Source organism: Arthrobacter sp. fls2-241-R2A-172 (assembly GCF_030208885.1).
Lineage (GTDB): Bacteria > Actinomycetota > Actinomycetes > Actinomycetales > Micrococcaceae > Arthrobacter.
Genome location: NZ_JARVTB010000001.1, coordinates 110435 through 165426 on the forward strand (window position 1 = coordinate 110435; position 54992 = coordinate 165426).

General features: G+C 63.4%; 56 protein-coding genes, 4 tRNA genes and 1 riboswitch (2 of these 61 running past the window's edge). Of the genes, 25 read left to right on the plus strand and 35 right to left on the minus strand.

The window, feature by feature from the left end:
• Together hutH and QRM57_RS00570 are read left to right on the plus strand one after the other, a co-directional pair.
• Positions 1-1318 carry the 3' portion of a histidine ammonia-lyase gene (gene hutH, locus QRM57_RS00565; protein WP_257370157.1) on the plus strand. 275 nt of this gene lie to the left of the window's left edge, so 1318 of the gene's 1593 nt are visible here — the last part of the coding sequence; the start codon falls outside the window, past its left edge; it ends in the stop codon at positions 1316-1318.
• Between the two features lie 197 nt (positions 1319-1515).
• Entirely contained in the window at positions 1516-1764 is a 249-nt protein-coding gene (locus tag QRM57_RS00570; RefSeq protein ID WP_257370156.1) for a hypothetical protein, read from the plus strand.
• Between the two features lie 106 nt (positions 1765-1870).
• On the opposite strand, the gene QRM57_RS00575 is transcribed toward QRM57_RS00570, so the two are convergent.
• The 5 genes from QRM57_RS00575 to QRM57_RS00595 form a co-directional block, all read right to left on the minus strand.
• Positions 1871-2092 carry a hypothetical protein gene (locus QRM57_RS00575; protein WP_017198995.1) on the minus strand — a complete coding sequence of 74 codons (222 nt, stop codon included), beginning with the start codon at positions 2090-2092 and terminating at the stop codon, positions 1871-1873.
• A 191-nt stretch (positions 2093-2283) separates the two neighbouring features.
• A tRNA-Cys gene (locus QRM57_RS00580) sits at positions 2284-2357 on the minus strand.
• Between the two features lie 74 nt (positions 2358-2431).
• On the minus strand, positions 2432-2893 hold the full coding sequence (locus QRM57_RS00585) for a hypothetical protein (protein WP_284985156.1): 462 nt from the start codon (positions 2891-2893) through the stop codon (positions 2432-2434).
• A gap of 60 nt (positions 2894-2953) precedes the next feature.
• Positions 2954-3901 carry a formimidoylglutamase gene (gene hutG, locus QRM57_RS00590; RefSeq protein WP_284985158.1) on the minus strand — a complete coding sequence of 316 codons (948 nt, stop codon included), beginning with the start codon at positions 3899-3901 and terminating at the stop codon, positions 2954-2956.
• 74 nt (positions 3902-3975) lie between these two features.
• Positions 3976-5418 carry an NCS2 family permease gene (locus QRM57_RS00595; protein WP_235520169.1) on the minus strand — a complete coding sequence of 481 codons (1443 nt, stop codon included), beginning with the start codon at positions 5416-5418 and terminating at the stop codon, positions 3976-3978.
• 113 nt (positions 5419-5531) lie between these two features.
• Here QRM57_RS00595 and QRM57_RS00600 point away from each other — a divergent pair, with 113 nt between their 5' ends.
• Positions 5532-6164 carry a copper resistance CopC family protein gene (locus QRM57_RS00600; RefSeq protein ID WP_284985159.1) on the plus strand — a complete coding sequence of 211 codons (633 nt, stop codon included), beginning with the start codon at positions 5532-5534 and terminating at the stop codon, positions 6162-6164.
• Positions 6165-6338: 174 nt separating this feature from the next.
• Positions 6339-6507, plus strand: a riboswitch (cyclic di-AMP (ydaO/yuaA leader).
• Between the two features lie 3 nt (positions 6508-6510).
• The gene (locus QRM57_RS00605; RefSeq protein ID WP_257370151.1) at positions 6511-7296 is read left to right on the plus strand and encodes an NlpC/P60 family protein; all 786 of its coding nucleotides are present in this window, start codon (positions 6511-6513) and stop codon (positions 7294-7296) included.
• 113 nt (positions 7297-7409) lie between these two features.
• Here QRM57_RS00605 and QRM57_RS00610 read toward each other — a convergent pair whose 3' ends face one another.
• A complete protein-coding gene (locus tag QRM57_RS00610; RefSeq protein WP_257370150.1) occupies positions 7410-8111 on the minus strand; it encodes an NAD(P)/FAD-dependent oxidoreductase in 702 nt (233 codons plus the stop codon).
• A gap of 414 nt (positions 8112-8525) precedes the next feature.
• On the opposite strand from QRM57_RS00610, the gene QRM57_RS00615 reads away from it, so the two are divergent.
• Positions 8526-9563, plus strand: coding sequence for a universal stress protein (locus tag QRM57_RS00615; RefSeq protein ID WP_257370149.1), 1038 nt, complete (start codon positions 8526-8528; stop codon positions 9561-9563).
• An 18-nt stretch (positions 9564-9581) separates the two neighbouring features.
• A complete protein-coding gene (locus QRM57_RS00620) occupies positions 9582-12350 on the plus strand; it encodes a PEP/pyruvate-binding domain-containing protein (protein WP_502868606.1) in 2769 nt (922 codons plus the stop codon).
• Here the strand turns inward: QRM57_RS00620 and QRM57_RS00625 are convergent.
• On the minus strand, positions 12347-13267 hold the full coding sequence (locus QRM57_RS00625; RefSeq protein ID WP_257370148.1) for a cation diffusion facilitator family transporter: 921 nt from the start codon (positions 13265-13267) through the stop codon (positions 12347-12349). The genes QRM57_RS00620 and QRM57_RS00625 overlap by 4 nt on opposite strands.
• A gap of 10 nt (positions 13268-13277) precedes the next feature.
• Positions 13278-13778 carry a metallopeptidase family protein gene (locus QRM57_RS00630; RefSeq protein ID WP_284985160.1) on the minus strand — a complete coding sequence of 167 codons (501 nt, stop codon included), beginning with the start codon at positions 13776-13778 and terminating at the stop codon, positions 13278-13280.
• Positions 13779-13868: 90 nt separating this feature from the next.
• Between QRM57_RS00630 and QRM57_RS00635 the strand changes: the two genes are divergently transcribed.
• On the plus strand, positions 13869-14792 hold the full coding sequence (locus QRM57_RS00635) for a carbohydrate kinase family protein (protein ID WP_235520162.1): 924 nt from the start codon (positions 13869-13871) through the stop codon (positions 14790-14792).
• Here the strand turns inward: QRM57_RS00635 and QRM57_RS00640 are convergent.
• Positions 14789-15730 (minus strand): DMT family transporter, encoded by a 942-nt coding sequence (locus QRM57_RS00640; protein WP_284985161.1) that lies wholly within the window; start codon positions 15728-15730, stop codon positions 14789-14791. The genes QRM57_RS00635 and QRM57_RS00640 overlap by 4 nt on opposite strands.
• Positions 15731-15964: 234 nt before the next feature.
• Here QRM57_RS00640 and QRM57_RS00645 point away from each other — a divergent pair.
• From QRM57_RS00645 to QRM57_RS00655, 3 genes are all read left to right on the plus strand, one after another.
• Positions 15965-16037, plus strand: a tRNA-Glu gene (locus tag QRM57_RS00645).
• Between the two features lie 85 nt (positions 16038-16122).
• Positions 16123-16196 (plus strand) — tRNA-Asp (locus QRM57_RS00650).
• A gap of 46 nt (positions 16197-16242) precedes the next feature.
• A tRNA-Phe gene (locus QRM57_RS00655) sits at positions 16243-16318 on the plus strand.
• Positions 16319-16479: 161 nt separating this feature from the next.
• Here the strand turns inward: QRM57_RS00655 and QRM57_RS00660 are convergent.
• The gene (locus QRM57_RS00660; protein ID WP_284985162.1) at positions 16480-17199 is read right to left on the minus strand and encodes a hypothetical protein; all 720 of its coding nucleotides are present in this window, start codon (positions 17197-17199) and stop codon (positions 16480-16482) included.
• Positions 17200-17404: 205 nt separating this feature from the next.
• Positions 17405-17989 (minus strand): DUF6318 family protein, encoded by a 585-nt coding sequence (locus QRM57_RS00665; RefSeq protein ID WP_284985163.1) that lies wholly within the window; start codon positions 17987-17989, stop codon positions 17405-17407.
• 252 nt (positions 17990-18241) lie between these two features.
• Between QRM57_RS00665 and QRM57_RS00670 the strand changes: the two genes are divergently transcribed.
• The 6 genes from QRM57_RS00670 (at position 18242) to QRM57_RS00695 (ending at position 21216) form a co-directional block, all read left to right on the plus strand.
• A complete protein-coding gene (locus tag QRM57_RS00670; protein ID WP_284985164.1) occupies positions 18242-18688 on the plus strand; it encodes an Asp23/Gls24 family envelope stress response protein in 447 nt (148 codons plus the stop codon).
• Positions 18685-18876, plus strand: a complete 192-nt coding sequence (locus QRM57_RS00675) for a DUF2273 domain-containing protein (RefSeq protein ID WP_089593421.1) — start codon at positions 18685-18687, stop codon at positions 18874-18876. Before QRM57_RS00670 ends, QRM57_RS00675 begins: the two co-directional genes overlap by 4 nt.
• Positions 18873-19253 (plus strand): hypothetical protein, encoded by a 381-nt coding sequence (locus QRM57_RS00680; RefSeq protein WP_284985165.1) that lies wholly within the window; start codon positions 18873-18875, stop codon positions 19251-19253. The genes QRM57_RS00675 and QRM57_RS00680 overlap by 4 nt, the downstream gene beginning before the upstream one ends.
• Complete coding sequence (locus QRM57_RS00685) at positions 19250-19891, plus strand: DUF6286 domain-containing protein (RefSeq protein WP_257370141.1); 642 nt, start codon at positions 19250-19252, stop codon at positions 19889-19891. The genes QRM57_RS00680 and QRM57_RS00685 overlap by 4 nt, the downstream gene beginning before the upstream one ends.
• Positions 19888-20499 carry a hypothetical protein gene (locus QRM57_RS00690; protein ID WP_284985166.1) on the plus strand — a complete coding sequence of 204 codons (612 nt, stop codon included), beginning with the start codon at positions 19888-19890 and terminating at the stop codon, positions 20497-20499. Before QRM57_RS00685 ends, QRM57_RS00690 begins: the two co-directional genes overlap by 4 nt.
• A 78-nt stretch (positions 20500-20577) precedes the next feature.
• Positions 20578-21216 (plus strand): DNA alkylation repair protein, encoded by a 639-nt coding sequence (locus tag QRM57_RS00695; protein WP_284985520.1) that lies wholly within the window; start codon positions 20578-20580, stop codon positions 21214-21216.
• Positions 21217-21228: 12 nt separating this feature from the next.
• Here the strand turns inward: QRM57_RS00695 and QRM57_RS00700 are convergent, their stop codons facing one another.
• Positions 21229-21630 (minus strand): helix-turn-helix domain-containing protein, encoded by a 402-nt coding sequence (locus QRM57_RS00700; protein WP_235520145.1) that lies wholly within the window; start codon positions 21628-21630, stop codon positions 21229-21231.
• Positions 21631-21877: 247 nt separating this feature from the next.
• Here QRM57_RS00700 and QRM57_RS00705 point away from each other — a divergent pair, with 247 nt between their 5' ends.
• The 4 genes from QRM57_RS00705 to QRM57_RS00720 all read left to right on the plus strand — a co-directional run bounded on the left by QRM57_RS00705 (position 21878) and on the right by QRM57_RS00720 (position 26422).
• Positions 21878-23221 carry an ABC transporter substrate-binding protein gene (locus QRM57_RS00705; RefSeq protein WP_235520144.1) on the plus strand — a complete coding sequence of 448 codons (1344 nt, stop codon included), beginning with the start codon at positions 21878-21880 and terminating at the stop codon, positions 23219-23221.
• 96 nt (positions 23222-23317) lie between these two features.
• A complete protein-coding gene (locus QRM57_RS00710) occupies positions 23318-24283 on the plus strand; it encodes a carbohydrate ABC transporter permease (protein ID WP_235520143.1) in 966 nt (321 codons plus the stop codon).
• Complete coding sequence (locus QRM57_RS00715; RefSeq protein WP_257370138.1) at positions 24280-25245, plus strand: carbohydrate ABC transporter permease; 966 nt, start codon at positions 24280-24282, stop codon at positions 25243-25245. The genes QRM57_RS00710 and QRM57_RS00715 overlap by 4 nt, the downstream gene beginning before the upstream one ends.
• 112 nt (positions 25246-25357) lie before the next feature.
• On the plus strand, positions 25358-26422 hold the full coding sequence (locus QRM57_RS00720) for a LacI family DNA-binding transcriptional regulator (protein ID WP_284985167.1): 1065 nt from the start codon (positions 25358-25360) through the stop codon (positions 26420-26422).
• Here QRM57_RS00720 and QRM57_RS00725 read toward each other — a convergent pair.
• The 5 genes from QRM57_RS00725 to QRM57_RS00745 are packed head-to-tail and all read right to left on the minus strand — an operon-like array spanning position 26419 to position 30630.
• Positions 26419-27303, minus strand: coding sequence for a DUF8083 family protein (locus QRM57_RS00725; protein ID WP_284985168.1), 885 nt, complete (start codon positions 27301-27303; stop codon positions 26419-26421). The two genes, QRM57_RS00720 and QRM57_RS00725, sit on opposite strands and share 4 nt — an antisense overlap.
• Positions 27304-27337: 34 nt before the next feature.
• Positions 27338-28144 (minus strand): exodeoxyribonuclease III, encoded by an 807-nt coding sequence (locus tag QRM57_RS00730; RefSeq protein ID WP_284985169.1) that lies wholly within the window; start codon positions 28142-28144, stop codon positions 27338-27340.
• Between the two features lie 60 nt (positions 28145-28204).
• Positions 28205-28771 carry an HdeD family acid-resistance protein gene (locus tag QRM57_RS00735; protein WP_284985170.1) on the minus strand — a complete coding sequence of 189 codons (567 nt, stop codon included), beginning with the start codon at positions 28769-28771 and terminating at the stop codon, positions 28205-28207.
• A gap of 27 nt (positions 28772-28798) precedes the next feature.
• Positions 28799-29425: a response regulator gene (locus tag QRM57_RS00740; RefSeq protein ID WP_284985171.1), complete on the minus strand. Its 627-nt coding sequence runs from the start codon at positions 29423-29425 to the stop codon at positions 28799-28801.
• Positions 29422-30630, minus strand: a complete 1209-nt coding sequence (locus tag QRM57_RS00745; RefSeq protein WP_284985172.1) for a sensor histidine kinase — start codon at positions 30628-30630, stop codon at positions 29422-29424. The genes QRM57_RS00740 and QRM57_RS00745 overlap by 4 nt, the downstream gene beginning before the upstream one ends.
• A 194-nt stretch (positions 30631-30824) precedes the next feature.
• Between QRM57_RS00745 and QRM57_RS00750 the strand changes: the two genes are divergently transcribed.
• Both QRM57_RS00750 and QRM57_RS00755 read left to right on the plus strand, forming a co-directional pair.
• Positions 30825-31400 carry a GlcG/HbpS family heme-binding protein gene (locus tag QRM57_RS00750; protein WP_284985173.1) on the plus strand — a complete coding sequence of 192 codons (576 nt, stop codon included), beginning with the start codon at positions 30825-30827 and terminating at the stop codon, positions 31398-31400.
• 2 nt (positions 31401-31402) lie between these two features.
• A complete protein-coding gene (locus QRM57_RS00755) occupies positions 31403-32092 on the plus strand; it encodes an ankyrin repeat domain-containing protein (protein ID WP_284985174.1) in 690 nt (229 codons plus the stop codon).
• On the opposite strand, the gene QRM57_RS00760 is transcribed toward QRM57_RS00755, so the two are convergent.
• From QRM57_RS00760 to QRM57_RS00770, 3 genes are read right to left on the minus strand one after another with little or no spacing between them, the layout of a single operon-like run.
• On the minus strand, positions 32089-33303 hold the full coding sequence (locus QRM57_RS00760) for an acetyl-CoA acetyltransferase (RefSeq protein ID WP_284985175.1): 1215 nt from the start codon (positions 33301-33303) through the stop codon (positions 32089-32091). The two genes, QRM57_RS00755 and QRM57_RS00760, sit on opposite strands and share 4 nt — an antisense overlap.
• Positions 33300-34001: a CoA transferase subunit B gene (locus tag QRM57_RS00765; protein WP_284985176.1), complete on the minus strand. Its 702-nt coding sequence runs from the start codon at positions 33999-34001 to the stop codon at positions 33300-33302. Before QRM57_RS00765 ends, QRM57_RS00760 begins: the two co-directional genes overlap by 4 nt.
• Before the next feature lie 23 nt (positions 34002-34024).
• Positions 34025-34741 (minus strand): CoA transferase subunit A, encoded by a 717-nt coding sequence (locus tag QRM57_RS00770; RefSeq protein ID WP_284985177.1) that lies wholly within the window; start codon positions 34739-34741, stop codon positions 34025-34027.
• Positions 34742-34916: 175 nt separating this feature from the next.
• Between QRM57_RS00770 and QRM57_RS00775 the strand changes: the two genes are divergently transcribed.
• The gene (locus QRM57_RS00775) at positions 34917-35684 is read left to right on the plus strand and encodes an IclR family transcriptional regulator (protein ID WP_284985178.1); all 768 of its coding nucleotides are present in this window, start codon (positions 34917-34919) and stop codon (positions 35682-35684) included.
• Here the strand turns inward: QRM57_RS00775 and QRM57_RS00780 are convergent.
• From QRM57_RS00780 to QRM57_RS00810, 6 genes are all read right to left on the minus strand, one after another.
• Positions 35677-36249 (minus strand): GNAT family N-acetyltransferase, encoded by a 573-nt coding sequence (locus QRM57_RS00780; RefSeq protein WP_284985179.1) that lies wholly within the window; start codon positions 36247-36249, stop codon positions 35677-35679. The genes QRM57_RS00775 and QRM57_RS00780 overlap by 8 nt on opposite strands.
• A 251-nt stretch (positions 36250-36500) precedes the next feature.
• Complete coding sequence (locus QRM57_RS00790; RefSeq protein WP_284985180.1) at positions 36501-37724, minus strand: MFS transporter; 1224 nt, start codon at positions 37722-37724, stop codon at positions 36501-36503.
• A gap of 16 nt (positions 37725-37740) precedes the next feature.
• Positions 37741-38196 (minus strand): GNAT family N-acetyltransferase, encoded by a 456-nt coding sequence (locus QRM57_RS00795; RefSeq protein WP_284985181.1) that lies wholly within the window; start codon positions 38194-38196, stop codon positions 37741-37743.
• Between the two features lie 73 nt (positions 38197-38269).
• Positions 38270-38971, minus strand: coding sequence for a hypothetical protein (locus tag QRM57_RS00800; RefSeq protein WP_284985182.1), 702 nt, complete (start codon positions 38969-38971; stop codon positions 38270-38272).
• Between the two features lie 25 nt (positions 38972-38996).
• Positions 38997-39662 (minus strand): hypothetical protein, encoded by a 666-nt coding sequence (locus QRM57_RS00805; protein WP_284985183.1) that lies wholly within the window; start codon positions 39660-39662, stop codon positions 38997-38999.
• Complete coding sequence (locus QRM57_RS00810; protein ID WP_284985184.1) at positions 39659-40219, minus strand: RNA polymerase sigma factor; 561 nt, start codon at positions 40217-40219, stop codon at positions 39659-39661. Before QRM57_RS00810 ends, QRM57_RS00805 begins: the two co-directional genes overlap by 4 nt.
• A 322-nt stretch (positions 40220-40541) precedes the next feature.
• On the opposite strand from QRM57_RS00810, the gene QRM57_RS00815 reads away from it, so the two are divergent.
• Complete coding sequence (locus tag QRM57_RS00815; protein WP_257370120.1) at positions 40542-41231, plus strand: fasciclin domain-containing protein; 690 nt, start codon at positions 40542-40544, stop codon at positions 41229-41231.
• A 74-nt stretch (positions 41232-41305) separates the two neighbouring features.
• On the opposite strand, the gene QRM57_RS00820 is transcribed toward QRM57_RS00815, so the two are convergent.
• From QRM57_RS00820 to purU, 9 genes are all read right to left on the minus strand, one after another.
• Positions 41306-43231 carry a BCCT family transporter gene (locus QRM57_RS00820; RefSeq protein ID WP_284985185.1) on the minus strand — a complete coding sequence of 642 codons (1926 nt, stop codon included), beginning with the start codon at positions 43229-43231 and terminating at the stop codon, positions 41306-41308.
• 291 nt (positions 43232-43522) lie between these two features.
• The gene (locus QRM57_RS00825) at positions 43523-44125 is read right to left on the minus strand and encodes an SGNH/GDSL hydrolase family protein (protein WP_284985186.1); all 603 of its coding nucleotides are present in this window, start codon (positions 44123-44125) and stop codon (positions 43523-43525) included.
• Positions 44126-44354: 229 nt separating this feature from the next.
• Positions 44355-45587 carry a molybdopterin molybdotransferase MoeA gene (locus QRM57_RS00830; protein ID WP_284985187.1) on the minus strand — a complete coding sequence of 411 codons (1233 nt, stop codon included), beginning with the start codon at positions 45585-45587 and terminating at the stop codon, positions 44355-44357.
• A gap of 104 nt (positions 45588-45691) precedes the next feature.
• Positions 45692-46909, minus strand: coding sequence for a formaldehyde dehydrogenase, glutathione-independent (fdhA, locus tag QRM57_RS00835; protein WP_257370116.1), 1218 nt, complete (start codon positions 46907-46909; stop codon positions 45692-45694).
• 142 nt (positions 46910-47051) lie between these two features.
• The gene (locus QRM57_RS00840; protein WP_284985188.1) at positions 47052-49379 is read right to left on the minus strand and encodes an FdhF/YdeP family oxidoreductase; all 2328 of its coding nucleotides are present in this window, start codon (positions 49377-49379) and stop codon (positions 47052-47054) included.
• Positions 49380-49390: 11 nt separating this feature from the next.
• Entirely contained in the window at positions 49391-50278 is an 888-nt protein-coding gene (locus QRM57_RS00845; RefSeq protein WP_284985189.1) for a bifunctional 5,10-methylenetetrahydrofolate dehydrogenase/5,10-methenyltetrahydrofolate cyclohydrolase, read from the minus strand.
• Complete coding sequence (locus tag QRM57_RS00850) at positions 50275-50901, minus strand: cyclodeaminase/cyclohydrolase family protein (RefSeq protein ID WP_284985190.1); 627 nt, start codon at positions 50899-50901, stop codon at positions 50275-50277. Before QRM57_RS00850 ends, QRM57_RS00845 begins: the two co-directional genes overlap by 4 nt.
• A 10-nt stretch (positions 50902-50911) precedes the next feature.
• Positions 50912-53404 (minus strand): GcvT family protein, encoded by a 2493-nt coding sequence (locus QRM57_RS00855; RefSeq protein ID WP_284985191.1) that lies wholly within the window; start codon positions 53402-53404, stop codon positions 50912-50914.
• Positions 53405-53453: 49 nt separating this feature from the next.
• Entirely contained in the window at positions 53454-54371 is a 918-nt protein-coding gene (gene purU, locus QRM57_RS00860) for a formyltetrahydrofolate deformylase (RefSeq protein ID WP_235521402.1), read from the minus strand.
• Between the two features lie 132 nt (positions 54372-54503).
• Between purU and QRM57_RS00865 the strand changes: the two genes are divergently transcribed.
• Positions 54504-54992, plus strand: partial view of a GntR family transcriptional regulator gene (locus QRM57_RS00865; protein ID WP_284985192.1) — the 5' portion only. 192 nt of this gene lie beyond the right edge of the window; the window shows 489 of its 681 coding nt (coding positions 1-489); its start codon is at positions 54504-54506; its stop codon lies off the right edge, out of view.

Genomic DNA, 54992 nt, shown 5'->3' on the forward strand with positions numbered 1-54992 from the left:
TGCAGGAATGGGCCCGGCTGTGGAGCGCGAAGTGGTGCGCGGCATCATGTTCCTCCGCGCCAAGACCCTGGCCTCCGGCCGCACGGGTGTCCGTCCGGTGGTCCTGCAGACCATGGTGGACGTCCTCAACGCGGGCATCACCCCGCTGGTCCGCGAGTTCGGTTCACTCGGCTGTTCCGGCGACCTCGCCCCGTTGTCGCACTGTGCACTGGTCCTCATGGGCGAAGGCGAAGCGACCGGACCCGACGGCGAACTGTACGGCACCGCCGGCAAGGCGCCCGTTGCTGAGCTGCTCGCGCAGCACGGCATTGAGCCGGTCACGCTGGCCGAGAAGGAAGGCCTGGCGCTGGTCAACGGCACCGAAGGCATGCTGGGGATGCTGCTGATGGCCATCGCCGACATCCGCATGTTGCTTGCGACGGCGGACGTCACCGCAGCGCTCAGCGTCGAGGCCCTCCTCGGCACCGACCAGGTGTTCCTTCCCGAGCTTCACGCAGCGCTGCGCCCGCACCCCGGCCAGGCTGCCAGCGCGGACAACATGCTCCGTGTGCTGTCCAACTCGCCGATCGTGGCGTCCCACCGGATCAACGACACCAAGGTGCAGGACGCTTACTCACTGCGTTGCGCACCGCAGGTCGCAGGTGCTGTCCGCGACACCGTGGACCACGCCGCGCTGGTCGCCTCCCGCGAACTCGCCGCAGCCATCGACAACCCTGTGGTCCTTCCCGATGGCCGGGTCACCTCCAACGGCAACTTCCACGGCGCCCCCGTGGCGTATGTCCTGGACTTCCTGGCCATCGCAATTGCCGACCTCAGCTCCATCGCTGAGCGCCGCACGGACCGCATGCTGGATCCGGCCCGCTCCCACGGACTGCCGGCCTTCCTCGCCGGAGACCCGGGCGTTGACTCCGGCCTGATGATCGCCCAGTACACGCAGGCCGGGCTTGTCTCGGACAACAAGCGGCTGGCCGTTCCGGCGTCGGTGGACTCCATCCCGAGCTCCGCCATGCAGGAAGACCACGTGTCCATGGGCTGGCACGCTGCCCGGAAGCTGCGGAAGGCTGTTGAGAACCTGCGTCGGGTACTCGCCGTCGAGCTCGTCACCAGCGCCCGCGCCATCGACATGCGGACGCAAATGTCCGACGGCGAACTCACCCCTGGCCCGGCCGGCGCGGCCGTGCTTGAGGTGCTTCGTGAAGTGGTCCAGGGGCCGGGAACCGACCGGTTCCTGTCACCGGAACTGGAGGCGGCTGACCGTTTGGTTGGCTCCGGCGCCGTTCGTGCGGCCGCCGAATCCGCCGTCGGGATTTTGGCCTGACGTCGAATAAAACGCTCATTTCGTGAGCAGATTTGTCATGCCCCGGTGTTTGTCCGCAACGCAACCACCGGGGCGCGGCAAATGTAGTAGAACTTATGGTGTACGTCACGTCCACGCCAGCGTTGCCGTGGGCTTGACGGTCAACCGTTCACAACTCAATACACAACAAAGAACATCCACAAAGGGGTAGAAGTTCAATGAAGGCACGCGGAGCAGTCCTGTCCAGGCGAAGCACCCACTCGGCTACGGTTTCGGACTGGAGGATGCTGAAAGTCGGCGAGTCGGTGGAAGTGGTCAAGTACGCCCACGTCATCGCAACCGGCCGGATCGAGGAGATTTCCAGCAGCGGGAACGTCGTGTGGCTTGAACATTCGGGACCTGGTGTCACCGAAGAGGGCAAGGAACTGTTCATGAAGTCCGACGGCGTGACTCTCCGCCGGGCGTAGCTTAAACAAAAACCGGGGCTCGTTCCCTTTCCGCGGGTAGTAGATGCGGAGAGGCAACGGGCCCCGGTTTTTTGTTCGCTGCCGTGGGTGCCGTCAGGGACGACAATCAGGCAGCGAGTACTTCGCGGGTCTGACCGAAGGGAACGGATTCGTCCAGAGCCACGGTGTAGGTGCCTGGCTCGTGCCGGGTCACCAGAATGCCGCAGTTAGCGTCTGCTGCTGCGTTTTCGATCAGTGCATCCACGGCGCGGTCGAGTCCGTCGTGGATCTCGTCTGCCTTGGAAAAGGACAGGCGGATTTCGCGTTCTGCAATCATTGCAGGGGTCATTGGGGGCCTCCTATTAATTGCCGCATGCGAGGGCGACCCATCAATCATAGTCGGAGGAAGGCATATATCTGTAAGATGACTCCCACTTCCGTGACCTGGGTCTCAGGCGCGCCGAGGTGGCACCTTATGCCAATGTTTGGACGAAACGCCCGCATTATGTGCCCCCTCGCTGGATGATCCGGGAGGGCGATTGGACGTGGTGGCGGGATTCGAACCCGCGTGCGCTGCTTTGCAGGCAGCTCCCTGGCCTCTTGGGTACACCACGCTCCAACGACACTAGGTGCCCGGATACGCGGTTTCCAACGTTCGTTGCCCTGCCTGTCGCGGGACTACGCGGGACTACGCGGTGTTGCCCTCGGTTGCCCTCAGTGACGCGCGATTGAGAAGCCTGGTTACTCCGGCGGTCACTACGAGGGTAAGAATCGCGGCAGCCATATGGGTGTAGAGCATGATGTGCGGCGAGCCGCCGTCGGAGGCACCCGCCGCGGGCACATCGCCGAGCCCTTGGCCCGTGCCATGAAGGTGCTCCACCAGCCCGGTGCCGGGGAAGTAGCCTCCGAACGCGATGAACCCCAAGTGCAACAGTTGCTGCGCCACACCGGATGCCAGCAGCAACAGCAAAGGCCCATGGACCCAGCGGGCCAGGAGTTGCGCAGCCAGGCAACACAGCGCGGCGAAGCCCAAGACGACGGGGATGGCCGGGGCGCTTCCGCCAGCGGCCATGTGGGCGGCCAGCCCCAACCCAACAGCGAGTAGCCCGGAGACCCAGGCCCACTTGTCCTGCACAGGAATTGCGCTCATCGCCGTCCTTCCTCCTCACAGGCTAAACGGCGGAGTGCGAACGGGAAAGGGCCCGCGAACCTATGCGAGGAGGGTGTTCACCAACCGGGCTGCGACTTTGGCAGTCCGGGAATCGATGTCGAACTCCGGATTCAGCTCTGCGACGTCAAGGTGGAGCAACTTACCGCTGGCCGCAACCTGGCGACAGATCGCACTGATCACCGGCAAGGGCACCCCATACGCGGCGGGTGCGCTTACCCCGGGGGCTACTGAAGCAGGCATCACGTCAAGATCGATCGTCAGGTAGAGGGCGTCCACGCCGGCCAGGAAATCGGCAACAAAGTGCTCCGCGGCTTCCGCCGAGCACTGTTCATCGAGCAGGTACTTCACGCCGAGCCGGTCCGCCGTGTCGAACAGCGTCCGCGTGTTGTTTGGTTCGGAAATTCCGACGACGGCGTACTGCAGTTCGCGTCCCACGGCAGCTTCCGCGCGGGCCATCTGCAGGAACGGGGTGCCCGAGCTCGGCGTGGGGTCATCTCGCAGGTCAAAGTGGGCATCCAGGTTCAGGACGCCCAGCCGCTTGCCTTGGAGCACCTCAGAACCGGCAACGCCCAGGTAGCTGGCGAACGCGGTCTCATGTCCGCCGCCTAGCACCACGGTGAGGTTCCCGGCGTCGAGCAGTACCGAAATAGCGCGGCCGGCGCGCTTTTGGCCCGCTTCCAGTGAGTCGTCCTCCACAACTACGTCACCGGCGTCGAACACGTCCCGGCCCAGATGGAAGGCAAGCGGGCCAAGTGCCGAACGGATCGCGGCAGGGGCCGCTGCCGCACCTGTGCGGCCCTTGTTGCGAAGCACCCCGGCGTCGCTGCAAAAACCAAGCACGACGGTGGGGCGCACGGCTGCTGCGGAGGCTTCGGGCGTGTGCGGGGCAACGGCCTGCCACCAGCGGCGATGCTCGGCGCCGTCGCCGTCGAACCGGCCGGTCCACGGGGTGGGGCTGACATCTACTGTGGGGACGCTTGTTTCCATGGTTAAAGCACACCCCACCTCCGATGCCGAAACCAGCAAAAAGAGGTGGGGTGTGTCTGGGATTGCGGACTGGGCTATTTGACGCCCAGCAGTTCCTCCACTGTTCCGATTCCGAAGAACAGCAGGAACGCGGCGGCTACGGCCCACATGAGCGGGTGTACTTCGCGGGCGCGGCCCTGGAACGTGCGGATCAGGACGAAGGAGATGAACCCCGCACCCAGGCCGTTTGCGATGGAGTACGTGAACGGCATGAGGGCGATGGTCAGGAAGGCGGGAATGCCCACGCCCCAGTCCTGCCAGTCGATCTTGCCCACCTGGGAAACCATCATGAAGCCCACAACAACCAGCGCGGGCGCCACGGCTTCGAAGGGGACGAGGTTGATCAGCGGCGTGAAGAACATGGCCACCAGGAACAACACGCCGGTAACGATCGAGGCGAGACCGGTGCGTGCGCCTTCGCCGATGCCTGCGCCGGACTCAACGAAGATCTGGTTGGAGGAAACAGATGCGCCGCCGCCGACGATCGCGCCGAGGGCATCCACCTGCAGGACCCGGTCAACGTTGGGGATGTTGCCATCCTTGTCAACGGTCCCTGCTTCGTTGGCCAGGCCGACCATGGTGCCCATCGCGTCGAAGAAGATGCTCAAAAGGATCACGAATGCCAGGAGCGCTGCGGCAATAAAGCCGAGGTGTTCAAACGCGCCGAAGGGGTTGGCCTTCCCTATGAGGGACAGGTCCGGTGCACCCCACTTGGTCAGGGTCGGGGCAACAAGGGACCAGCCGCGCGGGTTGATGTTGGTGCCGTCGTTGCTCGGGCCGATGTGGAGCGTGAACTCAAGGATGGCGGCCAAAGCCGTCGATGCCACGATGCCGATCAGGATGGCGCCACGGACCTTGCGGACCACCAGTGCGATGGTCAGGATCAGGCCGAAGGCAAACACCAGGGTGGGCCAGCCGAGCAGTTTCCCGTCGACGCCCAATCCCAGCGGAACGGTTGTGCCAGCGGCGTCAGGGATGCGGCGGACAAACCCTGCATTGACCAGGCCGATCAGGGCGATGAAGAGGCCGATGCCCACCACGATCGCTGTCTTGAGCGCTTCCGGTACGGCTTTGAACACGGCGGTACGGAAACCGGTGAGCACCAGGATCAGCATGGTCAGGCCCGAGAGCACCACAAGGCCCATCATGTCCGGCCATGTCAGGCCCGGGTGCGAGGCGACGGTCACCGCTACGAACGCGTTAACGCCCAGGCCCGTGGCCACGGCGAACGGGTGCTTGGCCCAGGCGCCCATGAGGATGGTCAGGATGCCCGCGACGAATGCCGTGGTGGCCGCGACGGCGGTGAATCCCAGCGACGCTCCGCTGGAATCCTGCCCGGAAAGGATCAGGGGGTTGAGGACCACGATGTAGCTCATGGCGAAGAAGGTTGCGAAGCCGCCTCGGATTTCCCGGGAGTATGTGGAGCCACGCTCGGAAATTTTGAAGTAGCGGTCGATGGCAGAACCTTGTTTAAGCATGAAGGACTCCGGGGATCGAGGGGAGTGTGCCCTCAAATCCTATGCCGTCGGATATGGGCCCCCTGACGATTCGCCTAGTCTGTAAGGAAGCCAACACTAGGAGAAACCGCCCCATGCGCACCATCCGCCCGCTTCTGGCCGCCGTCGTTGCCGCCCTGGCCTTCGCATCCGCTTTGCTGTTTTCCGCGGGCCCGGCCTCCGCGCACGACGTCGCCGAATCCACAGCGCCGGCCAACGGCTCCAGCGTGGCAGCTGTCCCGGCGTCGGTCTCCATCACGTTCAACAACCGGCCGCTGGCCATCGGATCGGGCGTTACGGTCACTGCGGGTGGCGAAAACTGGGCGGATGGGCCCGTCGAAATCATCGACAACCAGGCGGTCCAGAAGATCCGAGAAGGCGCGCCGGCCGGCGAATACACCGTGGTCTGGAGGGTCGTTAGCTCCGACTCGCACCCCATCGAGGGCACCTTCACGTTCAAGGCCGCTGCTGGAAGCACGACGGCGACGAGCGGCACCGCGGGCGCCGCGCCGTCGTCGTCAGCACCTTCCAATACGGTCCCGACGGCGGGAACTGCCGCACCCGGAACGGCCACCAGCACCCCGGCCGCGGACGCATCGCAACCCTTCCCGTGGAGCATCGTGGGACTGGCCGTGGTTGCTATCGGCCTCGTTGTTTATCTCGCCGTTACCGCACGTAAGAAACTTGCAGCCTCGAACGACTCAGATGCGGGCGATTCCGCGGAATAACAGGCTTTTCTACGTAGCTGCGAATATCTCGGATTGGTCACTGCGACACGCCAAAACCCCGGTTCTCGTTACTTAAATGTGACTTCGGCGAGATCATCGCGTACCGTAGTAGCTGTGCCTGTTCCACGTAGCGGGCACTTCCGGCCTGATTGCCTAGCTCTGCCGCAGTCCGGAATCCGTTCGCAGACAAACCTTACGGCAGAGACGGGGAACCCAATTTAGGTCGCTTTCGAGCGTGCCTTGGGGTGAAGTCACGATGCTTCCGCTGAACAGCGGGGGATAGTGGCCGGGTGACTCCCATCCGAATCCGACAGCTAACCTCGCAGGCATCGGGAGAGGCTTTTTCATGTCTTCAAGCATTCTTCGCGGCCGTCGTAAGGCGGACAGCGTACGTCCTAATCCGTTCATCTCCATCTCCAAGGCAGTCGCCAGCAACGCTTCCGGCGCTGGCCGCCAAGCAGCTGTTATCGCAGCGGCTTCGGGCCTTGTCCTGACCGGCTCCATCGCTGCCCACGCAGCCGAGACCCCGGTTCAGCGTGACTCCAGCCCCGCCACGGTCGCCGAGACCGTTTCCGAGGCTCCCACCAAGGTTGTAACCGCCGCAGCTACGGCTACCGTCAACTTCGAGCGCCCTGCTGTTGCTTCCGTAGCAGCTCCGGTCATCGAGAAGCCGGCTCCCGTCGTCGAGGCACCTGTTGCCAAGAAAGCAGCAGTGGCAGCAACTGCACCAGCCGCTCCTGTAGCAAAGGCTGCCGCGTCAGTTGCAGCCGCTCCGGCCGCCGCTGCTCCTGCAGCCGCTGCACCGGCCGTCGGTGGAGTCAACGCCGCCATGGTCGCCTCGGCTTACGCCCAGATCGGCATCATGCAGGACTGCACCGCCATGGTGGAGCGGGCCCTCGGCTCCGCAGGTATCCCCGTTGGTGACCTCGCGCCCATGCAGTTCATGAACTACGGCAAGGTCGTCAGCAGCCCCCAGCCCGGCGACATGATCGTCCAGTCCGGCCACGTTGCAATCTACATCGGCAACGGCCAGGCCATCAGCGGTGGCATCAACGGCAACCAGACGGGTATCCACCCGATCAGCTGGTTGACCGCAACTGGTCCCATCACGTACGTACGCGCAGGCGCATAAGCCTCACGCTTCAGTTCAAAGGCCGGCATCTTCGAAGATTCATTCTTCGAGGGTGCCGGCCTTTGGCGTTAAGAAATGTGCGCAAAAGTTCCAGTGGCGGTGAAGCGGCCGTCCTAGGCGATGGCTACGCCGCTTCCGGCCATGCCGTTGCCTGCCGGTAGGGCCACCCTGGCGGAAATTGCCTGCCCCACAGCTTTGGCCTGCCGAAGGACTTCTTTGGGAGTCGGGGTAATGAGTTCTCCGACGCCTACAAGGTGCATCCCCACGGCACGCATTGCCGCGGCGAAATTCTGGCCGACGGCAATTCCAAGTTCTGCCAGCATCCGGCGCAGCTGGCTCTGGGCGCAGCGCGTCACCACGACGTGGTCGGCCAGCAGGACACCTTGGGCGGTGTGGACCGCCCACTGACGGGGAGTGGATTCGAGGGGGCCGAAAACGATCCTGCCCCGGAGGGTGGCCGATGCGGTGCTTCCGGTGGGGCCGTGCCCTATTTGCTGCGACGGGTCGGAGCCCAGGAAATCCAGGCGAACGGCGCGGGTGGTGCTGCGAACGTCCAATTGATGGTTGGCGGCGTAGTTGCGCAGGTGGCGGAGAATCTCGCTGCGTTCCTGCATGGCGGGATCGGCGATGTCGCAGCGCTGGAGCATTCCAGTGTGGGTCGAAGGCCCGGTGGCTGAGAGCGATCCGAACCCGTCAACGACGATGGAGCCCACCCCGTAGCGGCTAAGCTCGCTGGCAACAGCCAGACCGGAGAGGCCAGCGCCGATGACCACTGTGGTGGTTCGTTCCGTGCCGGAATCAGGCGTGAGTGACACTGCTTGGTTCCTCCTTGACGTGTGTGCCCTGCGGCATCGCGTGGGATCGCGTCCGAGTTCCCCAAGCGGCCGCAAATTAACAGCCGGGGTGTGTCATGAGACACGCTGCCCGGCTATTCGGTGACTCGAACACTACCGAACTTTTTCGGCCATGGGTAGCCTTCCCGGCGTCGTGTTTTTCGTGTCCGCCAGCAGGCCGATCCCGTGTGGTTTGAACTGAGCCCGGACCGTTATGCACATAGCCCGAAGTCGCCTTGATTCGGCACTTCCGACCGAGAATAGTGGGCATTGGAAGGAGAGATTCCAAGATTCTCCTACCCCGGCCATTGACATTTGAAGAGTCAGGGAATCCAGTGCGGAGAACCTCTGGCAGAATAGCCGGAACATCAAGCAGTAGGTGGAGAGGCGGGCCCCATGGACCAGCACGAAGGACACAATGAAGTGCCACGCGATGGCGAGGAATCGGCGGTTGCTCCCGGCGGCATCGTCGTTGGAGTGGACGGATCCGAGCACGGCCAGTGCGCCTTGGTCTGGGCAGCGCGTGAAGCAGAGCGTCGCCAGCTCCCCTTGCATATCGTCACGGCCTACTCGGTCCCCATTTTTGCCGCATCTGGTCTGGACGGAGGCTACGCCACCGTGGACGACTCCGTCATCCGCGAAGGCGCCGATGCAATCGTCAAGCAAGCCATGGACAAGGTTTCTGCCTATTCGATCGACGTGGATGCTTCGGTCGAAAACGGTGATGCCGCAGGTGTCCTCCTCGACCTCTCGGCTGAAGCAGCGCTTCTGGTCTTCGGGAGCCGGGGCCGCGGCGGATTCGTTGGGCGCCTCCTGGGGTCGGTGAGCAGTGCTTTGCCCGCCCATGCCAAGTGCCCCACGGTGACCGTACCGCTGTACTGCGCGGACCGCCTTGGGGAGAGCACCGAGGACAAACACATCAAAGCCGAGCACGCCAAGGCCGGCCCCCGTACCGTCGAGAATGTTGTGGCAGTAGGCGTGGACGGCTCCGAGCAGGCCCGCGTAGCTGTTCTCGAGGCTGCGGAGCAGGCACAGCGCATGGGCGCCAAGCTCCGTGTGATCTGCGCTGTTCCCCAATACAGTGGTTCCCTCGCGTGGGTACCGGCCCCACTTGATCGCGATGCCCTCTTCGCCGACATCAAAGTGCAGTTGGATGCCGGCTTGGCGTGGCTTCAGAGCCATTTCCCGCGACTGACCATAGAGACAGAGCTCCGGGACGGCGCTCCGGTGGATGTCCTGGTCGAAACAAGCCGCGCCGTTGAGCTCGTGGTCCTCGGCACCCGTGGCCGCGGCGGATTCGCCGGGATGCTCCTTGGGTCCACGTCTGATGGAGTCCTCCATCACGCGAAGGGGCCGGTGCTGGTGGTTCCGGACCGGGAAGATCCGCGGCTTGCCGATCGGCCCAATTTCGGGCCAATGCTCGGCGCAGCTTAGCGGCAGGGATCCCCAGCGATGGACAGCCAGCAGCCACTGAACCAGCCGGAGGGCCACCCGGCTGGCCCTCGCAAGGCCGCCCAGGGTTTCATCGTGGACATCGCCAAAATACGGGGGAGCATGCTTTCAGAGGTTGGCGGGAAGGCCGCCAACCTCGGTGAACTGGTTAGCGCGGGACTGCCTGTCCCGCCCGGGTTTTGCCTCACCACCCACGCGTACCGGCGGGCACTCGCTGCCGCTGGCTTGGATACAGTCCTTCGCGAACTCTTTGAGGCGGGGTCCACGGATACTGGCACGTTGAACAGCCTGGCTGCCCGCGCCCGGTCAGTGGTGCTCGACGCCGGTATCCCAGGCGAAGTCGCGGAGGCGGTCCTCGCGGCATACCGGGAGCTCGGCGAGGAGGTGCCCGTGGCCGTCAGGTCGTCTGCAACTGCGGAGGACCTGCCCGGCGCCAGCTTTGCCGGTCAGCAGGACACCTTCCTCAACGTCGTGGGTGCAGAGGCGGTCCTCGATGCCGTAGGCCGCTGTTGGGCGTCCCTCTGGACAGACCGCGCCGTCAGCTACCGGACCACCAACGGGGTTGACCATTCATCTGTGGCCCTCGCGGTGGTCATTCAGGAGATGGTTGCTTCCGCTACGGCAGGTGTCATGTTTACAGCCAATCCGGTCACCGGGAAGCGCCACGAGGCTGTGATAGACGCGTCCCCCGGTTTGGGAGAGGCCGTTGTGTCAGGGGCGGTGAACCCGGACCAGTATGTGGTGGACATCAACAGCCGGACCATCGTAAAACGAAGCCTGGGTGACAGGCTCGTGGAGATCCGGCCGCTGCCCGGTGGCGGCACGGAACGGATAGAACGGGCCGCGTCGGAGCAGTCCGGTGGGCCCGCACTGGAAGCTTGCCTGGATGATCGGCAGGTCCTGGACCTCGCCGGGTTGGCCCGCCGGGTAGAGCAGCACTACGGGGCACCCCAGGACACAGAATGGGCCATCGACGGCGCGGGCAAGCTCTGGCTGACACAATCCCGGCCCATCACCACGCTGTATCCGCAGATGACCCGGCATCCTCCGCTCCCAGGAGAGCACGCGTTCTTGAATTTCAGCCTTGCCCAGGGTCTTACCCGGCCATTAACGCCTATGGGCTTGGCGGGCATCCGCCTAGTGGCCTCTTGCGTCGCGACAACGGCGTCCTTCGATGTGCCGGATCCACGCTCGGGCCCACCGGCCTATTACGAAGCCGGGCAGCGCATCTTCTTCGATCTCACGGCGGTGCTGCGGAGCCGGATTGGCCGCGCCATTGTTCCCCGGGTGTTCGATGTCATGGAAGCCCGCTCCGCAATGCTGATGCGGGAGCTTTTCGAGGACCCGCGATTCTCAGTGACCATCAAAACACCCCTGAAGCTGATCCGGCACGTAGGACCAGTGGCCGCCAAGTACCGTGTCCCGGAGTCATTTCTCCGCGGGTTGTTCGCTCCTGCTTCAGCCATGAAACGTGTGGACCGGCTCTCTGCGGAACTCCGCCGTTCCTTTTCCGTCCCCGAGAACGCCACTCCCCATCAACGGATTGCGTATGTCCAAAGAATCCTGGGCGAACGGGTATTTCCCACGGTGCCCACCGTGTTGCCACTTCCAGTGCTCGGCTTCGCCATGCTCGCCCTGGTGCGCCGTCTCCTGGGGGCACAAGCTCCGTACAGCGAACTTCAAACCGTCATCCGCGGCCTCGCCGACAACGTGACCACGCAGATGGACCTGGCCCTGTGGCACCTTGCCTCGGACATCCGGCAAGACCCCGATGCCACGTCTTTCATGGTGGGCCGCACGGCAGGGGAGTTGGCGGTCCACTACCGGGATGCCACACTTCCGCCCGTCGCCCAGTCCGGGATGAAGGCCTTCCTTCTGGAATACGGGCACCGGGCAGTGGCTGAAATCGACCTCGGCATGCCGCGATGGGCGGACGATCCAACCCATGTCCTTGGAGTCGTGGCCAATTACCTGCGCCTTGAACCCGGAGCGGATACTCCGGACCAGCAGTTCGACAAAGCCGCCAGGGAGGCGGATGACCAGGTCGCGCGCCTGGTGGCTCGTGCCAGGGCAAAGAGCCCGCTGCACGCAGCCGTCGTGCGTACCGCGCTGGACCGGACAAGGAGGTTCGCGGGGCTTCGGGAGCTGCCCAAGTACAACCTGGTCCTGGGGCTGGCAGCGGCACGGGAGCAGTTGCTCCTGGTCGGGAATGGCCTGGCGGCGTCCCAACGGATCGAAGACGCTGAGGACATCTTTTTCCTTGACCTCGATGACGCCGAGGTTGCGCTTGCCGGGGGAGACCTTCGTGGGGTTGTGGCGGAACGGCGTGCGGCATACGAGCTGGAGTTGCGGCGGAGGCATATCCCCAGGCTGCTGTTGTCCGACGGTACCGAGCCCGAAGCTACCGCGCCACGGGGGCTTCAGGCAGGGCCGGGCACTCTGTCCGGCAGCCCGGCGTCGGCTGGCCTGGTGACGGCGCGGGCCAGGGTCATCATGGACCCCGTAGGCGCACACCTCGAGCCCGGCGAAATCCTCGTGGCCCCTTCCACCGACCCCGGCTGGACTCCTCTGTTCCTTACTGCCGGAGGGCTCGTCATGGAGATGGGCGGGCCAAACTCCCATGGCGCAGTGGTAGCCCGCGAGTACGGCATCCCGGCAGTTGTGGGTGTTCCTGATGCCACTGCCAGGATCGCCTCGGGCCAGCAGCTAACGGTCGACGGTGCTGCCGGGACGGTGACCGTGAAGGACGTCACCGGCGGAGGGGTTTAGGCGTGTTGGTGTGACTCGTGCTCTGAGTGGCTCACGGGCTCCAACTGGAACGTGCAGTGCTCGGTATCGAAGTGCCGGCCCAGGCACGATCCCAACTGATCCAGGATGAGGTCCGCGCCCCTGGCGTTGAGGACCTCGTCCTCCACAACCACGTGGGCTGAGAACACCGGGACCCCGGAGGTGATGGTCCAGATGTGGATATCGTGGGCTTCCACCACGCCGTCCACGGCAATGATGTGCTCACGGATCATGTTCACATCCACGCCCTTGGGAGTTGCCTCCAGCAACACGTCCACCACATCACGGAGCAGGTTCCATGCCCGCGGAATGATCATCAATGCGATCAGCATGGAGGCAATGGGGTCCGCCGCCGCGAACCCCGTGGTCATGATCACGATGGCCGCGACGATCACGGCGATGGATCCGAGAAGGTCGCCGAGGACCTCAAGGTAGGCCCCGCGGACGTTCAGGCTTTCCTTTTGGGCGCCTTGCAGGATGAGGAGCGAAACAAGGTTGGCAACGGCACCCACAATGGCTGCCCACAGCATGACATCCGTGTGGATCTCGGTGGTTTCGCCGAACCGCCGGATGGCCTCAAGCATGATCACCACGGCGATGACAATGAGGATCAGGGCGTTGGCCAGCGCGGCAAGTACTTCAGCACGCTGGTACCCGTAGGTCCGTTGGTCGCTGGCCGGGCGGGTGGCAATCCACGCTGCCATAAGTGCGATGAAGACGCCTGCGGCGTCGGAAAGCATGTGTCCGGCGTCGGCCAGCAGTGCCAGCGAGCCGGAGACGACGGCGCCAATCACCTGGATGCCCACCACGCCAAGCGTGATGGCCAGGACGGCAATGAGCCGTTTCCGATGCTTGCCGGTTGCAGTGACTCCGTGGGAGTGGTTGTGGTCGTGCCCCATGCCTACAAGGCTATCCCCAGCCGAGCTCATGAAGGCGGTCGTCGTCTATTCCGAAGTGATGCGCGATCTCGTGGACTACCGTGATCGCCACTTCGTCGATTACTTCCTCGCGTGTAGTGCAGATGTCCAGGATGGGCTGGCGGAAGATAGTGATCCGATCCGGCAGGGAGCCTGCCTCCCACCAGGAGTCGCGTTCTGTCAGCGGGACGCCCTCGTAAAGCCCCAGCAGCACGGTCTCCGGATCTTCGCCGGGTTGGGGCGTGTATTCGTCTTCGATAAAGATCGCCACGTTATCCATGGCGCTCGCGGCTTTGGGCGGGATGAGTTGAAGTGCGTCGCTGACGGCCTCTTCGAAGTCCTCCGGCGACATCTCGAAGGGGGTGCCGGCGGGGATGGCGTCCACGGTGCCGCCCTCAGCGGGGCTGCGCACGGGACTGCGCGCCGGCAGCTTGGACGAAGGAAGGTCGCCGTCCGGAACGATGGGCAGGCCGGGAGGAAGGTTCGCGGGCATGGTTCGACTTTAGTCCGCGGAGACAGCATTGGGCCCGGTCATCATGCGGGATACTGAATTCAATCCTTCTTCCATAGACTCAGGAACCGCATGACTGCCACCTCTTCCCTCGCGCCCGAACCACTCGACGTCGTCGTGGTGGGTGAGGCATTGATCGACATCGTGCAGTCCGCCGACGGCGTGGCCGAATACCCCGGCGGCTCGCCGGCAAATGTCGCCTACGGCCTGGGCCGCCTGGACGTCAAAGCAGGCTTGTTGACCGCGATCGGCCGCGACGAAAGGGGCGATGCTATTGCAGCGCACCTGCAGAGTGCCGGCGTCGTGCTGTTGCCTGGGTCCAAATCGCTGCAGGAGACGGCGACGGCGACCGCGCGGATCGCTGCCGACGGCTCGGCAACATACACGTTCGATATTGATTGGGCGCTGGCTCCCGTCGCCCTCCCGTATGCTCCGCGGATCCTGCACACCGGTTCCATCGCCACGTTCCTGGAGCCGGGTGCGGGAGTTGTCCGGAGTTTGTTGGAGCAGGCACGCGGAGGCTGCATGGTCACGTACGATCCCAACATCCGCCCCGATCTCCTGGGAACCCACCGGGAGGCTCTGTCCCTGTTCGAAGAGATCGTGCCGTTGACCAGCGTTGTCCGGATGAGCGGCTCGGACGCCCGCTGGCTCTACCCCAACAAAACCCTGGAGGAAACCGCGAGTCACCTTCTTGGGCTGGGCACAGGCTTGGCAGTCATCACCCGGGGCGCGCAGGGTTCGTTGATGGCAACCCGGCACATACAGCTCAGTGTTCCCGCGATTCCATCGAGCGTGGCCGACACCATTGGGGCCGGAGATTCCTACATGTCGGCGCTGATCATGGGCCTTTTGCTGCGGGGGAGCGACGGCATGGCACCGACGGTGCTGGAACGGATCGGCAGCATCGCGTCCATGGCAGCGTCCATCACGGTGGGCCGCCCGGGGGCCAATCCGCCAACACACCGTGAGCTTTTGGCCGGGATGGCCCGCTAGCGGCCTCTGCGCCGGGTCAGTCCGACGCCGATCAAGCACACCACGCCGCCAATGAGTCCCCAGATGGTGGGCACTTCCTGGAGGACGGCCCACGAAATCAGGATGGTGGTACCTGGGACCAGGTACGTTGTGGCGGCGAGCTTTCCAGCCGAGATCAGGGATAGCGCGTACGCCCACGTGGTGAAGGCGATTGCAGTAGGGAAGATGCCCAGGTAGACGAGGCCCAAGGTGGCGGGGAGTGGTGCCGCCTGCACCTCCGAGATCAGTTGCCCGGTCCAGGGCAGGCAGCACACAGCGCCCACCATGATGCCAAACCACGTCGCCTGGCCGGCCGAAAATTTCCGCAGCACCGGCTTCTGCAGGATCGCGCTCACCGAGGCGAGCACGGCGGCAAGCAAGCACAACAGCACGCCGGCCACGTCCGCCGTCGAACGCTGTCCGGAACCCAACGCGATCATCGCCACCCCGCAGAACGCCACGCCGCTGCCGATCAGCAGCCACCTCGGGAAGCCTTCTTTGAGGAAGATGCCTGCGAGGATAGCGATCAGGATGGGCGAAACGTTGATCAGCATGGCGCTGGTTCCGGCGTCGAGCATGTGCTCCGCGGCGTTCAGCGCCACGTTGTAGCCTCCGAACCACATCACCCCGTATGCGAGGATCGGCAGCCACTCGCGTCCGCTCGGCCAGACCTTCAGGGTTGGCAGCACCACAATTCCAAGCACGACGGCGGCAACGGCCAAACGTCCGAGCGTCAAGGAACCGGGGGAGAAGCTGGGGCCGACGGCGCGTATGCCTACAAACGCTGAAGCCCAAAGGACCACGGTGACAATGACGGCGACGATGCCGAGTTTACTGATGGCCGCAGCCGGCGCGGGGGTGGTGCGCTTGGGCAGGTCCGGGGAAGGCTGGCCGGGTTCGGCCGGGGTGGTGGTTGTCATAGAGCCAATGTAGCCGTGCAGGCCCTCCGGCGGCTGGCGGTTTTCGGACGCGTCAGGACAAGATCCTGCCAATCTTTGGGGGCACTTCCAGCGAGGGCCCTTGGGGCCTGCAGAGCTCGATTTGGGAATATCGCTATCTATGCTCTAAAGTTTTAGAGTCCAGTTCGGACGAGCGAGACACGGAAAGAACGCGTAAAGCGTTGTTTTTCCTTGCAAAATCCGAATTGAGTTCAGGCCCCCATCGTCTAGCGGCCTAGGACACCGCCCTTTCACGGCGGCGGCACGGGTTCGAATCCCGTTGGGGGTACGCAAGGCAAGTGGTAAATCGGATCAAAAAAGTCTGGTAAGCTAGAAGCCTTGAAAAAAACGCGGTAGAGATACTGCAAACGCAAGGCCCTGTAGCGCAGTTGGTTAGCGCGCCGCCCTGTCACGGCGGAGGTCGCGGGTTCAAGTCCCGTCAGGGTCGCTCTGAGCGCCGAAGAAATTCGGTTCTCAAGGTGACATGTCACCTAGGCTCTGTAGCTCAGTTGGTAGAGCGTTCGACTGAAAATCGAAAGGTCACCGGATCGACGCCGGTCGGAGCCACCACTGGGAAGCATCAGTTCTTCGGAACTGGTGCTTTTCTTCTTTAACCAGAGAATTCTTCTCTCCAACCGGCGAACTCCGGTACCCGAATCAAAACTTCTTCTGCGCTGAACCCGCGCCTCCATTTTCGCGAACGGTCCGCTCTGACCGACGATCCTGTGTTGTTACTTTGCTTGGGGGCAGCCCCATGATGTGGGGTTTTGGTCGCAGGTGTCGGCGACGAGGGCTTTTTCTGTTTTCCAGACGTGGATGGTTGTGGGTGGTGTGGTGAGGGTGAGGGTTCCGTTGATGGGTAGGGGTGGGCCGTTGTTGACGGAGTAGGTTCCGGTGTAGGTGGTGGTGAGTGTGGTGGGGTAGTTCCCGGTTTGGGTGTAGGTGTGGCTGCTGCGGGTGTTGGTGGTGAGCCATTGGGTTTGTGGGATGGGGTATCCGGCGTGGAGTGTGGGGCCGAGGGTGGTGCCGTCGCCGTAGTTGTAGGTGTAGTTGGTTGGTGTTGCGGTGAGGTGGATGTGTTGGCCGAGGATGGTGAGGTCGAAGGTTTGTTGTTGGGGTGTGGTGTAGAAGTTGGTGGGTCCGCCTTTGAGGGTGTTGGGGAAGGGTTGGGATTGGAGGGTTCCTGGGTTGATGGGTAGTTGGCGGAAGTCGTTGAGGATCCGGGCGGCGATGTTGGCCAGGACGTTTTCGGGTTTGGTGTCGTAGAGGCAGGTTGGTCCGCTGACAGGGAGCCAGTCGGTCCATCCTGGGTTGGTGATGGCTTTAGGGGCCTCTTTCCAGATGACCGGGGTACCTTCTTCGGCTCCGGGGGTCTTGGGTGGGCAGGTCAGGGCGTCGCAGCCCGGGTCCTTCGTGTCAGGTCCGTCGGCGCGGCAGTGAGTGTCGGCCATGTATTGGTTCGGATCCTCGGAGGTAGGCGTAGCTCCGGCTTTAGGTTCGGACTTGCCTGTTTCTGGGTCGAACTTCCAAATGACTCCAGCATCGATGGTTCCCTCTTCCTCGTTCCCGCTAGCCCAGGCTGAAGAGGCGTTGGAAATCGAAGCAGGAAGTGTGAGGAGACATAGGCCAACAAGTGCGATGGCGGCGATGAAGCGTCTAGCGGAGGACACCGATCTCCACCACCTTCCATGAAGCTTCGAACGCGGCGATCAGGACAAAAGCACTGTTAGTCGCCGAATTGGCGGGTCTTCCTTCGGTCCCGTCTGCGTTGTAGTAGGCAATAGCGTCTTGGATGAGCTGCAGCTTTGCCAGATGCGACGAGTCGGTGTCCTTCCAGTCGATTTCTACGACAGGGATACGAATATTTCCGCCAGCCCTCCAGCGCCCGTCTATGTAGCTATCTGAAGTTGCGTCTAGAAGTTTGGTGCAGGACGCACAATCTGAAGAGTTCAGCGTAGCCAGGACAGTCGTGTCACCTGTCTCGTTGGCGTAATTCTTGATCGCGTAGTAGTACCCAATAAACGCCTCCAACCCAGCCTTCGAGTTCTCCTTCGCCAGTTCCGGCATCACGGGGACGGGTACGTTTTGGGCCTTGCCGTTCGCGTCGGCCGGCTTGTAGGCGCCCGGACCGGTAGAAGACGGAGCGGGAACCGGCGCGCTCGAGGCGGGTGTCGCCGTCGTCGTGCTTGTGGGGGAAGGTGGGCCGACCTGCGTGGAGCAGCCCGTCAGAAGCCACACCACACACAAAACCACTGCCCCAACAGAGGCGCGTACAGACGAAGTTGCGGCAATCGGACGGCATGGCATGACAGGCTCCCCAGCAGCTGTTGTGGCGATGTGTCGGCCAGTCTAGGTGGAGCGATCGGGCGCTACCCAGTCAAATATTGGTGGTTGTGGATAACCCGATCCGGACCACCGAATGGCTCGCGGCCCTTGTAGCCAAAGCGTCGGGGCTAGACGCTAGGGTGGTAGTCAAGAGAAGGGGAGTGCTCCATGGAAGAACAGAACGTGCAGCTTGAGCCCGTGCCTGGTGGCGAGATCGTCGGGACCGGACGCACCATCATCTCCGAGGCTGCGGTGGCCAAGGTAGCCGGGATCGCTGCCCGGACAGTTCCTGGCGTCTACTCCCTGGGTTCGGGCCCCTCGCGTGCCCTGGGCGCCATCCGCGACGCCGTGGGCAGCTCAGACCACGCAGCAGGTGTCCGGGCCGAGGTCGGCGAGACCCAGGTAGCCGTGGACATCAATCTTGTTGCCCTCTACGGCCATCCCCTTCACGGCGTCGCCAACCAAGTGCGGGCGGCTGTCTTCAGGGCTGTCGAGGAACTCGTTGGACTGCAGGTTATCGAAGTCAATGTCGAAATCACGGACGTCTATATCGCCCCGCCTGTGAAGTCCCCCGGTGGCAAAACCGTCGTAGTGGAAAGGGATGCGCTCCAATGAGTATGACCGTGGTGGGAATCGCGATCGGTGCCTTCGTGGCTTTCATGTCGCTGTCGTTCGGGTTGTGGGGCTTCCTCATATCGCTGCTTTTCATGGGCATCGGCGCGCTGCTGGGCCGCGCGGCTGACGGCAAGCTGGACTTGCGCAGCGTGCTGGACGCCATTACGGGCCGGCGCTCTTCGTCATGAGCGTGGCTGAGGCTGTGGAATCCACCACCAGCCTGGCCGGCCACAACCGGATCAGCACCCAGGCTCTGACATCCTTGGCCCGCGCCGCGGCCGCCGAGGCCCTCGGCGTTGAGGCCAGTGACATCCGGGCCGATTGGGCGGACGACGACGGCCTGCTGGCTTTGTCGATCGTGGCACCTATCAGTATTCCGGCCCTATCCGAGGTCGTTCGTGATCCCAACCGGGTCCAGGGCTTCGGAGGGTCGATCTGGGACCGGTCCGTGGCGGCCAAGGCCACAGTGTTGGAGATCGTCACACGGCTGAGCGGCTCCGAGCTAAGCCGTGTGGACATCAGGATCAGTGGAGCCCAGGTCACGGAGGGTGGGCGCGTTCAATGACGCAGGATCAAGAAACTCGAACCTTGAATGCAGTGGATTCCGGGGCCAGCCCGGTTGCCGGGGAGGACCCGGAGATGGCCCGCATCCTGCGCCGTGAAACGCACTCGTCCCGTGCCGGAGCAGCCACCATTGCGGCAGTGCTGGTCATTGTCCTTTGCGTCTACGCTTTGCTCGAATCCGGTGTCCGTGCCGTTGGACAGCCCCCGTGGTTGATCGATCCGAGTACTGCGGCTGAACGCGCCATCGCCCTGCCGGAGGGTATCTCGCCGTTGCTGCTGGGTGCCAGTGGTGCTGTGATTGCCATGGTCGGGCTGTTTTTCCTCCTCCACGCAGTGCTGCCGGGCCGCCGCGCCCGCCATCTCCTTCGAGACCCGCGCACCGCCGTCGTCGTCGATGACGAGGTCTTGGCTTCGGCACTGGCCCGCAGGGCTCGCACCGCTGCGAATGTCACGCAGGAACAAGTCATGGTGGTCGTGTCGCGGCAACTGGTGGTGGTCAATGTAAGGCCCACTTCCGGCAGCCGCGTGAGCGAGGAAGCGGTTCGGTCCGCGGTCCAGGCTGAACTTGAAGAAATGTCGCCGGTGCCGATGCCTTCGGTTCGGGTCAACCTTGCGTCGTCGGGGGTGATCGGGGCGTGAATGGAACACCGCGGGCTCTTAACCGCGTGCTGTTGTTCATCATCGGAGTGAAGCTCCTTGCCGTTGGCCTTCTTCTCCTGCTGTTGGCCACGGTTCCTGCCGTTGCCACCTGGTGGCATGGCTGGTCCGCCGGAGCGTGGGCGCGGACGGAACAGCTCTTCAGGGACACCCGCTTTCCCGGGCGGGAGGAGAGCTGGCTGTGGATCGTGGCCGGCCTCGTCCTTGTGGCCATCATTGTGGCGATGATTGCCTGGCTATCCCAGCAAGGCAAAGGCCGGGCCAACTTCCTGGTGTCCAGCGATGACGACAGCGACATCGACGGCCAAGTCCGGATTGGCGGGGGCGTCGCCGAGCAGGCCCTGCGCGCCGCACTTTCCGAGAGGACCGACCTCGCCAGCGCGTCTGTTGCGACCCTTGAGGTGAAGGGAAAGCCGGGGCTGCGCATCCGCATCCAACCCAGGCAAGGAGTTGCCCCCCACATCCTTGCTGCCGAGATTTCCCAACTGGTTGAAGCCCTGGACCTGGTGATTGGGCAGAAGACTCCCGTGCTGGTCCACATGGTTTCAGGCGCCCGGTCAAAGTTCACCCGTGCTGAACGGGTTCGCTGATGGCAGGAAATGCTCCACGCAGGACGGGAGGCCGCGGTGACTGGAACCCAGACGCTTGAGGCGTCACTGGCTGAGGTGATGGCCGAACTGGCTGCCTTGGAGGACCCCCGTGCGCGCGAAGTGAACGAAAGACACGGCGACGATCATGGAGTAAATCTCAGCAAGTTGCGTGCTGTGGCCAAAAGGCTGAAGACGCAACAGGACCTGGCCCGGGAACTTTGGAACACCGGGGACACTGCCGCCAGGCTCCTGTCTTTGCTGATCTGCCGGCCAAAAGCCTTTGCCAAAGACGAACTGGACAGCATGGTGCGCCAAGCGAAGACCCCGAAGGTCAACGACTGGCTCGTCAACTATGTGGTCAAGAAGAGCCCCTACTGCGAAGAACTGCGGGTCCAGTGGTTTTCCGACGCGGACCCCGTGGTGGCCGCGGCCGGTTGGGCCCTGACCTCCGAACGTATCGTCAAGAAACCCGAGGGCCTGGACCTGGATCAGCTCCTGGACCTGATCGAGGCCGACATGAAGGACGCCCCGGAACGTCTCCAGTGGGCCATGAACAACTGCTTGGCACAGATCGGGATCGAGCACCCTGGGCATCGCTCCCGGGCGCTCAGCATCGGTGAGCGTTTGGAGGTCCTCAAGGACTATCCCACGCCGCCCAACTGCACGTCACCGTTCGCGCCCATCTGGATCAATGAAATGGTTCGCCGCAAGGGCTGATCTCCGCGGAGGCTAGCCCCTGTTGCGGTGCATCATGCGGTAGGTGATCTCGGCGAGGAGTTCCTCGTCGGAAAGGTGCGATGCCCGCGCGATGGGGGCAGCGGGAACGGCGACCCGGGGTGGGCCCTGCCGGGTTTCGTCGGCATTGCGCATGTCGTCCGGGGTGATCATGTCCGGGGCGAACGTTGACTTCCCTTTGAGGACCTCGGACACCGAACCGGCACGCCAACCCAGGGCATGTTCAAGCTTGCGTTGGTTGATCTCCTGCGCGCGGCGGGTTCCCGATTCCAGCGTCCGGACGGTCTTGATGGCCGTTCCAGCCTGCTTGGCCAACTGCACCTGGCTCAGCCCTTGCGCCAGGCGTTCTTCCTTGATCAGTCGGCCGATGGTCTGTAGTGCTTCAAGTTCATCCACACTTCTTAGTTTTCCATAGGCAATATTGGGCAATCAAATCGGATAATGGGCAATCATGCTCCACGCCCGCCATGTCGGGGCCAATGGCGCCAAGACTGGAGTAGATATGAATTAGGCAGGCTGCTTTGTATCGTTGTGGTTACGGTGCGTGTAAGCGCTTGCATATTTGCGATAATCATCGCTAGTGTGAGCGTCACCACATCAATTGCGCCGCCGAATCACTTGTACTCAGCGAGGAGTCTTTAGCATGAAGAAAACCAAGTACCTGCTACCGGTCGCAGCCGCCGGTGTCCTGGCACTTACCATGTCCGCCTGCAGCGGCAACAGCGGAGGCGGGGGATCCACTGCCGGATCCAGCGACTGTTCTGCCTACGACACGTACGGCAAGCACGAAGGCAAGACCGTTTCGGTGTACTCCACGATCGTGGACACCGAGGCCACTAACCTCGAAGAATCCTGGAAGCAGTTCGAGCAGTGCACGGGCATCACCGTCAAGTACGAAGGCAGCAAGGAATTCGAGACCCAGATTGGCGTCCGCGCCCAGTCCGGAACCGCTCCCGACGTAGCGATCTTCCCGCAGCCCGGCCTGCTCGCCACCCAGGCCCGCGCCGGCTACCTCAAGCCCGCTCCCAAGACCGTCTCCGACCTGGTGGACAAGAACTGGTCCCCTGACTGGAAGAAGTACGGCACCGTGGATGGCACCTACTACGGCGCCCCGATGCTCGCGAACGTCAAGGGCTACGTCTGGTACTCACCCAAGACCTTCAAGGACAAGGGCTGGGAAGTTCCCAAGACGTGGGCACAGATGATGGACCTCACCAAGAAGATCGCCGATGACAAGACCATGAAGCCGTGGTGTGCCGGGTTCGAATCCGGTGAAGCAACGGGCTGGCCGGGTACTGACTGGATCGAGGACGTTGTCCTGCGCGCCCAGGGCCCCGAGGTATACGACCAGTGGGTCAACCACACGATTCCTTTCAACGACCCCAAGATCGTCAAGGCATTCGACCAGGTTGGCGACATCCTCCTCAACCCGAACTACGTCAACGGTGGCTTCGGTGACCCCCGCTCGATCCTGAGCACGGCATTCGCTCAGGCCGGCCAGCCAGTACTTGATGGCCAGTGCGCCATGCACCACCAGGCGTCGTTCCAGGCATCCAACTGGCCCGCAGGCACCAACGTTGCCGAGGACGGTGACGTCTGGGCGTTCATGACTCCTCCCATCGACGAGTCCAAGGGCACTGCCATCACCGGTGGCGGTGAAACCGTTGGCGCTTACAAGGACACCCCTGAGGTCCAGGCTTACCTGGCATTCATGGCAAGCGCGGACTTCGCCAACAACCGCGTGAAGCTCGGCGGTGCCATCAGCGCCAACAAGGGCCTCGATCCGAACAACGCCCAGTCGGCCCTGGACAAGCAGTCCATCCAGCTCCTCCAGGATCCCAAGACTGTCTTCCGGTTTGACGGCTCTGACCTGATGCCGAGTGCAGTGGGTTCCAACTCCTTCTGGAAGGGCATCGTTGCCTGGATCAATGGCAGCTCTTCGCAGCAGGTAACGGACAGCATCGAAGCCAGCTGGCCCAAGAGCTAACTCCAAGAGCGCTGCCTCCCTGCCTGGTTTCGCCTGGTCGGGGAGGCAGCGCTTTTCCCGGAACTCAGTGATTCACTCACGCCCCGGAGGTTGGGTATGGATTTTATCGGAGGAAAACTCCTTCAAGTAGTGATAGCGCTGGCGATCTTCGCGGCGATTATCGGCATCATCATGTTGGTGGTGGACAGGGCGCCGAAATCGGTGAAGGACAAGGTCACGGTGGCCGGCTTCCTCGCCCCGGCAGGTATTCTCATGCTCGTGGGACTCGTGTACCCCGCGGTTCGCACGTCAATGCTGGCCTTCACGGACGCCAGCGGCAACGGAAATGGTTTCGACAACTTTGTCTGGATGTTCACGCAGCCTGAGGCTTTGACCACGCTGCGGAACACCGTTATTTGGACCGTCCTGGTCCCCCTTTTGTCCACGAGCTTCGGCCTGGCCTATGCAGTCTTCATCGACAAGGCCCGCGGTGAGAAGGTCCTTAAGTCCTTGGTCTTCATGCCGATGGCCATCTCCTTCGTGGGCGCCGGCATCATCTGGAAGCTCGTCTATGACTACCGCGGCCCTGGCCTCGAACAGACCGGTGTCATCAACTTCCTCAGGGACGCCCTGGGGTTGGATCCAAAGCAGTTCCTCCTGGACGCCCCGGAAAACACGATCTTCCTGATCGTTGTGATGGTCTGGATCCAGACCGGCTTCGCCATGGTTATTCTCTCGGCTGCCATCAAGGGTGTTCCGGTGGAACTTATCGAGGCGGCCCGCCTTGACGGCGCCAATGCCTGGCAACAGTTCCGCAATGTAACGGTGCCCGGCATCCGTGGAGCACTTGTGGTGGTCCTGACCACCATCACGATCGCCACCCTGAAGGTGTTCGACATTGTCCGGACCATGACGGCCGGTAACTACGACACCTCGGTTGTGGCCAACGAAATGTACACGCAGGCCTTCCGTGCCGGCGAACCGGGTCGTGGTGCGGCATTGGCCCTGATCCTGTTCCTGATGGTGCTGCCGATCGTCGTGTACAACGCTCGAGTCCTTCGCAAGCAAAGGGAGATCCATTGACAGCCACGCCAGCCCCGAAAGAGGCCTCGAAGGCCGCAACCCGGCAGCGTCCTGGATCCGATCCCACGGAGGACGCCCAGCCGATGATGCGGCGGGTCAAGACCAAGCTCACCTCCAAGTGGGCAACAGCGGCAGCCATCATCATCGCCGTCGTATGGTCCGTACCCACGTTCGGCCTGTTCGTTACGTCGTTCCGTCCTGCTGCGAAGCAGGTTGGGCCCCGCTCCAACGGTTGGTGGAATGCCTTCGTTGACTGGGACTTCACGTTCAAGAACTACGCGGACGTACTGACCCCGGCGGGCTCGCAGTCGGCCAACCTGTCCCAGTACTTCGTCAACTCGGTCGCGATCGTCATCCCGGTCACCATCTTTGTTCTGGTGCTCGCTTCGATGGCCGCCTACGTTTTCGCCTGGGGCAAGTTCAAGGGCCGCGACGCTCTTTTCATCTTCGTTTTCGCCCTGCAGATCATTCCGCTGCAGATGGCCCTGATCCCGCTGCTGCAGTTCTTCACGCAGACGCTCCACCTCCCTGCTGGTTCGTATGCACAGCTGTGGATCGCCCACACCATGTTCGGGCTCCCGCTGGGTATCTTCCTCCTCCACAACTTCATCTCTGAGATTCCCGGTGAAGTGATCGAGGCTGCAAGGGTGGACGGCGCCGGGCACAGCACCATCTTCTGGCGGATCATCCTGCCGCTGTCCGTGCCGGCACTGGCATCGCTGGCGATCTTCCAGTTCCTGTGGGTTTGGAACGACCTGCTGGTGGCGTTGGTGTTCTCGGGTGGAACTGCGGACGTGGCTCCCATTACCCAGCGCCTGGCCGAAATTTCCGGTACCCGCGGTGCCCGGGATTACTTGAACCCGGCAGCGGCATTCGTCTCGATCATCATCCCGCTCCTGGTCTTCTTCGGCCTGCAGCGGTACTTCGTGCGAGGCCTTCTGTCCGGCGGTCTCAAGGGCTAACCATTGCCGCCCCGGTTACGCAGCGCATTACGCCGTTGCGTAACCGGGTGCTGCAGACGGCAAGTCCCACATAAGGTAAATGCGGAGCAACGGCGGCCGGAGAGGGGAGCCTGTGTCACGAACAACGGGTAGATCCCAACGCGGCGGCCATACGGGCGTCAGCATCGAAGACGTCGCCATGGCGGCGGGTGTCTCCACAGCAACTGTTTCGCGGGCGGTCAGGGGCTTGCCGCGGGTGTCTCCGGCTACCCGCGAAAAGATCCTCGAGGTGGCCAGTTCGCTGGGCTACGTGGCGTCGTCGTCGGCTTCGGGGCTGGCCACGGGCCGCACCCGGACCATCGGCGTCCTGGCTCCATTCGTGAGCCGCTGGTTCTTCTCCAAGGCCATCGAGGGCGCGGACCGGGAATTGCATTCCCGCAAGTACAACCTGTCCCTGTTCAACCTTGGCGGCCACGGGAGCAACCGTGAGCGGCTGTTCAGCTCCACCATGGTTTACAAGCAAATCGATGCGCTCCTGGTGCTCTGCATGTCCTTGACCGAGGAAGAACTGGAACACCTCCACAAGATCGACATCCCCTTGGTGGTGGTGGGTGGTCACGTCGAGGATTGCGCGTACATCGGTATCAACGATTACGACGCCGCTTCCACCGCCGTGCGACACCTGCTGGACCTGGGGCACAAGGATATCGCCCTGCTCCACGGCGACGACGAAACGGACCTAAACTTCGACGTCCCCCGGGTGCGGATCCGCGCCTTCCAGGAGGTCATGACCGACGCCGGCTTGGAAGTCCGCCCGGAATGGGACCAATGGGGGGACTTCACAGTTGCCAGCGGTCAGCAGGCCTTCAACCGGTTGTGGAGCCAGCCCGGCCGTAAACCCACAGCCATCTTCTGCTCCTCGGATGAGATGGCCATGGGCGTGATATTCGAAGCAGGCCGCCACGGTGTCAGGGTTCCCCAGGACCTGTCTGTCATTGGCATCGATGACCACGATTTCTCGTCGTCCCTTGGCCTGACCACCGTGGGCCAACGCCCTGACGACCAGGCCGAGCTTGCCACCAAGATGCTTTTGGACGAACTCGATGGCAATCCCGGGGCCGTTCATTCACAGGTTGCCCCGCACGAGTTGATCGTCCGGGAGACCACTGCCCCACCCAGCGGGGGAAGCCAAAGCTAGGAAGCGCGTGCCAGCTGCCTGATGGGAATCCACCGTGATGCCAGGCGCCGGTATGCGGCGGCAGCCCCCGTCATGTCGCCTTCGGCCAGGCATTCAATGCCCAGCCGGACATCCATGGGCGAGTCGTCCGGATAGACCTTGTCAGCCACCGCACCGTAATCGAGCTCCACCATGGACTGCGCATGGAACAGCTCCAGCCACTCTGTGAGCTGCGTGAGGTCGTCCAGCATGTCCAGGTCGGGAGCAGCCAAAGCCAGGTGGGCCACGGCAAAACGCGCCCTTTCCAATGCTTCGGTGAGGGGCGTCCACACCCGGACGGTCAGGATACGCCCGTCGGCTTCCACCACATCCTTGCGGTCCGACTCGGCAAAGAGCGAGAACCAACTGAACGGGATACCCCACGTGGACGCACGGGTGTGCACCCGCTTGGCGCCTTCACCGGCGTTGAGGCGGTCGATCCTGACCTGGTGCTTGTCCCTTTGCGATACCGGGATGAGCAGATCGGCCAGTGGACTGTGCACGCCGTCCATCAGGGCATTGGCCGCCAGACCGGCCCGAATCACCAGTTGGCTGGGGCAGTAAAGCAGCCGCCCGGCGTCGACCCCGTCTTTATCAGGGGCGGCGTGCCGTCCCGCTGGCACGCGGGTCATCCGGACGAGGTCGGTGCGACCGGTCGGGAAGGGATCCCCGCCGGGCCGCGTGATGCGGCCCAGCGAGGCCTGGAGCTCCGCATTTTCGACGGCGGCCCGGGAACCTGTCTTGCCGCCGGCCGCCGCGAGCTGTTGCTGCTGCTCGGGCGGGAACGCTTCGAGTGGCTCGTAAATGCGCAGCGACGACGAGAAGGGCAGCCCTGCCTGGCCCCGGTACAGGTTTCCAGCCATGTCCAGCCATCCCCTTTCGTCGGTGTGAATGTGCCTAGTCTGCGAGCTCCACGATCACAGGTGCGTGGTCCGAGGCGCCCTTGCCTTTGCGTTCTTCCCGGTCAATGGAAGCACCGGTGACCCGTGCGGCCAATGCTGGTGATGCGAGGCAGAAATCGATGCGCATGCCTTCCTTCTTGGGAAAGCGAAGCTGCGTGTAATCCCAGTACGTGTAGACGCCCGGGCCCGGGGTGTAAGGACGGACGACGTCGGTGAACCCGGCTGCTTCGAACGCGTGGAACGCGGCGCGCTCGGGTTCGCTGACGTGCGTGAAGTTGTTGTCGCGGAACAGCTGGATGTCCCAGACGTCGTCGTCGAACGGGGCGATGTTCCAGTCACCCATGAGCGCGATCTGGGCGGTCGGATCGGCCTTGACCCATTCGGCGGCGTGGCCCTGGAGGACGTCAAGCCACTTGATCTTGTAGGGCATGTGTTCGTCATCCAGCGAGCGTCCGTTGGGAACGTAGAGGCTCCAGATGCGGATGCCGCCGCAGGTTGCCGCGATGGCGCGGGCTTCCTGGACGGGGTCCTTGCCGGCCTTGCCAAACGCCGGCTGGTCCAGGAAGGTGCGCTCCACGTCCTCCAGGCCGACGCGGGATGCGATGGCCACACCGTTCCACTGGTTCACGCCGAAGTGCGCGACCTCGTAGCCCATGCGTTCAAAGAGCTCCCAGGGGAAGTTCTCGTCCTTGCATTTGGTCTCCTGGATTGCCAGGACATCGCAGTCGCTGCGCTCAAGCCAGGCTTCTACCCGGTCGGCGCGGGCACGGAGGGAGTTCACATTCCAGGTAGCTATCTTCACAGCAACTAACTTACCGAACTTGGCGCTGAGCGCATCCCCCTACGGCTTTTTACCGCGGGATCAGTGGCCGTACAGCGGTTGCGTGTGGGCGAGTTTGCGGAGCCCGATGCCCGAAGCGATCAGCAGCAACCCTGTCACGATGGCGAATGCCGCCAGCATAGCTACCAGGCCCAGCAATCCGAGCCCAGGATTGGCAAGGACAACGATGCCGAACACTGTGGTGAGCAAGCCGATCAGCAACCAGATTCCCCAGCTCCGCACGAAGGTCCGCGCTGCAAGGGCCAGGACGATCTGGGAAATGCCCAGCACCAAAGCCCACAAACCGATGAGCACACCGATGGCCGCAGCTGTGAGCCCGGGCCAGGCGATTGCCAAGATCCCTGCGGCGATGGAGATTAAACCGCCCGCCACGGACCAGCGCGACCGGCCCGCGGGGTCGTAGAAGTAATGGGCCACGCTGGTGATGCCGTCAATGATCGCGAAGAATCCGAACATGACCACCACCACGAACGTAGTGGCACTTGGCAACACCAGGATCAGCAGGCCAAAAACGATTGCGAGGGCTCCCCGGACCAGCAAAGCAGTTCCCGGGGTCTTGAACATTCTGCGATCCGCTGTGTCCGACATAGGGTCAGCGTAACCAACCACCGCGGGTTACCGCATCCCCTCGCGCCGGATGGCCGTGGCGATGGCCGCCGCACGGGTTTCGACGCCCAGTTTTGCGTAGATGTGCGCGAGGTGGGTCTTCACTGTTGCTTCGGAGATGAAGAGGCGTTTGCCCAGGTCACGATTGCTGAGCCCCTGGGTCAACAGGCTGAGCAGTTCGGCTTCGCGCGGGGTGAGGATCTCGTCCGGATGACGCAGTTGTTGGAACAGCCGCGAGGCGACGGGAGCTGACATGACGCTCTTTCCCTGCACAGCCCCGCGGACGGCGGCGAAGATCTCCTCGGGTGCCGCATCCTTCAGCAAATACCCCATCGCTCCGGCATCGACGGCGCGGACAATGTCGGCGTCGGAATCGTAGGTGGTGAACACGATGATCGCCTGGTGCGGGGTGCCTTGGCGCAGTTGCTTGATTGCCTCGATGCCATCCATCCCGGCGCCCATGGCCAGGTCCATGAGGACCACCGCGGGTTGGTGCTGTTGGGCGGCTTCCAGCGCTTCTTCGCCTGATGCCGCTTCACCGACGACGGCGATATCGGCTTGGGTGCCCAGCAGCGCCTTGAGCCCGCTCCGGACAACTGTGTGGTCATCCACGAGCAGCACGGAAATGGTGCTCATCGGCGCTCCTTCGTCTCGGTGCCTGCAGCCGGCAGGGGCATTTGCGCGGCGATGATGGTGCCCTCGCCGGGGGTGCTTTCCACGGACAATTCTCCGCCCAACTGCTCCACGCGTTGCCTCATGGCCCGCAACCCGTAACCTCCTGTTGGCGACGGCGGAGGTACCGCTTCGGGATCGAAGCCGCGGCCGTCGTCGAACACGTCCAAGGTGACGGCGTCCGGGAGGTAGCCGAGGGTGACGCTGGCGTGCTCGGCCCGGGCATGCAGGTTGATGTTGGCCGCGGCACTTTGGGTAACCCGGAGCAGGGCGTGACGTACCTCGTTCGGAAGCGGCCGTGGCTCGCCGGTGACCTGGACCCGGATAGTGTCCACGTATTGGCGTGCTGCCTGTTCGAGGGCTTCGGGAAGGGGCCCGGATTCCAGGCCGGGGACCGAGAGTTCATGGACCAGGCTGCGGGTGTCGGCAAGGTTCCGCCGTAACAAGCCGGCCGCATGGCGCACATCGTCCTGGGCGGCTTCGGCTGGCCATGATCGCTGGGCCGCTTCCAGGAGCAGCAGGCTGCTGGCGAGCCCTTGGGTGACGGTGTCGTGGATTTCGCGGGAAACACGCTGGCGTTCCGTGGCGATCCCGGCTTCCCGTTCACGTGCGGCGAGTTGCTCCTGCGCTTGTGAGACGTCGTCGAAAAGCTTCTTTTGGAGGGCGGCGTCGCGCTCGATCTTGTCGTAGATGAGGGTCAAAAGCACCCCCGCGGCAAGCGGGCCGAGCAGCATTGCGACGTCCGTCCAGTCGCTCATGCGGAAGAGCCCGACGGCGGTGGCCGCCGCCGTCGCGCCGCCTGCCACATATCCGGCCCAGCCACGGAAAGCCGTGCGGGCCAGGAAGAAGATCGCGAAGGAGCACCACGCGAAGCTCGGCGCGACAATAACCAACACAGCCCAGGCAGCCAACAGAGCGATCATCCATGGCCTGTTGCGGTGGCCCGCCATGCGGGGTCCGGCCAGGACCGCTGTGACTGCATAGAGTACGCAAACTGCGGCCGCCAGAGCCACCGTCCACAGGTTGTCCGCGGGGGAGTGGCGCATGACGTAGCGGACCCCGGACGCCACCATAAGTACGGCAAAGCCGAGGTGGACCACGGCATCGATGCGGCCATCGATCCGGCCGATCCGGCCGCCGGGTGCGGGCTGTGGAGGGGCAGTGGGCATGGTCGGTTCCGGTTCCCGTTTCCCTTGGAGGCGTTCTTTCCATGCTAAGTGCCCGCAGGGGTGTTGGTCTCTCCACCTTTTGGCTGATACGGCCCGCGGAAAGTATGAGCCCGGGGGCTGCTTCGGGCCGATGTGGCGCAGGGCCCGCCCCGGGAGCATGGAGGTGTACCGACGCTGACTACAAGGAGAACTCCGTGAAGAAGTCCAACAAGATGATTGCCGTAGCCGCTGCTGGAGCACTGTTGCTCACAGGTGGCGCCACGGCTGTGGCCAATGCCGTAGCTCCGGCCGCCGCCCCCGCTGCCGTCGAGGCCAAAGCTCCGGCTGACGTCCAGCCCGCACCGGAGAACGTGGTTGCCCAGAACCGCATCACGGTGGGTGCCTCGAGCAAGGCCGTCAACGCTGCGCTCGCCAAGTGCCAAGCGGACAAGCTGCCGTTCGTGACGGTCGCACTGGTGGACCGTTTCGGCACGGTCCAGGCCATCCTCCGCGGCGACAACGCCGCCGAGCACACCATCGAGGCCGCCAAGCAGAAGGCCTACACGGCAGCCGCGTTCGGTGCGCCCACCAGCGAGCTTGCCAAGCGCATCAACGGCAACGGCCCATCCATCGCCGACCTCCCCGGCACCCTCTTCCTGTCCGGCGGCGTGCCGCTGAAGGTGAACGGCGTCTCGGTGGCGGGTATCGGCGTCGGCGGTGCCCCTGACGGTGCCCTCGACGAAGCCTGCGCCACCGCCGGTGCGGACGCCCTGGCCGCGGCAGCGAAGTAGCCATGAAAGCACGGGCGGTGGGGGTTGGCTTGCTGATGGTTGGGTTGCTGGCAGGATGCACGACGGCGGGAACCTCGCCTTCCAGCCCAGCCGCGCCCACCGCGTCGCAAGCAGCCCCCACGTCCACGGCGCCGTCGAGCGCCAGCCCGGTCCCGCCGTCGTTTGCTGCCCAGGCGACGCCACCCAAACTGTCCCCGGAGGCCCAACTGGAAACCGACCGACTCCTGATCCTTGCCGCGAAAGCCAATGATCCCGCGAAGGTCAAAGAACTGATCGCGGCTGGCGGCAACGTCAACGCCAAAGACGGGATTCAGGACTCCGCGTTCCTCTATGCAGGGGCCGAGGGCTTCAACGAGGTTCTCAGGCTCACCTTGGCCGCCGGGGCAGATGTGCGCAGCATCAACCGGTACGGTGGCACCGCCCTGATTCCGGCGAGCGAACACGGGCACACGGAAACCGTCCGGATCCTGATTGCTGCAGGGGTGCCAGTGGACCACGTCAACAACCTGGGATGGACCGCCATGCAGGAAGCCATCCTGCTCAACAACGGCGGCCCCAACCAGCAGGACGTGGTGCGGCAGCTGCTCGAGGCCGGAGGCAACCCGGACATCCGCGACCCCCAAGGCCGAACCGCCCTGCAAAACGCAGAGCGGCTCGGATTCACGGAGATCGCTGCGCTGATCCGGGGTTAGAGAGCTTCCAGCACGCTCACGTAGTTCGCGATGCCCACGCCGCCCATGTTCTGCACGGCACCCCGTCGGGCGTTGGGAAGCTGCATGTCGCCCGCGGTACCCGTGAGCTGCATGGCGGCGATGACGTGCTGGGACACGCCGGTGGCGCCTACGGGGTGGCCCTTCGCCTTCAGGCCACCGGAAACGTTGATGGGAAGTTTGCCGTCCTTATATACCCACCCCTCCTGGATGGCGCGGGAACCTTCGCCGCGCGGGGTCAGGCCCATTGCCTCGTACATGATGAGCTCGGCGATGGTGAAGCAGTCGTGCACTTCGGCGAAGTCCAGGCCGTCAATTCCGACGCCGGCCATGGTGAACGCGCGCTCCCAGGACGCCCTGGTGGCGGCGAACTCCGTGGGATCGCGCTTCTCGGCCGGGAAGAAATCGTTCGCGTGGCCGAAACCCGCCAGGCGCACGGGTGCCGTTGCACCTCCGGTTGCCTGGGTGGACAGCACGACGGCGGCGGCCCCGTCGGAGACTGGCGAACAGTCCGTACGGCGCAAGGGCTCCGCCACCATGGGGTTCTTGTCCGAAATCGTCCGGCAGAACTCCTCGCCGAAGTCCCGGTGCATCTGGGCGTAGGGGTTGTCCATGCCGTTGCGGTGGTTCTTGGCGGCGATGGAACCAAGGACATCGCCGAGGCCGTTCTCGAAGCCGGGGCCGGCGATGTTTGCCCCATAGCGCTTCCCGTAGTGCTTGGCCACCTCCGCGAACAGCCCCGTGAATCCGGTGCTGGAGGCCTTTCCGGCCATCTCGTACGAAGCGCCCAGCAGGGCAGCTCCCACGACGTCGGCTCCGGCGTCGGTCATCTTCTCGGCACCGATCACCAGGACGTTGCGGGCGGTTCCGGCGAGCACGGCCTTGACTCCCTGTTGGAACGCAGCCGAGCCGGAAGCGCAGGCGTTCTCAGTGCGGGTCGCGGGGACGTTGGCGAGGTCCGGGGAGAGTTGGAGTGCCAGGGACGATGTGAAGCCCAGCGGCTGCATGCCCGAGTTGAACTGGCCCAGGTAGATTTCGTCGATGTCCTTGTGGTCCAAGCCGGAGTTCCGGATGGCTTCCCCGGCGACCTGGACGATCAGCGATTCCAAGGTCTCGTCAGTCAGCTTGCCGAACTTACTGTGGCCCCACCCTGTGAGCAGGATGTCCTTACCGAACTGGTCTTTCAGGCTCATGCGTTGGCTCCTTCGAGGGTGTATTCCTGCGCGTCTTCTTCCAGCGCCAGCGTGAACCCTGCGTCCGTCTTGCTGCGGATTTCTTCCACGGTGACGCCTGGGGCGAGACGGGTCAATACAAGGCGGGTGCCGCCGTCGTGCGTTTCTGTTTCGGGGGCTATATCGAATACGGCGAGGTCAGTGATGATCCTGTCCACGCAGTTAAGACCCGTGAGCGGGAGGGTGCAGTTGGTGACGATCTTGGCCGAGCCGTCCTTGGCGTTGTGCTCGGTAAGGACCACGACGCGCGGGGTCCCGGCAACCAGGTCCATCGCACCGCCCATTCCCTTGACCATCTTGCCGGGGATGGTCCAGTTGGCGAGGTCGCCGCTGCCGGACACCTGCATTGCACCCAGGATGGCCACCTTCACGTGGCCGCCGCGGATCATGCCGAACGAGGTGGCGGAGTCGAAAATGCTGCCGCCCGGGGTGATGGTCACCGTTTGCTTCCCGGCGTTGATGAGGTCCGCGTCTTCCTCGCCCTCGTACGGGAACGGGCCCATTCCGAGCAGGCCGTTCTCGCTCTGGAGGATCACCCGAACGCCGTCGGGCAGGTTGTTGGCTACCAATGTGGGGATGCCGATGCCGAGGTTGACGTAGTCGCCGTCGTTCAATTCTTCGGCCGCAATCGCGGCCATTTGGTCCCGTGTCCATGCCATGGTGATGTGCTCCTTCTGTCTTCCTAGACGGCTGCGGTTTCAACGCGCTGGCGGACCGTGCGCTGCTCGATGTCCTTGACCCTGTTGCTTGCCTGCACCAACCGCTGGACGTAGACACCCGGGGTGACAATGTGGTTGGGATCCAGCTGGCCCGGTTGGACGATCACCTCAGCCTCGGCGATGGTCACTTTTCCTGCGGTGGCCACCACGGGGTTGAAGTTCCGGGCCGTGTAGCGGTAGATGAGGTTGCCGTCCGTGTCCGCCGTATGGGCGTGGACCAGCGCGACGTCGGCGGTGATGGCGCGCTCGCGGACGTACGTCACGCCGTCGAACTCTTCCAACGGTTTGCCTTCGGCAACCAAGGTGCCCACCCCGGTCCGCGTGTAGAAAGCCGGGATCCCGGCGCCGCCAGCGCGAAGACGCTCCGCAAGCGTGCCCTGCGGGGTGAACTCAACCTCCAGCTCGCCGGCCAGGTACTGCTCGGCGAAGAGCTTGTTCTCGCCAACATAGGATGCGATGACTTTCCGGACTTGCCCGGCCTCGATCAGCACGCCCAGGCCCTTGCCGTCCACGCCCATGTTGTTCGAGACGATGGTGAGGTCCTTGGCTCCCGACTCGCGGACGGCGTCGATCAGGTCTGCGGGGATGCCGCTCAGGCCAAAACCTCCGACGGCGATGGTCAGGCCATCTGCCATGAGGTCATGGAGCGCTTGGGTTGCGCTCGCGTGGATCTTGGACACGGGAACTCCTCTTTGAGTGTGGTTGGCTTCCACTTTGTGGACTGTTGACCTCTTTGGTAGGAGCCTAGGTTTGGCTCTTCGGGCCGGTCAAGAGCGCTCTCTTCGCGTTACTCACGGTGTGGACGCTACACTTAGGCCTGTCCATAATGTGGATGAATTCTATGCAGGAGGGGTCGTGGCAGTGCAGGGAGCGCAGGTAGTGGGCAGGGTCGCGGAACTGCTCCGCCTGGTTGGGCGCAAGCCAGAAGGCACGTCCTTGGCCGGGCTGGTCCGCGAATCAGGGCTCACCCGGCCCACTGTTCACCGGCTCCTGACGTCGCTGGCCGCCGAGGGCTTCCTGGAACATGATTCGTCCTCAGGAAAGTGGGTGCTCGGACCCGAGATCTTCCTGCTCGGGTCTGTCGCAGCTGCCCGTTTCCCCATGGAGGACATCGCCCGCCCATCCCTTCGCAGGCTGGCTACCGAGACGGGCGAGAGCGCGTTCTTCTCGATCCGGCGCGGCAACGAAACTGTCTGTGTGCTGCGGGAGGAAGGCTCGTTCCCGGTACGGTCGTTCGTGCTCCATGAAGGTGTGCGGTTTCCCTTGGGCGTTGCCTCCGCGGGAACGGCGATCCTGGCCTTCCTGCCCGCCGAAGATCAGGAAGCGCTGCTGGCGGAATGGACGGTGCACGCGGGCGACTTCGCTGAGGGACACCCCGCTGATGTGGTGCGGAAGAACCTGGAGCAAACAAGGCTGGCCGGGTATTCAGTAAATCCCGGCTTGATCCTCGAAGGCAGTTGGGGGATGGGGGCGGCGGTCTTCGACCAGCACGACCGCCCAGCCTGGGCGTTGTCCCTGACCGGAATCGAACCCCGTTTCCGACCTGAACGCCAGGAATACCTCGGGAAGCTGCTGCTTGAGGAAGCGCACCGGATGACCGCACGGTTGCAAGGAACTAGCTGAGCTCAAGCCGCATCAGCACTCTGGGGAAGCCGTTGAGTATGGACGTGGTTTCGGCGACCTTCTTGAAGCCGGCCTTCTCGAACAGCTTCCTTGTCCCGACATAGGCCATAGTCAGGTCCACCTTTCCACCCTTGTTGTCCACGGGGTAGCCCTCGAGGACGGGGGCCCCGTGGGCCCTGGCGAAGTCGATGGCTCCACGCAGGAGTTCGTGCGAGATGCCCTTTCCCCGATGCCCGGGCCGCACCCGGATGCACCACACGGACCACACCTCTGCGTCGTCCACGTGCGGGATCTTCCGGTTCGTTGCGAAACTGGTGTCGTTGCGCGGGTGGACGGCCGCCCACCCAACTACCTCGTCGCCGTCGTACGCCAAAACCCCGGGCGGAGGATCCTGGGCGACCAGCTTCTCAACGTATGCGCCGCGCTCTTCGCGTTGGAGGCTCAGGTTTAGCTTGGATGGGATGCGGTAACTCAGGCACCAGCACACATTGGAGCCGGGGTTCTTGGGTCCCACCATGGTCCTGACGTCATCGAACACCGTGGCGGGGCGAACTTCGATAGCCATCCGCCCATCCTGCCATCGTGATTGGCCGCTCCGCCAGAGAAACTGCTTTGCTAGACTTTCACGCCATCATCGCCTCAGGCCGATCCGCAAATGACCCGCCCGGGCGAGACGAACACCGAACACGGCGGCCGCGGGGTGTACTTTAAAGACCCCTCGGGACACGCGCTGGAACTGATCACCAAACCGTACTTCTAGGGGGCTGTGTGTTGTCTGGCCGGGAGAAGACTCGCTATCAGGCCGCTGACACTTCCTCAGGTCCCATCGGCGGTGAGCGTCCGGGCCCGTCTATCGAGGGAAAGGATTGCGCCGGCGATCAATACAGGGGCAGCGGCCGCAAGGAATCCCCATTCAAGGGAACCGGCGAGAACCAGGCCGAGCAAAGCTATGGATACCGGTTCAAGAATGACCCTGGGCAGTTCCAGTACCGAGCTGACCCGCCCCAGCAGGTGGCTCGGGGTGCGGGTCTGAATGAATGTTGGGAGGGCCACATCGGTGCTGTAGGCGACGCCTATCCCGACCAAAGCGAGGATGATGGCTGCGATCCAAGGTTCTTTGGTCTGGCCCAGGAGGGCAAAGGCGACGCCTTCCACGAGTGTCATGGAAATGATGAGAAGACCCCACCGCTGAGGAAGACCGGTCACGGCGGCTGCAACGGTTCCGAGCAGCTGGCCTGCGCCCCATCCGGAGACGAGGATGCCAAGGGCAAGCGGCGAGTCACTGAGGGAAGTTGCCAGCATTGGCAGCCCGATGGCGAAGACTCCGCTGTAGCTCAGTGTGGCTGCACTGATAACCAGAAGGACTATGCGGGTCTCGTGGGATCGTGCCGCATGCTGAAGACCCAGCCCAATCTCGCGAATGACTTCGGTGAGGCTGACCGACCCATTGTTGATGGGCCCCCGCGGGATGTTCAGGGATGTGAGGGCTGCGACCGTTAGCGTTAGTGCGTTGACGGCAATGGCCAATCCCGCGCCGCCCCAAGCAGTAAGGACGCCCCCTGCCATTGGGCCGACAATGAAAGCAGCCTGTGCGACTGCCCCTTGAACTGCGTTGCCTTGCGGAAGGTCTTGTTTGGGGAGCAGGCGCGGGAGCACGGCCTCACTGGCAGGCGCGAAGAAGGCGGAAGCAGTACCCGTGATGGCAGCGAGGACGTACAGCTGCCACAGTTGCACGGTGCCGGTAAAGCTCATGATCGATACCAATGCCATGGCGCCGGCACGCACTAAGTGGCAGACGAGCATGACGCGACCTGGCGAGAAGCGGTCGGTCAGTGCACCGCCAAGCAGCAACAGCGTTCCCCGTGGTATCGCCTGTGCCAGTAGCACGCCGGCAAGTGCAACAATCGACCCCGTTGCTGTAATGACAAGCCAAGCCAGTGCGATAGAGAATGCAGCTTCGCCTGCCATCGCCAAGCCTTCGCCGAGCAGAACGCGACGGAACTTCGGGTACTGCTTCAGCAGGGTCACAGGGCTGCGCACTTCACTCCTCTGGGCCTCATCGGTGCGTCCCAAAGAGAATGAGGTCTGATCTGCCGTCGTCCGCGGTCACGCCTCGGATCTCCGGGAATCGTGCGATCGGTCGGAAGCTAAGAGCCTCGTGCATCCTGATGGATGCTGTGTTGTTTTCGTTCGTGAAGTAGTAAGCGGCCGATGCATATGACCAGATCCAATCCAACCTGCCCCGAGTGAGGGCAGAACCAATTCCCTGACGACGGAACTCCGGCGCAACTACCACGCCCCCAAGGTAGTGACCTGCTGGAGAGCTGCCGCCAGGAACCGGGTGGTGATGTGTTTTGGCAACCCCCACGATTTCTCCTTGTGCCACCGCTACCAAGACGATCCGGTCGTTCCCGGAAGCGATCATCTCGCTGGTCCAACGTGTTCGGCCGCTGGCATCACAGATCTCGGTCACAGGTCCCAGGTCATCCGGGGTGGCTTCACGAATCTGCATGGCCACAGCGTACCGGGCGAGCAAACACCACCTCTCCCGTACCCTTATGCTGATCCCCGTGCGGGAGGCAGTTTTATTTGATCAGTGAGGGGATGCCGAGCTCGTTGCAGACTTCGGCTGTACCGGGAATGACTCCCACCCTCCCGTCGACGACGCATTCTGTGAGGAACGGGATGTAGTTGCCGAAGGTCCGGATGTTGGGGTCGGGGTAGAGGGGGTTGCCGTTCTGGTCCTTGGCTGGCTGGGCAAGGGTGCGTTCGGCAGGGAATCCTTGGGATGGGGAGATGAAGTCGTCCGGAATCAGATCCTGGTTGATTCCGTTCAGGATCATTTCTCCGGAGTCCCAGACGCGGCTGCACTGGTTGATTGGATCGCTCACCTGCAGGAGTCCGGAGCTGGGATCTTCGGGCGTCGGGTTGGTTCTGGCATCAAATCCGACTTCCTCAATCCCGGTGCCCATATAGGGTGCCCGCGGGGCCTCCGATGATCCCTCAATGTGATATTCGGACGTGAGGTCGGCGCGGTAGTAGCAGCGGATGTCTCGTTTGTCTTTCACAGCGACCGGGGCGAGGGTCGCGGGGTGTGTGGTGCCCACGGAAGGGCCAGGTATTGCTGCGTATGCGGCGTCATTTGACGGCGCAGTGGCGTGGGCAGTCGCGGATGAAGACTGATCAGGTTCTGCCGCGACGGCGGTGGCAAGCGTTGTTGAGGTGTAGTAGATCCCGCTGGCAGCGATGAGCGCTGCCAAGCCAAGTGCGTTGGTGGACTTCTTCATGGTCTGCCTCTTCGGTAGGTGTCGGCTATTTTTCGAGCCTGGGCACGCCGAGCTGGGCGCAAACTTCTGTAGGGCCGGGGATGACGGCTACGGCGTTGTCAACGACGCACTCTGTGAGGAACGGGATGTAGTTGCCGAATGTACGGATGTTGGGGTCGGCGTAGAGCAGGTTGCCGTTCTGATCCCTCACGGGTTCGGTCAAGGTCCGCTCTGCTGGGACTCCCGGGGGCGGGGACACGAAATCATCGGGGACGAGGTTGTCGTTGATCCCTTTCATCATCATGAATCCGGAGTCCCAGACGCGGCTGCATTGGTTGATGGGGTCGTTGACCGGCATCATTCCGGCGTTGGGATCATCGGGGGTCGGGTTGTTTTTGGCATCAAAACCCACCTCCATGATTCCGGTCGTGATGTACGGGGGTTTAGTTTCCCCTGGTGAGTTCTCGACCGGGTAGGTCGTGGTGAGGTCGGCCTGGTAGTAGCAGCGGATGTCCCTTTTGTCGTCCACTGGTGCCAACGCGACGTACACGCCAGCGGCGGTGGAACCGGCCAACGCCAACCCCGCAAACGTCATAACCGTTGGCTTGCGCCACCAGGGCACACGCTTGGGTTCGCGTCGGGCTTCATGGATGAGGAGCGCACGCACGGCCTGTTTGGTGTCGTGCGGGTACTGAACGTCTGACAGATTCATGACAACCTCGATTCCAGGGATGTGGGGTTTTCCAGGGTGTCGGCAAGCAGATGCGGGGCTGCTGCCCGGAGTTTCTTCTTGGCCCGGTTAGCCCTGGATCGAACGGTGCCGACGCGGATGCCGAGCGACGCAGCGGTGTCTTCGTAGCTGTAGCCGTTCATGACGCACAACAGCAGTACGTCCCGCTCGCCATCGGTGAGCGCTTTTGTCGCGGCGAGCAGATCCTGGACTTGCCGCTCGGTGTCTATCCGCTCGGCCGCAGCGGTGGCGTGATCCGGAACATACTGTGTGTGCGGAAGCCGGTCCAGGAACTGCTCGTATCTACGAACGGAACGGGCGTTGTTTCGTGCCGCGTTAGTAGCAACGCCAAGCAGCCACGGTAGTAATGAATCCCGCTGCAAGGTCAAAGAACTGCGTTGCCGCCAGGCTTCCAGGAATGTGACAGAGACCAATTCTTCAGCGTCGTGCCAGGATCCTGTCCGGCTCAGGCAATACCTGAAGACAGCATCCGAATGCCGATCGAACAACAAACCGAGCGCATCGGCGTCCCCCTCCACGCACCTCGTCCATAGCTCAGCATCTTGTTCCCCCAAGTCGTTCATACCTAGTAGTGTCCGATGCCCGCAGAAAAGTTCCCGCATCAAAACAAAATCGGTGCAACGGGTTATCGGCCGAGTGTCCGCAAGCCAGCGCCCGCCATGTAAGACCGGGCTGGAACCGATAGAAAAACTTTTTCAATCCGCACCCATCCACCCCGCCCCACCCTCCGAATAGCTGGTGAGACACAAACAAGCCGGTGGCGCAGATGCAACGCCGGGCCGCCCGTGTCCCACTACCGAATGGATCCAACGCCCTGGTTCCAAAAACAAGGAGAATGACATGTTGTCCACAAAGCGCCCCGCCCTCGCCTTCGTTGGCCTCACTGCAGCCGCCCTTCTCGGACTCACGGCCTGTGGTGGTTCAAGCACCTCCAGCACCCCCGCTTCTTCGTCGGCTGCCGCGCCGTCATCCGCGGCTCCTTCTTCGATGGCACCGTCGCCATCGTCCTCGGCCATGGCCAGCACCGCCATGGATCCGGCCCGTGACTTGGTTGGTCCCGGCTGCGCCGGTTACGCGGCCCAGGTACCGAGTGGTTCCGGCTCCGTTACGGGCATGGCCCAGGACCCGGTAGCGGTAGCTGCGTCCAACAACCCGCTGCTGAAGACGCTGACCGCCGCTGTTTCGGGCAAGCTCAACCCCAAGGTGGACCTGGTTTCCACCCTGAACGGCAGCGAATTCACGGTGTTCGCACCGGTTGACGACGCGTTCGCCAAGATCGACCCCGCAACCATTGAGACGCTCAAGACGGACGATGCCCTGCTGAGCAAGATCCTCACCTACCACGTAGTCCCCGGCCAGCTGAGCCCGGACAAGATCGCCGGCACCCACAAGACTGTCCAGGGAGGCGAAGTGACCGTAGCCGGCACCAAAGACGCCCTCACGGTTAACGGAGCCAACGTGATCTGCGGTGGCGTTCACACCGCCAACGCAACGGTTTACCTGGTTGATTCGGTACTGATGCCCAAGTAGGCCTTACCGACTTTGGTAACAACAAAGCAGGCGCCGGGATCCGGCGCCTGCTTTGTTGCTTTTTCAGGAGGACTCTATTGGTGCGTGTGATCCGTCCGCGACTCGGTACAGCTCTCCGCGCACTCATGCTTGGTGACGAGGTCGAACTGGACACCGCCGTGCTGCTCCACACCTGTGCGGATGGCACGTTCCACCACAGAAGTGGCCAAACGCTTGTGCAGCGACAGGGGATCGCGCCTAAGGTCCTTGGTCAGTGCGAAACAGAGCAACAGCATGACGATCACGAACGGCAGCGCCGCCACGATGGTGACTCTTTGCAACCCGGCCAAAGCCTCCGATGGCTCGTCACCACCGGCCAAGAGCATGACGGCGGCAACGGCGCCAGTGAGGCTTCCCCAGAAGATGACGACGGCGCGTCGCGGGTGCTCAGCCCCGTTGGAGCTGAGCGAACCCATGACGATCGAAGCCGCGTCGGCTCCGGTGATGAAGAAGATAGCTACGAGCACCATGGCCAGGACAATGACAGCGGCTGTGGCCCATCCGGGCATTCCGAGGTTCTTGACCAGGTCGAAGAGAGCGCCGTCGAAGTTGACGGAGGGGACCCCGTTGGTGGTGGTTACCAGCCCAGGTGTGCCGGCCTTGTCCGCTTCCTGTTGGATGTTGAACGCAGCCCCGCCGAAGATGCCGAACCAGATCACGCTGACAACGCTGGGGACCAGCAGCACGCCGGTAACGAATTGGCGGATGGTGCGGCCCCGGCTGATGCGTGCGATGAACAGGCCAACGAAGGGCGTCCAGGAGATCCACCAGGCCCAGTAGAAGATGGTCCAGCTGGTCATCCAACTGCGCAATGCGTCGTCGCCCACGGCTTCTGTCCGGGATGACATTTCGGCAAGGTCGCGGGCGTAGTCGCCGATGGCGGAAGGGATCAGGTTGAGGATGAAAAGGGTGGGGCCGGCAACAAAGACGATGAGGGCCAGCACCACGGCAAGAACCATGTTGATGTTGGACAGCCACTGGATTCCGCGGCTGATGCCGGAGACGGCCGATGCCACGAAGCAGAAGGTCAGGATAGCCACAATGACCACCAGCACAGGAGTGCCGACTTCACCGAGCCAGCCGTTGGACGTCATGCCGCTGCCGATCTGGAGGGCACCGAGGCCCAGGGACGCGGCGGTTCCGAACAGCGTGGCGAAGATGGCCAGGATGTTGATGAACTTGCCAACGGGCCCTTCCACCATCCGGATCCCGAACAGCGACGTGAACGCTGCGGAGACCAGTTGCTTGCGGCCCAAGCGGTACGTCCCGTAGGCCATGGCGATGCCCACCACTGCGTACATGGCCCACGGGTGGAGAGTCCAGTGGAAGATCGAGGTGGCCATGGCGGTCTGGATGGCGGCGGGGGTGCGGCCGTCCACAGTTCCGGGCGGCGGTGAGATGTAGTGGTACAGCGGCTCGGCGACACCGTAGAACATGAGGCCGATGCCCATGCCCGCGGCAAACATCATGGCCACCCATGAGACCGTGCGGAATTCCGGCTTCTCACCGTCCTTGCCCAGCGGGATGTTGCCGAACTTGCCAAGGGCCAGCCACAGCACGAAAACAACGAACAATGATGCAAGCACCATGAAGAGCCAACCGGTGTATTCCATGACCCAGTTGAGGGCGCCCTTGGAAGTTTCCGAAAGGCTGTCGCGTCCCACGAAGCCCCAGACCACGAAGGCGACGGCGATGGCGCCCGTGATTCCGAAGGTGACTTTGTCGAGGGTAAGTTTCTGGTTCCGGCGGGCCGAAACGGCCTGCTCGGTCTTGGCGTTGCGCAGTTCTACCAGGATCTGGTCGTATTCTTCGGAATCCGGGAGAACTGCTGCGCCTCCGTCCTCATCGTTGAGGGCTGTTGCATCGGGGGAGACAGTGATCTCCACGTGGACGGGGTCGGGTGCTGCGTTGGCGGGTAAATCCTCGGGTACTAACGATTTTGTGTCACTGTTTGTAGCCATGAGCGGGTCCTTTACTCGGCGAGTCATGGGTTATTGCGTTGATGCACGGCCCCGGTGGGCGTGCGTCCAGAGGGAGAGGGATGGTTCCGCTTGAATCAACAAAGTTCGCGGTAAGCAACAGAGTGCGCTTCGTCACACGTCAAAGTCAAGACTTTTACATCTTTTGTGGCGTATTGATATATCAATTGGCTCTGATGAAGTCCGTTGCTTATTATGGGTGGTGTTGCCTACAAAGCGCCGGCCAGCGGGACGTGTGACCCATGCGGGCGCTGATGATCGGCCCGGCCTCGCCTAGCCCAACGATGAGGCTTGGTGCTGGTCCAGCAACGTCCTGATTTTCCCGGCCAGGAATTGCTGTCCTTCACTGCTGGGGTGTTCTCCATCCGGACCCAACAGAGGGGAGTCCGGCCCAGCGACCCATTGTTCGGCGACGGGGTCGACAAATTCGACGCCGGCGTCGCGGGCTGCTGCCTGTTCCTGATCGCGAATAATGGTGACGTCCGATTCGAGCGCGTCGAAGCCGGTCAGCGGGCCAATCACGATCTGCCTGGCGTGGGGCGCCCGCGTCGATATTTCCCCGAGGGCATCTGTAAGAGCCGCGCGTAGCTCTTCGGGGTCTTGGCCTGCGTCGTTGTCCGAACCAAAGAGCACAACGACGTCCGTCGATGCGTTAACGGATTCGCTGATCTGTGAGGCAAAGGTGGCGTCTTCGTCACCGAGGGTAAGGTAGCCCGCGCCGTTTTGAGCCTCATTAGTGATCTTCGCCGGCACGGAGGCTGCATGGAGTTCATGCCGAAGGAGGCGGGGCCAGGCTTCCTCCGGGCTCGTCCCGTATCCGGTGCTGAGAGAATCACCGATGATGACGATGCGTTCGGGTGCAGTCGAGCCGTGCACCGGATGCGCCGCATCCTGGGGTGGTTTCGGTTGTGGAGACTTCAAATCCACGGGACTGCTGGCAGCGAGGGAGCAGCCGGTAAGGACGAGGGCGACAGCTGATGCGCATAAGGCGGCCACGGAAATGCCTGGGACTCGGAAGCCCCGGCTTGTCGAGCCGCGTCGTCGTGTCATGCCGTTAAGGATAAACGCTTACCGGTCCTTGGGTTCTTGCGGTGATCGCAACACACTATCCCGGCAAGCGGCTCCACGGCAGGGGAAGGACGGGAACCTGCCCGCCAGCGGCTGTACCTTCAGGTGGGACGGCCATATACCCATCGGCCCAGGCAAGCCCGCGCATCATCCCCGGGCCGGCATGGGCGGCAGGAAACACCAGCCCGTGGACAACGCTGCACGGTATGAGGCGGGTTTTTCCCGGGGTGGGTTCGATGTCGGCGCCGGAGAGCATGGGTGTGGGCTCTTGGAGGGGGTGGTTTCCCAAGGCAGCGAGGAGCGGTTCACCGAGGGTCATAAGGGCCAACATGGCGGCCAACGGATTTCCCGGTAATCCCAGGATGAAGTGTCCGTCCGGTAGCTCCGCCAGCACCGCAGGATGGCCCGGGCGCATGGCAACCCCATCCAGCAGCAGCCGCCCACCAAGCGCCGCGACGGCAGCACGGAAGTGGTCTGTTCCGGACTTGCCGGTCCCGCCGGTGGTAATGGTGACCTCAGCCCGGTGGCGGTCAGCACCGCCGTCGTCACCCCCAGAGAGCGCCGCCAGCCACTCCTCGTAGGAGTCGCCGATCCGCAGTTGCCCTACCGCGACCCCGCCCAGTTGCGGGATGACCGCATCAAGCTGCGGACCGAAAGCGTCGCGCACCTGTCCGGGCGCCGGGTCACCGGCGGTGACCACTTCCGAGCCCGTCATGACGACGGCGACCCGCGGCTTGCGCTGCACCTGGACGTGATCGTGTCCGGCCACTGCAGCGAGGGCAAGGTGTGCCGGATTGAGCCGGGTACCGGCGGGTATGAGGACATCACCCGCACTGGCCTCTTCGCCGGCCGGTCGGATGTGCCGCCCGGGGAGAAGCTCGTCCGGTTTCGCATGGGGAGTGAGCGAAAGACGCCCGTCTCCGGATATGTGTCCGCTTTCCTTGCGGAGCACGCCTGTGGCACCGGCGGGTACCAGTCCTCCGGTTGCGATGACGCTGGCTTCACCGGAGGAAAGCCGGCGTCCGGCCGTGGTGATGGTCCAGGGGCCTTCGCCGTTGACTGACCAGCCGTCCATGGCGGACGACGCGTAGTGGGGAAGGTCCTGTCGGGCAATGACGTCACGGGCCAGGGTGCATCCGATTGCCGTGCCGAGTTCGGTCTTCCGTGAGGGGACCGGCGTGGCACAACTGAAGGCCAACTGCCGTGCTTCGGCCCACGTGGTGGCGTGGTGCCGCGTGAGGCCGGCTGGTGAATCCGCTGGTGCAAGCATGGGTGTCCGATTCCTGGGTGCGTTCATGGGGCACGGATGCCGGGGACTCCTCGGCCTTCCCGTAATTACTGCCGCGCCGTCCCCGGCATCCGTTGAGTGCGTACTCAGTTCTTCACGTAGCCGTTGGGGTTCAGTACGAACTTTGTTGCCGCTCCGGCGTCGAACTCGGCGTAGCCGCGGGGTGCGTCCTCGAGCGGGATCGCCTTGGCGTTCACGGCCTTGGCGATCTGGACCTTGTCATGGAGGATCGCCATCATGAGCTGGCGGTTGTACTTCATCACGGGGCATTGGCCGGTGGTGAAGGACAGGGATTTGGCCCAGCCGGTGCCCAGGGACAGCGAAAGCGATCCGTGCTTGGCGGCCTCGTCGATTCCGCCCGGATCACCGGTGACGTAGAGGCCGGGGATGCCCAGGGAGCCTCCGGCCGCCGTGATGTCCATCAGGGAGTTCAGCACCGTGGCCGGCGCTTCATGCGATGCGTCCTTGCCGTGTCCGCGGGCCTCGAAGCCCACGGCATCCACGCCGCAGTCGACTTCCGGCACGCCGAGGAGCTGTTCGATCTGGTCCTTGGGGTCGCCCTTGGAGACGTTGACGGTTTCGCAGCCGAAGGAGCGTGCCTGGGCCAGGCGGTCTTCGTTCATATCGCCCACAATGACGACGGCGGCCCCCAGCAGTTGGGCGCCGACGGCGGCGGCGATACCCACGGGACCGGCGCCGGCCACGTAGACCGTGGAACCAACGCCCACACCGGCGGTGACGGCTCCGTGGAAACCGGTGGGGAAGATGTCCGAGAGCATGGTCAGGTCCATGATCTTCTCCAGGGCCTGGTCACGGTCCGGGAAGCGCAGCAGGTTCCAGTCCGCGTAAGGGACCAGGACATACTCGGCCTGTCCGCCCACCCAGCCGCCCATGTCCACGTAACCGTAGGCGCTGCCCGGCCGGTCCGGGTTCACGTTGAGGCAGATGCCGGTCTTTTGTTCCTTGCAGTTCCGGCAGCGGCCACAGGAAATGTTGAACGGCACCGAGACGATGTCGCCCACCTTGATGAACTCGACGTCGGGGCCCACCTCCACCACTTCGCCCGTGATTTCGTGGCCAAGGACCAGGTCTTTCGGTGCGGTGGTCCGGCCGCGGACCATGTGCTGGTCCGAACCACAGATGTTGGTGGTCACGGTGCGCAGGATGACGCCGTGGGGTACCTTACGGCCGACATTGGCGGGATTGACGCCTGGCCCGTCCTTGAGTTCGAAGGTGGGGTAGTCGGTATTGATGATTTCTACGACACCGGGTTCCTTGTAGGCGACTGCTCTGTTTCCTGACATGACACTCCTTAGGGTGTTTGGTGGTGCGGAAATGTGGGGCTGGCCGGTTGCCCGAAAGCGGTGCTTCGATGAGGAAATACCTCCCCAGGTTTCAGGCATCGAAGCACCATTTACAGGCAACCGATCAGCGGTGGTCCTGGGCTTATGGGCTGGCGGCTCGTTCCAACCTGATGATCACTGACTTGGACGTCGGTGTTCCGCTGGTGTCTGCAACCGAGTCCAGGGGCACCAGGACGTTGGTTTCGGGATAGTACGCGGCCGCGCAACCCTTCGGGGTGGAGTAGGAGACAATCCTGAAGTTCTCCGCGACCCGGTCGGTGCCTTGGAACTCGGAGACCAGGTTGACCATGTCCCCGTCCGCGAAACCAAGCTCGTTGATGTCGTCGGCGTTGATCAGCACCACGCGCCGGCCGCCGTGGATGCCGCGGTACCGGTCGTCCTTGCCGTAAATGGTGGTGTTGTACTGGTCATGGGAGCGCAGGGTCTGCAGGACCAACCTGCCCGGCGGCACCTTGATGTACTCCAACGCATTGCCCGTGAAATGGGCTTTGCCGGAGGCTGTATTGAACTGCCGGGCATCGCGGGGAGGATGGGGAAGGACAAAGCCGCCGGGGTGCTGGATCCGGGTTTCGAAGTCTTCAAAGCCGTCAAAGACTGCCTCGATGTGTTGCCTGATGAGGGTGTAGTCATCCCGCATGGCCAGCCAGGAGGCCTTGGGGGTGTTGGGCAGTCGGTGGTGGCCATCGGTGAACAGCTTGTCCGCGAGGTTGCAGACGATCGCAACTTCGGAGTGGAGGTGCTCGCTGGCCGGCTTGAGCCTGCCCCGTGAAGCGTGGACGGCACTCATGGAATCTTCTACCGTGACCCGCTGGTCCCCGGTCCGCTGGGTGTCCTTTTCGGTCCGTCCAAGGGTCGGCAGAATCAGGGCCCGCCGGCCGGTGGACAGGTGGGAGTGGTTCAACTTGGTCGAGATCTGGACGGTGAGCCGGGTGTTGGCCAGGGCTTGCTCGGTCACCTCCGAATCCGGGGCGGCACGGACGAAGTTCCCGCCCATGCCCATGAAGAAGCGGACCTTCCTATTGCGCATGGCGCGGATGGCTGCCACTGTGTCATAGCCGTGTTCCCTGGGGGAGCGGAACCCGAATTCCTGGTCCAGGCGGTCGTGGAACGCCTCCGGCATCTTTTCGAAGATGCCCATGGTGCGGTCGCCCTGCACGTTCGAGTGTCCTCGAACGGGACAAACACCGGCGCCGGGTTTGCCGATGTTTCCCTGGAGGAGCAGGACGTTCACCACGTCCCTGAGCGTTGGCACTGAGTGCTTGTGCTGGGTGAGGCCCATTGCCCAGCAGACAATGGTGGAGCCGGAGGCCAGCAGCCGTTCGCCCGTGGCGTGGAGCTGCTCAAGGGTGAGGCCCGTGGCTTCCACGATGTCTTCCCATTCCACCTTTTCCAGGAAGCGCAGGTATTCGTCGATGCCCACCGTGTGGTCATTGATGAAGGCGTGGTCAAGGACGGTTTCCAGTCCCGGGCTGTTGCGGCCCGCTGTCTCGGCCTCCAGGAGGTACTTGCCCAGGCCCTGGAAAAGGGCTTGGTCGCCACCGGCGCGGATTTGGAGGAAATCATCGGTCAGCTGGGTGCCCACCACCATGCCGGCCACATGCTGGGGGTTCTCGAAGTGCAGAAGTCCCGCCTCGGGAAGCGGATTCACGGACACGATGACTGCGCCGTTTTTCTTGGCCTTCTCCAATGCGCTGAGCATGCGGGGATGGTTGGTTCCCGGATTTTGCCCGGCAACGAAGATCAACGATGCCGTTTCCAGGTCAGTGAGGCTGACTGAGCCCTTTCCGATGCCGATGGTTTCCACCAGGGCGGAACCTGAGGACTCGTGGCACATGTTGGAGCAGTCCGGCAGGTTGTTGGTGCCGATGCCTCGGACCAGGAGTTGGTACACGAAGGCTGCCTCGTTCGAAGTCCGGCCCGAGGTATAGAAGACAGCCTCGTCAGGTGACGCCATGCCCTTGAGTTCGGCCGCCATCAGCTCGTAAGCGTCGTCCCAGCTGATCGGCGTGTAGTGGGTGGCGCCTTCCTCGAGGACCATGGGATGGGTCAGTCGGCCCTGCTGTCCCAGCCAGTAGTCATCGCGGGTTTTCAGTTCTTCCACGGAGTACTTGGCGAAGAATTCCGGAGTGACGCGTCGGCGGGTGGCTTCCTCGGCCACGGCTTTCGCCCCGTTCTCGCAGAACTCCGCAGCGTTGCGCTTCTCATGCTCGGGCCACGCGCAGCCCATGCAGTCGAAGCCGTCCAGTTGGTTCACGGCCAGCAGGGTTTGGACGCTGCGAACCGGGCCCATTTGTTCCAGGGAGATCTTCAGTGCGTTCGCGACGGCGGGGATGCCGACGGCCTTTGTCTTGGGTTTGGTGACGGTCAGCTTCGACTCGTCGATGTTTCCTTCGGGGGCTTTCGTTGCCATGCGGGTTCCCTTCAGGTCCGGGCAGCAGACGTCGCGGCGGCCAGTTGGGCGGGTTTTTGCTGCCCTGCGGCCTCAACGGTATGCAGGAGCAACAGTGCGGTGGTGACGGAACCAACGCCGCCGGGAACGGGCGTCAACCCAGCTGCCACACCGGTGACGCTCGCTTCATCAACGTCCCCCACCAGCGAGCCGTCGGGCAGGACGTTGGTTCCGACGTCGACCACTACCGTCTCCGGCGAGAGGTGGTTGCCTTTCAGCAGTCCGGCCCGGCCTGCGGCAACAACCACGACGTCGGCCGGCTGGGTGTAGCGTTCCAGCGGCCCCGACTTGGAATGGCAGACGGTGACGGTGGCGTCCCGCTCCAACAGCAGCAGCGCCAGCGGCTTGCCCACCACTGCGGAACGCCCGACGACGGCCACGTTCCGGCCCGCGATGGGCACCTGGAAGTGTTCCAGGAGTTCAACCACGGCCTGCGCCGTTGCCGGGGCGAAGGCGGGTTGGCCGACGGCGAGGCGGCCGAGGCTGAGGGGATTGGCGCCGTCGATGTCCTTTTCGGGAGCGATGAGCCCTACCAGGGCATCAGCTTTCACTCCCGCCGGCAGCGGCGTTTGCAGGATGATTCCGTTGACCGACGGTTCGGCGCTGAGGTCCTCCAGGACGCTGGCCAGGACGTGTTCGGTGGCTTCGGGCCCAAGATCGGTAATCCTGCATCCAATGCCCAGTCGTTCAGCCGCGCGTTCAATGGACCGGACGTACCAGAGCGTTGATTCGTCGTCCGTGGCCACAACCACGGCCAGGACAGGATGGCGCCCGCTGTTTTCCAGGACCTGCGCCTGTTCCTGAGCCTTTTGCTGGATGAGTGTGGCCAGTTTCTTGCCGGAAAGCACATTGGTGCTCACGAGAGAATCCTTTCGCGGACGCGCTTGACCAGGGAATCGGCCGCCAGGACCACTTTGTCTTCAAGCCCGTCGGTCTCCCCGGCCAGCTGGGCGCGGGCGGCGGGGTCCTTGATGGCCACCACGTTGATGTCGATGTTGACGCGTGCTGTCGTGGCTGCGGCACGGGCTGCATCCGCTGCTGCGGCAACATCGCTGATGACGTTGGGGTTCGCCGCGTTCAGGAGGTCGCTGGCGAGTTCCACTACTTCGCCGGCAACCCGGATGAGCTGCGCGGGGGTTTGGGCTGCCTGCACCAGGGCGGCCTGGATGGCTGCCTTGCGTGCACCCTTCAGTTCGTCCGTGTCGGACGGGAGCTTGTAGGAGTCGATGACCGCCTGGAAGGCGTGTTCATCGGCGTCGGCAAGGCGCAGGGCCGCTTCCACCAAGTGGTCGGCGGCGCTGGTGACCCGTGCGACGAGCTCGGCGTGCTGCTCGAACTTGGCCCCCGTGGTGTACCTGGCCACCATGGCAACCAGAGCCGCCCCCTGGGCTGCGTGCAGCGCGGCAGCCGCCCCGCCGCCCGGTGTGGGCTGGCGGGCGGCGAGCCTGGCGAGGTAGTCCTGAATTGTTTCTGAGCTGATCATGGGACGTGTTCTAGCCGCGGAGCCGGCTCATGGTGGGGTCGTACAGCGGGTCCTCGGTGACGGTCGCCTGGATTCGGCGGCCGAAGTATTCGATTTCCACGGAATCACCCAGCGAGACGGCCGCAGGCAGGTAGGCGTAGGCGATCGGCTTGCGGACTGTGTAACCGAAGGCCGCGCTGGTCACGTAACCCACCGCCTGGTCCTTATAAAACACCGGTTCCTTGCCCAGCACGAGGCTCCTGCCGTCGTCGACCGTCAAGCAGCGCAAGCGGCGGGCAAAGCCTTCCTCCGTGCGTCCTTCCAGGGCCGCCTTGCCGATGAAGTTCTCTTTGGCCATCTTCACGGCGAAACCGAGGCCGGCTTCGAAGGGGTCGTGCTCGGTGGTCATGTCCGTGCCCCAGGAACGGTAGCCCTTTTCCAGTCGCAGGGAGCTGAAGGCTGCGCGGCCTGCCGCAATGACGCCGAACGGCTGGCCGGCCTTCCACAACGCGTCCCAAAGCCGCTGGCCGTTGTCCGCACTGGTGTAGAGCTCCCAGCCAAGTTCGCCAACGTAGGACAAACGCATGGCTGTGACGGTGACGCCGCCGATGGTGACCTTCTTGGCACGGAAGTACTTCAACCCGTCATTGGTGAAGTCGTCGCTGCTGACGGTGCTGATGAGGTCGCGGGCAAGGGGCCCCCACAGGCCGATGCAGCAGGTGCCGCCGGTGGTGTCGCGGACCTGGACCCAGTCGCTGGCACTGCCGCTGGCCGTCTGGTGGCGGGCCGCGCGCTCAAAGTAGGCGGTGTCGATGTTGCCGTTGGCGCCCAACTGGAACGTCTCCTCGTCCAGGCGGGCAACAGTGATGTCGCTTCGGATGCCGCCGGCTTCGTCCAGGAGGAGGGTGTAGGTGACGGCGCCGGGCTTCTTGGCGAGGTCGCCGGTGGTCAGTTCCTGCAGCAGCTTCAGGGCTCCGGGGCCCGAAACTTCCAGGCGCTTCAGCGGCGTCATGTCGTACATGGCAACAGCAGTACGTGTCTTCCACGCCTCCGCCGCAGCGATGGGTGAGCTGAACATCCCGGACCAGGCATCACGGGCCGGCGGCTGCCACTCGTCCGGCATTTCCTTGAGCAGTTCGGCGTTCGCCTCGAACCAGTACGGGCGTTCCCAGCCGGCGCCTTCCAGGAAGAAGCCACCAAGCTGCTTCTGGCGGGCGTGGAAGGGGCTGACGCGGAGGTTGCGGGGGGAGAGCTTGGGCTGGAGCGGGTGCAGGACATCGTAGATTTCCACGAAGTTCTGCTGGGACGTTTCGCTGACGTACTCCGGCGTGAGCTGGACCTCTTCGAAGCGGTGGATGTCGCAATCGCCAAGATCGATCTTGGACTTTCCGTCAACCAGGAGCTCCGCCACCGCGCGGGCGATGCCGGCGGAGTGGGTGACCCACACGGCCTCGGCAACGAAGAAACCATCCACTTCCTTGGACTCGCCCACCAGGGAGCCGCCGTCCGGGGTGAAGGAGAAGATGCCGTTGAAGCCGTCCTCGATTTCGCTTTCGCGCAATGCCGGAAGGATCTGCTTGGTTGCCTCCCAGGCGGGAAGGAAGTCTTCCAGGGTGAAGTCCAGGCGCGACGGCATGTTGTGTTCGCTGATGCTGCTGGGCTCGTAGCTGCCGAGTTCGTCCAGGTCCACGGGCATGGGGCGGTGCGCGTAGGAGCCGATGCCGTAGCGCTCGCCGTGTTCGCGGTAGTAGAGGTCCTGGTCCTGGTGGCGCAGAATGGGCAACCGGGCGCCGTTGGGGAGCTCGTTCTTGCCCTTCTGTGCGGGGACCGGCGTGGTCTTGACGTACTGGTGGGCCAGCGGCAGGAGCGGAACGGACATGCCGATCAGCTCGCCCACCTTGGCGCCCCAGAAGCCGGCGCAGGACACCACAATGTCCGCCGGGATCACGCCGTCGGCAGTTTCGACGCCGGTGACGCGGCGGTTGGACTGCTCGATACCAGTCACCTCGGTGTTGCCGATGTACTTCACGCCGGCGGCTTCGGTGCGCTTGATGAGCAACTGGACGGCGCGGGCGGCCAAGGCCAGGCCGTCGGTGGGTACGTGGAGTCCGCCGAGGATGTCTTCCTCGTTGATGAGCGGGTAAAGCTCCTTGCACTCTTCACGGGAGAGGATCTTGCCGTCGATGCCCCACGCCTGCGCATAGCCGAGCTTGCGCTTGAGGTCCGCCAAGCGGGTTTCGGTGGTGGCAACTTCAAGGCCGCCCACCTGGTTGAAGCAGCTTTGGCCGTCCTCCGTGAGGGACAGGAGCTTTTCCACCGTGTACTTGGCGAAGAGTGCCATGGACTTGGAGGGGTTTGTCTGGAAGACCAGGCCCGGCGCGTGCGAGGTGGAGCCGCCGGGCATGTTCAGTGGTCCCTGGTCCAGGACGGTGATGTTGTTCCAACCACGGGTGACGAGTTCGTCGGCGAGGTTGGTGCCGACGATCCCGGCTCCGATGATGACAATGCGAGGCGTGGTTGCCATGGAAAATTCTCCTGCTGAAGTTCGTGGGGCTGGGGCTGGGGCGGGGTGGTTAGCGGAAGACGACCGTGCTGGTCTGGTCCAGAAGGACCCGGTGTTCGCAGTGCCAGCGGACGGCACGGGAAAGCGCAAGGGCTTCGGCATCCTGGCCGACGGTGGCGAGCGCATTGGGTCCGTAGCTGTGGTCCACGCGGATGACTTCCTGCTCGATGATCGGGCCCTCGTCCAGTTCCGCCGTGACGTAGTGGGCTGTTGCACCCACCTGCTTCACTCCGCGGTCATAGGCCTGGTGGTAGGGGCGGGCACCCTTGAAGCCGGGTAGGAAGGAGTGGTGGATGTTGATCGCACGACCTTCGAGCTTGCGGCACAAATCGTCGGAGAGGACCTGCATGTAGCGGGCCAGGACCACGAGGTCGGCCTCGTATTCGTCCACCAGGTCCAGGAGCCTCTGCTCCGCTTCAGCCTTGGTGTCCGCGGTGACGGGAACGTGGATGAAGGGCAGGCCCGCTGCCTCGGCCATGGCGCGGTGCGTCTCGTGGTTGGAGACAACTGCCACCAGCTCGCCGCCAAGACTGCCTCCGCGCCAGCGGAAGATGAGGTCATTGAGGCAGTGGCCAAACTTGGAGACCATCACCAGGACCCGCTGCTTGGTTTCGCCGTGGAAGCTGAACTTCATGTCGAAACGGTCCGCGATGGAGCGGAACTCGTCCTCAAGCTGTTCCGGTGTGAAGGTTTTGGCACCGGAGAAGGCCGTGCGGAGGTGCAGGGTCTGGCGCAGGCTATCGTCGAACTGCTGGTGTTCTTCGATGTTGAAGCCCCGGTCGAAGAGGAAGGTGGTGACTGCCTGCACGATGCCGGGCTGTTCGACGCACGACAGTGTGAGTACGAACTTCTGCGCCTGCTCGTCATTGAGCTGGCCGCGTTCAGCCGGAAAAGTGCTGAGGTGGGGGTCTGAAGCTACGAGGGTCATGGGTCCTCCTGGGATGTTTTGCCTAGATATATTCTTGGGACATGAACTGATATATTAGGATTGGAAATCAGCGTATACTGGTGTCCAAGGCAGGTCAATAGATTTCCCGTTCTTGAAAAAGGAGTTGGCGCGTTGGCAACTGGAACTCTGGCAAGCATCGGCGACGCCACCAGGAAATCGCTGGCTGACGTGGCCTATGAACGGCTTCGTGATCGACTCCTGATGCTCGAAATCAAACCCGGGGACATCCTCAACGATGAGCACCTCGCCAAGGAACTGGAAGTCGGGCGCACTCCCGTTCGGGAAGCCCTGAAGCGGCTGGAACTGGACCGCCTGGTGATTACCTACCCGCGGCGCGGAACATTCGCCACCCGTGTGGAGGTAACCGATCTTGCTTTCATCTCCGAAATTCGGGCGCAGCTGGAGCCCCTTGCCGCAGCCCGGGCGGCGCGCGTCGCGTCGGCTGCCACCCGGGACCAACTACGCAGCGTGATGCGGGCTGTGGAGGAATTTGATGTCAGCGCCGCCTCGGTAGTGGAGACGCTACGGCTCGACGCAAGCGTCCACCGGGGCATCTACGCGGCGGCGGCGAACCCGCACCTGGAAGACATCCTGATCCGT

Bases quoted from the DNA above. Each gene is read 5' to 3' on its own strand.
- QRM57_RS00570 (WP_257370156.1), top strand. From the start codon at position 1,516: ATGAAGGCACGCGGAGCAGTCCTGTCCAGGCGAAGCACCCACTCGGCT.
- QRM57_RS00575 (WP_017198995.1), bottom strand. From the start codon at position 2,092: ATGACCCCTGCAATGATTGCAGAACGCGAAATCCGCCTGTCCTTTTCC.
- QRM57_RS00585 (WP_284985156.1), bottom strand. From the start codon at position 2,893: ATGAGCGCAATTCCTGTGCAGGACAAGTGGGCCTGGGTCTCCGGGCTA.
- hutG (WP_284985158.1), bottom strand. From the start codon at position 3,901: ATGGAAACAAGCGTCCCCACAGTAGATGTCAGCCCCACCCCGTGGACC.
- QRM57_RS00595 (WP_235520169.1), bottom strand. From the start codon at position 5,418: ATGCTTAAACAAGGTTCTGCCATCGACCGCTACTTCAAAATTTCCGAG.
- QRM57_RS00600 (WP_284985159.1), top strand. From the start codon at position 5,532: ATGCGCACCATCCGCCCGCTTCTGGCCGCCGTCGTTGCCGCCCTGGCC.
- QRM57_RS00605 (WP_257370151.1), top strand. From the start codon at position 6,511: ATGTCTTCAAGCATTCTTCGCGGCCGTCGTAAGGCGGACAGCGTACGT.
- QRM57_RS00615 (WP_257370149.1), top strand. From the start codon at position 8,526: ATGGACCAGCACGAAGGACACAATGAAGTGCCACGCGATGGCGAGGAA.
- QRM57_RS00620 (WP_502868606.1), top strand. From the start codon at position 9,582: ATGGACAGCCAGCAGCCACTGAACCAGCCGGAGGGCCACCCGGCTGGC.
- QRM57_RS00625 (WP_257370148.1), bottom strand. From the start codon at position 13,267: ATGGGGCACGACCACAACCACTCCCACGGAGTCACTGCAACCGGCAAG.
- QRM57_RS00630 (WP_284985160.1), bottom strand. From the start codon at position 13,778: ATGCCCGCGAACCTTCCTCCCGGCCTGCCCATCGTTCCGGACGGCGAC.
- QRM57_RS00635 (WP_235520162.1), top strand. From the start codon at position 13,869: ATGACTGCCACCTCTTCCCTCGCGCCCGAACCACTCGACGTCGTCGTG.
- QRM57_RS00640 (WP_284985161.1), bottom strand. From the start codon at position 15,730: ATGACAACCACCACCCCGGCCGAACCCGGCCAGCCTTCCCCGGACCTG.
- QRM57_RS00660 (WP_284985162.1), bottom strand. From the start codon at position 17,199: ATGGCCGACACTCACTGCCGCGCCGACGGACCTGACACGAAGGACCCG.
- QRM57_RS00670 (WP_284985164.1), top strand. From the start codon at position 18,242: ATGGAAGAACAGAACGTGCAGCTTGAGCCCGTGCCTGGTGGCGAGATC.
- QRM57_RS00675 (WP_089593421.1), top strand. From the start codon at position 18,685: ATGAGTATGACCGTGGTGGGAATCGCGATCGGTGCCTTCGTGGCTTTC.
- QRM57_RS00680 (WP_284985165.1), top strand. From the start codon at position 18,873: ATGAGCGTGGCTGAGGCTGTGGAATCCACCACCAGCCTGGCCGGCCAC.
- QRM57_RS00685 (WP_257370141.1), top strand. From the start codon at position 19,250: ATGACGCAGGATCAAGAAACTCGAACCTTGAATGCAGTGGATTCCGGG.
- QRM57_RS00695 (WP_284985520.1), top strand. From the start codon at position 20,578: ATGGCCGAACTGGCTGCCTTGGAGGACCCCCGTGCGCGCGAAGTGAAC.
- QRM57_RS00705 (WP_235520144.1), top strand. From the start codon at position 21,878: ATGAAGAAAACCAAGTACCTGCTACCGGTCGCAGCCGCCGGTGTCCTG.
- QRM57_RS00710 (WP_235520143.1), top strand. From the start codon at position 23,318: ATGGATTTTATCGGAGGAAAACTCCTTCAAGTAGTGATAGCGCTGGCG.
- QRM57_RS00725 (WP_284985168.1), bottom strand. From the start codon at position 27,303: ATGGCTGGAAACCTGTACCGGGGCCAGGCAGGGCTGCCCTTCTCGTCG.
- QRM57_RS00735 (WP_284985170.1), bottom strand. From the start codon at position 28,771: ATGTCGGACACAGCGGATCGCAGAATGTTCAAGACCCCGGGAACTGCT.
- QRM57_RS00740 (WP_284985171.1), bottom strand. From the start codon at position 29,425: ATGAGCACCATTTCCGTGCTGCTCGTGGATGACCACACAGTTGTCCGG.
- QRM57_RS00745 (WP_284985172.1), bottom strand. From the start codon at position 30,630: ATGCCCACTGCCCCTCCACAGCCCGCACCCGGCGGCCGGATCGGCCGG.
- QRM57_RS00755 (WP_284985174.1), top strand. From the start codon at position 31,403: ATGAAAGCACGGGCGGTGGGGGTTGGCTTGCTGATGGTTGGGTTGCTG.
- QRM57_RS00760 (WP_284985175.1), bottom strand. From the start codon at position 33,303: ATGAGCCTGAAAGACCAGTTCGGTAAGGACATCCTGCTCACAGGGTGG.
- QRM57_RS00765 (WP_284985176.1), bottom strand. From the start codon at position 34,001: ATGGCATGGACACGGGACCAAATGGCCGCGATTGCGGCCGAAGAATTG.
- QRM57_RS00780 (WP_284985179.1), bottom strand. From the start codon at position 36,249: ATGGCTATCGAAGTTCGCCCCGCCACGGTGTTCGATGACGTCAGGACC.
- QRM57_RS00795 (WP_284985181.1), bottom strand. From the start codon at position 38,196: ATGCAGATTCGTGAAGCCACCCCGGATGACCTGGGACCTGTGACCGAG.
- QRM57_RS00800 (WP_284985182.1), bottom strand. From the start codon at position 38,971: ATGAAGAAGTCCACCAACGCACTTGGCTTGGCAGCGCTCATCGCTGCC.
- QRM57_RS00805 (WP_284985183.1), bottom strand. From the start codon at position 39,662: ATGAATCTGTCAGACGTTCAGTACCCGCACGACACCAAACAGGCCGTG.
- QRM57_RS00815 (WP_257370120.1), top strand. From the start codon at position 40,542: ATGTTGTCCACAAAGCGCCCCGCCCTCGCCTTCGTTGGCCTCACTGCA.
- QRM57_RS00820 (WP_284985185.1), bottom strand. From the start codon at position 43,231: ATGGCTACAAACAGTGACACAAAATCGTTAGTACCCGAGGATTTACCC.
- QRM57_RS00830 (WP_284985187.1), bottom strand. From the start codon at position 45,587: ATGCTTGCACCAGCGGATTCACCAGCCGGCCTCACGCGGCACCACGCC.
- fdhA (WP_257370116.1), bottom strand. From the start codon at position 46,909: ATGTCAGGAAACAGAGCAGTCGCCTACAAGGAACCCGGTGTCGTAGAA.
- QRM57_RS00840 (WP_284985188.1), bottom strand. From the start codon at position 49,379: ATGGCAACGAAAGCCCCCGAAGGAAACATCGACGAGTCGAAGCTGACC.
- QRM57_RS00850 (WP_284985190.1), bottom strand. From the start codon at position 50,901: ATGATCAGCTCAGAAACAATTCAGGACTACCTCGCCAGGCTCGCCGCC.
- QRM57_RS00855 (WP_284985191.1), bottom strand. From the start codon at position 53,404: ATGGCAACCACGCCTCGCATTGTCATCATCGGAGCCGGGATCGTCGGC.
- purU (WP_235521402.1), bottom strand. From the start codon at position 54,371: ATGACCCTCGTAGCTTCAGACCCCCACCTCAGCACTTTTCCGGCTGAA.